Raw genomic sequence first — 44,957 nt, forward strand, 5'->3', positions numbered from 1 at the left:
AGTTGCTCTACCAGTTGAGCCATGCCAGCATATCCAATGTTTGTTTTAATTAATGTATGTAAAAATGGCGACCCAGAAGGGACTCGAACCCTCGACCTCCGGCGTGACAGGCCGGCACTCTAACCAACTGAGCCACTGGGCCACATTTAACTTAGGTATTTCATGGTGGGCACAACAGGGCTCGAACCTGTGACCCCCTGCTTGTAAGGCAGGTGCTCTCCCAGCTGAGCTATGCGCCCATGAAATAATGGTGACTCCTAGGGGAATCGAACCCCTGTTACCGCCGTGAAAGGGCGATGTCTTGACCGCTTGACCAAGGAGCCATACATATATTGTGCTCAAACTTTCGCTTGACCCAACGAAATATATGATACCGCAAATACTTCCTTCTGTCAACATATTTTGATTAAATTTTTTTATCTTTTTTATATATATATCATAAATATATTTTTAGTACTGCATATAGTGTTTTTTAATTATTTAGCCACTATATATAGGGTAAACATATTGTATTAATTACCCGAGTATTATAGCTCATAACATTATTACTAAAATAAATTTTATAAAAAATAATTATTTTTTTATTCTTTCCATAATTATCAAAGCTGTATCTTCAATAGCTCTTTTTGTTACATCAATAACTTTACATCCTATTTTTTTCATTAATCTATCTGCAAAATCTAATTCATCTAAAACTCTTTTTGCATTTGCATATTGTATGTCCTTATTTGTAGCAGAATAATTTCTTATACTTCCTAATCTATGTTTTCTTATTTCTATTAACTGCATTGGGTCTATTGTTAATCCAATTATTTTCTTTCTATCAATTTCAAATAATTCTTGTGGAATTGGTGCTTCAGGCATTATAGGTATATTTAATGCTTTTATACCTTTATTAGCTAGATACATACATAGTGGTGTTTTTGATGTTCTTGATAGTCCAACCAAAACCACATCAGCATGTTTTAATCCACTATGATCCTTGCTATCGTCGTATTGAATAGCAAATTCCATTGCTTCAATTTTCTTATGATACTCATCATCCATTTTCCAAACAGCCCCTGGTCTATAAGTAGGTATTGCTTTTAAAACCCTAGCCGCCGTACTTATACTTGGCCCTAAAACATTAACTATATGAATGTTTTTTTCAATACATCTTTCCACTAAAAATTCTCTAACATCAACTAAAATAATGGTGGATATAACCATGATTCTATCAGTATTTTCTAAGGAATTTACAAAATTGCTTACATCCTCCGCAGTCTTTATATAAGGAACTCTTTTAACATTTATCTCCTCCATGAATTGTGAGGCTGTCGCTTTAGCAACAAGTTCCGCTGTTTCACCTATTGAATCTGATACTGCATAAATAATCATTATTTATCCATCCTCCTTCATTTTAGTACCTACTTTATAGCTTTAATCCCATATATACAGCATTTTCAAACGGATTATATATATATGGTTCTATTTCCATGAAACCCATGGATTTATATAATGAAACTGCACCCTTCATGGAAGATAAAGTATCCAATTTCATATAATCATAACCTTTTTCTTTGGCTTTTTTAATAGAATGTTCTACCAATTTTTTTCCTATGCCTTTGCCTCTATACTTAGATTTTACATACAATCTTTTCATTTCACAAGTATTATTTTCAATTTTTCTAATAGCTATACATCCAACTGCTTCTTTGTCTATAAAGGCTACAAGTATGCACCCAAATGGCTCTTCATATTTTCCTGGTAAGGTTTCTAGTTCTTGATCAAAATCTTGAAAATCTAATTTAAAAGGTAATGAGTGAGCATACTCTAAAAACAAAGTTCTCACGTAATTCATATCATTTTTACTATCTACCGAAATTATATTCATACTATCACTTTTAATTCCTTTCCCATTGAGTTTCTGCCAAAGTTAGTACTTCTTGTGCTTCATTTATTATTTTATGTAAACAAATAATTCTATCATCCTTTATTTCTTCATTTATTAAAACCTGAATATTTTCTCCATACTTTGTTTCTTTTTTATAGCTTATCTTTAGCTTTTTCAAATTATATTGCATAATCACTTCCTTAGACATGCTTTCTATAATCCAAGCTATATACTTTTCATTATTAACATGACCATTTGTATCAATATCCCCATATCTAATTCTAATGCTAATAGATTTAGAGGTATCTTCAAAATTACTAGAATCTTTAATTTTATTTCCTATATCATTACTCTCTTTTAAGTTGTATTTATTTGAAACCTGCTCTGGTATTTTTACAGGTACTAACCCTTTTATGTTCACCAAAGACCAAATAGATTTAGCTTCTACCATTAAATTCCCATGTATATCTGTAATTTCAAATTTTCTATATGCAAATATTTTTCTCTTACCTACCGGTTGAGTTTTAACTATAATCTCATCTAAATACTTAGGCATTTTGATTATATTTATATCCCATTTTAAAATTATCCATCCAAAACCATTGTCATTTAAATATTCTAGCCCTATTCCCAATTTTTCACTTTGATATACAGCCATATCATTAAAAAAATCAACTATTGTTGTTATTTTTGCTCTTTTAAAATAATCAATTTGAGAATAATGCACTTGAAATTTATTTTCCGTAATTACTCCACTCATAATAATCTCCCTTTCGCCATAATCTCATAGATATATTTTCAAATTATGGTTTGTCATTCCATGATTTTATTATAAATATACCTTAATTTTTTTTCAAGTTAATATTTTCATTTACTTAAATATTATAATACTTTAAAATTAGTTGTATTCGTATTTGTTTTAATAATAAAAGGAGGTTTTACTTTGAACCATGATTTAATAATAATAGGTGGAGGAGCATCTGGAATACTTTCCGCTATAATGGCAAAAGATTTTGGATTAAATGTTGCTATTGTTGAATCCAATAATAGAATAGGTAAAAAATTATTAACTACTGGAAATGGTAGATGTAATATATCTAATAAAAATATTAGTATAAATAGATTTCATAGTGAAAACCCTGATTTTATTAATAAAATTCTTCAAAATTTTTCTTTACAAGATACTGAAATCTTTTTTAATTCTTTAGGAATAAATTTCATTGAATTAGATGAAGGCAAACTTTATCCTTTATCACTTCAAGCTTCCTCTGTTTTAGATATTCTTTTACTTGCTTTAGAAGAACGCGATATTCCTATATATCTTAATTCAAAAGTAACTTCAATAAAAAAATCAAGAGATAATTTCTATATTTCCATCTCTTCTGATATGGAAATAAGGTCAAAATCAGTATTATTAGCTACTGGTGGGGTTTCAGCTCCTAATACAGGTTCTGATGGTTCTGGATACCTTCTAGCTAAAAATTTAGGGCATACTCTTATACCTCCTGCACCTGCTTTAGTTCAGCTTAAACTAGATTATCCTAGATTAAAAGCTATATCTGGAGTTAAATTCGAAGGTAAAGCTACAATTGTTGTAAATAACAAAGAAATTACATCTGAATTTGGCGAACTATTATTTACAGATTACGGAATATCTGGCCCACCCATACTTCAGTTAAGTAGAATTGCTTCAAAAGCCCTACAAAATAAATCTACTGTAGAAATAAAAATTGATATGATAAATAATAAATCTTATGACGAATTAAAAATTATGTTAGAAAACCACTGGGGTACTTTTTCTTATCGAAGCCTTTATAACTCATTTATTGGTATTATCCATAAAAAAATTATACCTGTGTTATTAAAAGAATCAAAGATTATTGATATGCATAAACCTTGCTGGGAAATAAGTTGGGAAGATAAAGAAAATATTCTAAATAATTTAAAGAATTGGAGTTTCACAGTTATTGATACTAATGGATTTAAGAATTCTCAAGTAACTGCTGGTGGAATAAACACTTTAGAAGTAAACCCTAGTACTCTTGAGTCAAATATATTACCTGGGCTATATTTTTCTGGTGAAATATTAGATGTAGATGGTGACTGTGGTGGTTTCAACTTACAATGGGCTTGGTCCTCTGCTGCTGTTGCAATTCAAAACATCACAAAAAAACAAATGAACCAAAATCACATATAATTTACAATAGAAAAGCATTGCCTCTTCAGGCAATGCTTTTCTCTATAAATCTGTTATTCTCATAGTTTGGTCTCTTTTTGGTCCAACTGAAATTATAGAAATCTTAACTCCAGTAAATTCTTCTATTCTTTTCATATATATCTTAGCATTTTCAGGTATTTCATCATAACTTCTAGCTGCAGCTATTGAATCATCCCATCCATCATATTCTTCATATATAGGCTCACAAATAGCAACATCCTCTAAACTTGCTGGGAAGTAATCAATAACTTTTCCATTAAGTTTATATCCAACACAAATTCTTAATTTTTCAATACCCGCTAATGTATCAATTTTTGTTACTGCGAAACTAGTTAATCCTGAAATTCTTGCCGCACTTTTTAGAATAACTAAGTCTAGCCATCCACATCTTCTAGCTCTTCCAGTTGTTACTCCATATTCAAATCCTTTTTCTCTTATTAATTCGCCCATTTCATTATCTAATTCAGTAGGGAATGGTCCTTTACCAACTCTAGTAGTATAAGCTTTTGCTATACCTACAGCACTATCTATCATAGTAGGTCCAACTCCAGCTCCAGGACATACTCCTCCACCTATTGTATTAGATGATGTAACAAATGGATATGAACCGTAATCTATATCTAAAAGAGTTCCTTGAGCTCCTTCAAATAATATATTTTTGTTCTCCAATTTTTTATCATATATAATAACAGAAGTATCTGCAATATAATCTTTTAATTGCTCTATATATCCTAAAAATTCTTCATATACTTCATTAAAATCTAATGCTTCTCCACCATACATTTGGATAAGTTTGTTTTTATCCTCAATATTTAAAGCTAATCTTTCTTTAAAAATATCAAGATGTAATAAATCGCAAGTTCTTATTCCACATCTTTCAGCTTTATCTGTATAGCATGGTCCTATACCTTTTTTTGTAGTTCCAATATCATTAAGACCTCTTGCACTTTCTTTTAATCCATCTAATATTCTATGATATGGCATTATTAAATGAGCTCTATCACTAATTTTTAATTTATCTGGAGTTATTTTAACCCCTAAATCTTCAAGATATTTCATCTCTTCCAATAAAGCTTTTGGATCTACAACTACACCATTTCCTATTATGTTTAATTTCTCATCATGTAAAATTCCAGATGGTATTAAATGTAGTTTGTATTGTTTTTCTCCAACTTCAACTGTATGACCAGCGTTATTTCCACCTTGAAATCTAACAACAACATCTGCATCTTCTGCAAGATAGTCAGTCATTTTTCCTTTTCCTTCATCGCCCCATTGAGCACCTAATACTATAAAAGCTGACATGCTTATTCCTCACTTTCATTTTTGGAATTAATATCTATTATTATTAATATTTCGACTTAGTTAATTTTAGGAAGTATTTCAACAAAATCTACTTAATTATAATTGTTGTTGCCTCCAAATAACATAGTAACAGACCCTATTATTAAAATCAATAGAAATACGAATAATTTTATGTAATTTTAATTAAAGATTCGTATTTATTATTTTGACATCTCATCAGCTTTATCTACACATTTAACAAAACTCTCCATAACTACTCCTCTAAAACCATTTTTTTCAAGAGAAAACATAGCTTCAATTGTTGTGCCACCAGGTGAACATACAGCATCTTTTAATTCTCCTGGATGTCTTCCTGTTTCTAAAACCATCTTTGCTGACCCTAAAACCGCTTGAGATGCTAATTTATAAGCTTTATCCCTTGGTAATCCTTTTAGTACTGCTGCGTCTGCTAATGCTTCTATAAAGCTATATACTATGGCAGGAGATGAACCTGTAAGAGCTGTTACAGCATTCATATATTTTTCTTCCATTATTTCAGTTTTACCAAAACTATTAAATATATCTTCAACTTCTTTTAACTCTTCTTTACTTATCATATCATTAGGACATAGTGCACTCATACCTTCTCCAACAAGTGCTGGTGTATTTGGCATAACTCTAACTAACTTAACTTTTTTGCCAAAATTACTTTCCGCTTTTTCTCTTGTTATTCCTGCTGCTATAGTGATAACTATTGTTTTTTCTTTTATATCTTCTTTTATTTCTTGTATTATTTTCTCATACATATTAGGTTTAATTGAAAGAACTATGTAATCAGCATTTTTAGATACCACTTTATTATCTAACGTTATTTCAATACCCATTTCTAATTTTGTTTTTTCTAGCATTTCTAAATTGATATCACTAACAATAATATCTTCACCTAAAAATATATTTGAATTTAGGACTCCTTTTATTATAGCTTTTGCCATATTTCCACAACCTATGAATCCAATTTTTTTACTCATATTTACACCCCTTTTAATTGAATTTTTATACACTTATATGATATAATTTGCTAAATCAAATAAATCTTTTTAAAAAATATATTTATTTATATGTTAGCCTTTATTATACTACTTTATTAATAAAAAATAAATTATACGTATAACTATTCACATTTAAATTGGGAAGGTGAAATATTTTGAGTACTATTAATAGAAACGATTATCTACAAGGAGTTAAAAGAGTCGTTATAAAAGTTGGAACTTCATCATTAACTCACTCAACAGGATTGTTGAATTTTGGAAGAATAGAAAAATTAGTTCGTCAAATTTCAGATATTAATAATAAAGGAATTGAAGTTATTCTTGTCTCATCAGGTGCAATTGCAGCTGGAATGGGTAAATTAGGGCTTAAAATTAGACCAAAAACCATTCCTGAAAAACAAGCTGCCGCAGCTGTTGGTCAAGGTATTTTAATTCATATGTATGAAAAATTTCTGTCTGAGTATGGTAAAATTGGAGCTCAAATTTTATTAACTAGAGAAGATATGTCTGATAGAAAAAGATTTCTCAATATAAGAAACACTTTTTTTTCTTTACTAGAAGCTAATGTTATACCAATTATCAATGAAAATGATGCAGTTGTAGTTGATGAAATTAAATTTGGTGATAACGATACTTTATCAGCTATGGTAACTAGTTTAGTAGAAAGTGATTTACTTATAATTCTTTCTGATATAGAGGGTTTATATGACAGCAATCCTAAAACTAACCCTGATGCTACTCTTATTAGCAATGTTTTTGATTTAACTGATGAGATAGTCTCTTGTGCTGGCGGTGCTGGTTCAAATTTAGGAACCGGTGGAATGATTACAAAATTAAATGCTGCTAAAATAGCTATTGCAGCTGGTTCTGCTATGATTATTGTTAATGGTTCTCAAGATAACATATTAAATAGAGTTCTTGAAGGTGAAGAAGTAGGCACATTTTTTCATCCTAATACACACAAACTGAATGCTCGTAAACATTGGATTGCCTACGGTACAAAATCTGCCGGCATTGTTATTATCGATTCTGGTGCTGAAAAAGCAATTATCAATAAACATAAAAGTTTATTACCAAAAGGTATCCTATCTGTAGAAGGTTCTTTTGTAGAAGGGGATGTTATTTCTCTTCAAAACAAAGAAGGTACCATACTAGCTCAAGGAATAACTAACTTTAGTTCTGATGATGTTAATTCAATAAAAGGATTAGATTCTAATAAAATCGAATCTGTTCTAGGCTATAAAAGTTATCATGTTGTTATTCATACAAATAACATGGTTTTGCTCTTATAAAAAAATTTCAAGGAGGAATTATTTTGAATATTGAGTCTCATGTAATTGAAAAAGGCATGCTAGCAAAATCTGCTAGTAGAATTATGTCAACTATACCTACTAACATAAAAAATAATGCTTTACTATCAATGGCTGATGCATTAATATCTAGAAAACAAGAAATCTATGACGCTAATTCATTAGATATGAAGGAAGGAAAATCAAATGGCTTATCTGCTTCTCTTCTTGATAGATTGCTTTTAACTGAAGATAGAATTAAGTCTATGTCTCAAGGATTAAAAGAAGTTGCTTTACTTGATGATCCTATTGGTGAGGTTGTTCGAATGTTTACTCGTCCAAATGGACTTCAAATAGGGCAAGTAAGAGTTCCTCTTGGTGTTATTGGTATAATATATGAAGCAAGGCCAAATGTAACTGTTGATGCTGCGGCAATTTGTATTAAAGCTGGTAGTTCTGTTATTTTAAAAGGTGGAAAAGAGGCTTTTAATTCAAATATGAAAATAGGTGAAATTATATCTGCAGCTGCTGAAAAAGCTGGATTACCTAAAGGATGTATCAATCTAATTGAAACTACTGAAAGAGAAGCTGTAAATAAAATAATGACTTTAAATCAATACATTGATGTTTTAATTCCAAGAGGAGGAGCTGGTTTAATAAACGCTGTAGTAAACAACTCTACTGTTCCTGTTATTGAAACTGGTGTAGGTAACTGTCATGTTTTCGTTGATGAAAGTGCTGATTTTAAAAATGCTATAGATATTATTATTAATGGGAAGACTCAACGACCTGCTGTTTGTAATGCACTTGAGACAGTATTAGTTCACACTGCAATTGCAAAAGATTTTTTACCACTACTTTATAAATCTCTTTGTAATAATAGCGTAGAGTTACGTGGTTGTGAGAAAACACTTAAAATACTTCCTCAAACAATTAAAGCTGAAGAAAGTGATTGGGAAAATGAGTTTCTAGATTTGATTTTAGCTGTTAAAATAGTTGATTCCCTAGACGAAGCTATGGAGCATATTTATAAATATGGCACAAAACATTCTGAGGCTATATTGACTAAGGATTATAATAATTCTCAAAGATTTTTAAAAGAAGTTGATGCTGCTGCCGTTTATATAAATGCTTCAACTAGATTTACTGATGGAAGTGAATTTGGATTCGGTGCCGAAATAGGCATAAGCACTCAAAAACTTCATGCAAGAGGTCCAATGGGAATCAAAGAACTTACTTCTAGCAAATATATTATTTATGGAAATGGTCAGATTAGATAAATTTTTTATAAATAAAAGCTTTTGCAAATCGCAAAAGCTTTTATTCTTTATTTTAAATATTTAAAATAAATACTTAAAATAAATACTTATTTAATTCATATTATTGCATCTTGATTATATCTATAGTTACTCTTGAATTTTTTCCTCAGTAAATATTATTTCTTCATCTTGTATTGATGATTCAATTAACTTAACGTCCATTTCGTCTGGTTCATTTATCATTGTACAACTACCTTTAAATAATGCTCCTTCGCTTATGGCAATATTAACAACTTCAATATCTCCAAAAACTCTACCTGTAGTCATAATTTCTAACAAACCTAAACATTTAACATTGCCTTCAATTTTACCAGAAATACTTGCATTATTCGCAACTATATTTCCTTTTATATACCCTTGCTCTCCTAATATTAAATCTGTTTTTGTATCCACATTTCCTATAAATTTACCATCAATTCTTATAGCTCCATTAGAATTGATATTACCCTCTATACAAGATGATGCACCAATAATTGTATCCATATCTCCTGAAATATTTGAACCTGATTTCCCTTTTTTCGTTGTTGAAAACATTTGAATACCTCCCATAACACAGTAAACATTTTTACTTGTGTTTTATTTTTTAATATTAAAATTCAAGTTACACCTAGTTGGTATTTCTTTTATTGTTATTGAATCAAAATTCCCTACATTCTTTATGTATATCATTATTATACATTGTTTTACTAGTATTTTTCAAGTTATCAATGTTGTGTTACTATATTATTTATTGGTTTATATACTAAAATTTCAAAATAAATGTATCCATTCATTATGATTAATAATATTATTCATTAACCCATTAAATATATTTATGTTTTATACTATAATAAAATATGTACATGGTTAAACTATTAAATACTTTATACACTAAATATATCTTATGAAAGGCGTGATTTTATGGAAGCAAAAGAATTATTTAAATTTAAAAATTGGGTTGTTATAGGAAGTACCACAAAAATGGATAAATATGCCTATAAAATATTAAATGCATTGAAAATTAATAACTTTAACGTAGTTGGCGTATCCCCCACTGATAAAACTGGTGAAGCTTTTAAATCTTTAGACTTAGTCCCTTACAAAATTGATTGTGTTGATTTATGTATAAATCCAACATTTGGTATAGAACATATAAAAAAAGCACACGAACTTGGAATTAATAAAATTCTTATTCAACCAGGTGCAGAAAGCCTAGAGATTTTAACTTATTGTAAAGAAAATAGTATTACCGCAATTCAAGATTGTGCTTTAGTACAACTAAGATTCTTAAAATAATAATTTATACACAAAAGGCCCCTTTTTTATAGGACATAAAAATCAGATAAAAAAGGAGCCTTATACAATATTAATAATAAAACAAATTTTATTTATGCACACCCGTAACATTGTATATAATCCATCCACATATGTTTGTAGCATGATCCGCCATTCTTTCTAAATACTTAATTATAAATAACAAACAAGTTCCTTGATAAATATACTCTTTATCTTCTTTCATAAATTCGTTTATTTCTTCAACTAAATCATGAAAGTAAGCATCAACTACATCGTCTTCCCTTTTTATTTGTTTTGCTTTTTCTACATCTAAATCTATATAACTTTCAATTGTCTCTCCAACCATCTTCTTTACTTGTTTAGCCATTTTAGGAATATCAACTAAGGGTTTTCTATAATTCTCTTTACATAATTTTAATGTATATTTTGATATATCAGAACAATGATCTGCTATTCTTTCTAAATCAGTTATTATTTTAAGACCAGACGCAATACTTCTTAAATCAGTAGCTATTGGCTGCTGAAGTGCTATTATTTTTATACACTCCGCTTCTAAATCTAATTCCATTTTATCTATAATATCATCTTTTTCTATAACCCTTTTTGCAAGCTCTTCATTTTGATTAACCAACGCTTCTATTGTTTCATCAATAGATTCTTCAATTATTTTCCCCATTTTCAATAATCCATTATGAATTTCTTTTAATTCTTTTTCAAATGCTATTCTTGTATTCATACTATACGTACCCTCCTCTACACTATTAACCAAATCTTCCTGTTATATAATCTTCTGTTCTTGTATCTCTTGGATTGCTAAATATCACATTAGTATCATCATACTCTACAATTTCTCCATTTAAAAAGAAAGCTGTTTTATCTGATATACGTCCTGCTTGCTGCATATTGTGTGTAACTATTACTATTGTATAATTCTTTTTTAATTCTGCAGCTAGATCTTCTATTTTTAAAGTAGAAATAGGATCTAGTGCTGATGTTGGCTCATCCATAAGCAATATTTCTGGCTGAGTAGCTAAAGCTCTTGCTATACAAATTCTTTGTTGTTGTCCACCTGATAAACCCAATGCATTCTTTTTCAATCTATCTTTAACTTCATCCCATATAGCAGCATTTTTTAAACTTGTTTCAACTATTTCATCTAACTCATTTTTTTTGTTAATACCATGTGTTCTAGGCCCATAAGCTATATTATCATAGATACTCATTGGAAATGGATTGGGTTTTTGAAATACCATACCAACCCTTTTTCTTAATTTAATTACATCTATATCTCCATAGATATCTTGACCATCTAATCTTAAATCTCCTTGTATTTTTACACCTTCTATTAAATCATTCATTCTATTTAAAGTTTTTAAAAATGTAGATTTTCCACATCCTGATGGTCCTATTAAAGCTGTAATTTTATTTTCTTCAACCTGTAAATTTATCTTTTTTAGTGCTTGAAACTCCCCATAATATAAGTCTAAATCTTTTACTGATAATTTTAAATTACTCATATTTCATCCTCCAAATATTATAAAATTCAACTATTACTATCACGCTCTTTTCAATGCTTTTGCAATTCTATTGGCTAAAAAGTTTATTATAGCAACTAAAAATATTAATATAGTTGCTGTAGCAAAAGCTTGCTGAAATGAAATTCCCTCTTTTGCTAGAACATATAAGTGTACTGCTAATGTTCTACCTGAATTCATTATGCTACTAGGTATTCTTGGAACCATTCCAGCTGTAAAGTATACTGCTGCTGTTTCCCCCACTATACGGCCAATACTAAGAATTACAGCTGCTAATATACCTGGTATTGCTGAAGGTAAAATAATATTAGTTATTGTTCTAAGCTTTGATGCACCTAAACCATAACTTCCTTCCCTATAAATATCAGGAACCGACTTTAAAGCCTCCTCAGTAGTTCTTACCAATGTTGGAAGTACCATTATGCTTAATGTTAATGCTCCTGATAAAAGTGAAAATTTAAGTTTTAATGCCGTTACAAAAAACAACATACCGAATAATCCAAATATAATAGATGGAATACCTGATAAACTTTCTGTTGCAAACCTAATTAATCTAACTAATTTACCTGGTTTAGCATATTCAACTAAATAAATTGCTGCACCTATCCCTATAGGCGTTGCAATAATTATTGAAAGAATTACTATATATAATGTACTAACTATCATAGGAAAAATACCTGGATTATCCCCCTTAGCCTCTGCGGTTAGATAATTCCAATTTATTTCCTTTATACCATTCATTATTACATAAGTTAAAATCCAAATTAAGACCCCTATAGTAATAAAAGCGGAAAAATATATTAAAAATAAAAATATTTTATCTAAAAGTTTTCCTTTGTTTTTCAACTTACTCACCTACCTTATTCGTTACACTATTTAGTATTAAATTTAAACCCATTATAAATATAAATAATATTACGCCGGTAGCAAACAAAGCTTTCTCTTGAAGTCCTGATGCATACGACATTTCTAATGCTATATTTGATGTCATTGTTCTAACTCTATCTGTTACTGCATTAGGAATCATAGCCGTATTTCCTGCTACTAATATTACGGCCATAGTCTCTCCCATAGCTCTACCTATTCCTAATACTGTAGCAGCTAATATACCTGATTTAGCCGCTGGTAGAATAACTTTAAAAATTGTGTGTACATGTGATGCCCCTAATGCTAAAGATCCCTCTTTATATTCCTTTGGCACTGCATTAATTGCACTTTCTGAAATACTAACTATTGTAGGTAATATCATTATTGATAATATTAATATAGCCGCCAACAAGCTATTTCCACCATTTTTAAAAATCTTATCTATTAATGGAACAAAAACTAATAAGCCAAAAAAACCATAAACAACTGATGGTATTCCAGCCAAAAGCTCAACTGCAGGCCTTATGATTTTTTTCGCCCAACTAGGTGCTATTTCTGCTAAAAAAACAGCGGTAAATATTCCAATTGGAACTCCTAATAGAATTGCTCCAAGCGTAGCATATATAGACGCTATAATCATTGATAATATTCCAAATTGATTTGCAGAAGGCGACCAAACCTTCCCAAAAATAAAATTAAGCACTCCAATCTCAAAAATTGCAGGACTTCCTTTAATAAATATGAACACTGTAATTATTATTACACTTAAAATAGCAACACTTGCGCAAAATAAAAATACATATTTCATAAAAATTTCAATAAAGTTTCTGAATTTAGCTCCTCCTATATTTTTTTGGGAGAAATCTTTTAAATTTTCTTTTTTTTCATTTTTCTTTGTCGCTTTAGACAAAAAAGTTTCCCCATTAAACATTTATTTTCCTCCTAAATAGTATTAATTTTATAACTCTAATTTATACTTTATATATTTTTAAATAGATTTCATTTACTTTATAATAATGACCTTATATAGGGATCCCATTGTGAAACTTAATTTATACGTGTCCAAAATCTCCAAGCTTCTAGGAGTTTTGGACACGTATAAATTAATAGTTGAACTGGGATACCTATATTTAATTGCTACACAAAATTAAAGACATAAAATTGAAGAAATACATTATCCTATGCATTTCCTCAATTCTATTTTTTATGATTTAGCTTCTTTTACTATTTTACTGTTATTAATTTTTCTCCAACTATTTCTTGTCCTGCGTCACTCATGATGAAATCTAAGTAAGCTTGAGTTGCTTCATTAAGTTCACCATTAGTTAACATTAAGAATGGTCTTGAAATTTTATACGTTCCAGCTTTGATATTTTCTACAGAAACTTCAACATCATCAACTTTTACGGCTTTAAGTGTATCATCTAAGTATTCTAAAGAAACATACCCTATAGCATTTTCTTTTGAAGCAACATTAGCCTTTACAGCGCCATTACCATCAGCTATTAAAGCATCCGCTCTAACTAAACTTGCATCATTCTCATCTAACAATTTAACTAATTCTTCAAAAGCTCCTCTTGTTCCTGACCCATCTTCTCTACTTACAACTAAAATATCTGCATCTGCTCCACCAACTTCACTCCAATTAGTTATTTCACCTTTGAAAATTTGAGCTATTTGTTCAGTAGTTAAATCTTCTACTGTATTGTTTGGGCTTACTACTATAGCAATACCATCATATGCAATTATATGTTCTGTTAATCCATAACCCTTTTCTTCTTCTTTTAGTTCTCTTGAAGATGTTCCAATATCAGCAGTTCCTTCATTTGCTGCTTTAACACCAGCAGATGAACCTACTCCTTGAATATCTACTTGAATTCCTGGTTCGATTTCTGAAAAAGCATCAGCTAACTCTTGAGCTAATGGTTGTACAGATGTGGACCCTACTACTGCAACTGTTCCTTCTAATTTTGATTCTACTGCTGATTCTTCTCCAGCATTGCTTGTTGAATTGTTTGTTGCATTATTTGATCCACAACCTACTAAAGCAACAACTAAAGATATCCCTAAAATCACACTTAAAATTCTTTTTTTCATAATTTTTAACTCCTCCTAAAATTTCATATAAATTAATCAACATTATTTTTATAAACTCATTATTGAGTACAATACTAATTTATCATGTCAATGTTAAGCCAATATTATATCCATGTTAAATCCATGTTAAGTGTATTTTTAGCTTTCCCTTATTTTATAAAATTATTTACCAGGAAACTATAAACTGAAATTTATAAATTTCTATACAATAAAAAAAACCTATGATATTATCATAGGTTAGATTAACTTTATAGCTATAGTTATTTTTTCGTTTACTACACAATATGCTGTTTCTTCCTCAATTTTATAATAAATTTTAAGTGAATTTATATCTTCTTTGTTATCACTTTCATTCCAGATATGATTAAATTTATCTACTATTTCTTTTTCAGTAATCTTTCTATCATTATACTCAACTATAAACTCACTTTTTACTGCTTTTTTAGGAATGATTTTTTCAGCTTTTTTATAAATATTTTCTCCTGTCTTTTGCGTATTTTCTTTTATACTTTGAGCTGTATTCTTAACATTCTCAATTCCTTTTTCTATATTATCCTTGTTTATGATTTCTCCGGATTTCTTTAATGCGGCATCTTTTGTTTCTACAGTAGCATCCGCAATTATCTTAGCCACTTCTTTTACTGTTTTCTTAGCCTTTATTCCCTTTTTATCTTTTTTATTCTTTTCTTTTTTCATTTTAAATCCTCCTAGTTTTATTAGTTAGTTTTTTTACTTTATTGTCTAAATGCTATTAATTATTATTTTTTTAATGGTACTTTATAATTATTTTCTCATATTATACCACTAATAATAATTATCTACTACATAATAGTTATATTTTGATTGCACAAAAAAAGAACTGAATTTTTCAGTTCTTTACTCTTGGTGAATCATATCTAATCTTCCAAATTTACTGAATTGGCCTAACCATGCTAATTTTACTGTTCCTGTAGGACCATTTCTTTGCTTTGCTATTATACATTCTGCTACATTTTTATCTTCTGTTTCTTTATCATAGTACTCATCTCTATAAAGAAACATTACTAAATCCGCATCTTGCTCAATAGATCCTGACTCTCTAAGGTCAGAAAGCATAGGCCTATGATCTGCCCTTTGCTCTGGCGCCCTAGAAAGCTGTGATAAAGCAATTACAGGACAAGACATTTCTTTTGCTAATGCTTTTATTGATCTTGAAATTTCAGATACTTCTTGTTGTCTACTTTCAGACCTTGAACTACCCGACATTAATTGTAAGTAGTCAATTAATATCATATCAATTCCATGTTCCATTTTAATTCTTCTACACTTAGACCTCATTTCCATTACAGAAACCCCAGCCGTATCATCAATAAATATTTTAGACATTGCTATAGGACCTGCTACCTTTCCTATTCTTGACCAATGTTCTTCAGACAATTCTCCTGTTCTAAGTTTAAGCATATCTACATTAGCTTGAGAACTTAGTATTTTGTATACCAGTTGTTCTTTTGACATTTCTAATGAGAATACAACTACACTTTTTCCTTCTTTTAAAGCTACATGTTCAGCTATATTAATGGAAAATGTAGTTTTACCCATAGAAGGTCTAGCTGCAACTAATATCATATCCCCTGGTTGAAACCCAGAAGTCATACTATCTAACTCTGGAAAACCAGAAGGAACGCCTGTTGTATCTCCCTTACTGTTAAAAACATTTTCAATATTAGTTATACCTCTCTCAAGTACTGTTCCTATAGCTTCATATTCATTAGTAGCACGATTTTGTGCAATATCAAATATTCTTTTTTCAGCTAAGTCTAATACATCTGGAACATCATTTTGTTTTGTATAACTATCTTCCATAATTTCTGTAGAAGCTTTAATCAGCTTTCTAAGTATTGCTTTATCTTTTACGATTTTTATATATGAACTCAAATTTGAAGTTATAATCACTGAATCTGAAATTTCAGTAATATATGTTATTCCTCCAACGCCATCTAACATGTGTATTGATTTTAAATGCTCAATCAAAGTTATCATATCAACTGGAGTATCCTTCATAAATAAATCTAGAATTGATTTAAACAACATTTTATGTGATTCTCTATAAAAATCATCTTCACTCAAAGTTTCTGCCGCATTTACAATAGACGACTTATCTTTAAGCATACACCCAAGTACAGTTTGCTCTGCTTGAATATTATGGGGTAAACTCTTCATTGGTTCATCCATTTAAATCACGCCTACTTTCTTAACTAAAATACATGTTTCATTAATTCTTCAATGTTTTCTATAGCATAAACCTGAATATCTTCAAGGCCAACTGGTATTTCTTTTTCATTATCTTTAGGAACCATTACTTTTTTAATTCCTTTTCTTCTAGCCCCATATATCTTTTCAAAAATTCCACCAACTGGTTTAATTTTACCTGTCAAAGATATTTCTCCTGTAATAGCAATATCCTGTCTTAATGCTTTGTTTGTTAAAGCACTAATTATACATACAGTTATAGCCGCTCCCGCTGAAGGTCCATCTATCTTTCCTCCGCCAATTACGTTAACATGTATGTCGTAGTCTCTTATATCTTTATCGGTAATTTTTCTAATCACAGAAGCTGCATTAAAAACTGAATCTTTTGCCATACTGCCTGCTGTGTCATTAAATCTCACTGTTCCTTTGCCCTTTTCTCTTGCTTCAAAAGATGAAGCTTCTATTTCTATAGTTGAACCTATATATCCACTAACTCCTAGACCATAAATATGCCCAATCTCCATTTCTTCATTTTTAGCATCTTGCTCATATGAAATCAATCTACCTATAGAAATGGTTTCCTCAACATCACTTATAGATATATAAATTTTATCTTTTTCAATATTCTTTTCTTTATACAATATATAGCCATATACATCTGCTAAAATATTAATTGCTTTTCTACCTTCTATAGTATATCTACTAATTAACTCAGCCACGCCTTCTTCTAAAACTATATCTAATTTGCTTGCAGCATTTCTAACAATGCTTGCAATTTCTTTTGATGATAAAGGCTCAAAATAAACTTCAGTACATCTTGATCTCAATGCTGGATTTATATCTTTAGGTTCTCTTGTAGTTGCCCCAATCAACACAAAATCAGCTGGAGCACCATTTTCAAAAAGATATTTAATATATTCTGGTGTATTTTCATCATCTGGATCATAGTAAGATGATGAAAATTCTACTCTTTTATCCTCAAGAACTTTTAATAATTTATTTTGAAGTATATTATCAAGTTCTCCTATTTCATCAATAAATAAAACTCCACAATGAGCTTCCGTTACTAAGCCTGGCTTTGGTTCTGGAACACCAATTTCAGCTAAATCTCTTTTACTACCTTGATATATTGGGTCATGAACAGATCCTAGTAATGGATTAGTTATTTCTCTTGGATCCCATCTTAAAGTAGTTCCATTAACTTCTATAAACTTTGACTCTTCGTAAAATGGAGTAAAAGATAATTTTTTAGCTTCTTCTAATGCTAATCTTGCCGCTGTTGTTTTTCCAACTCCTGGTGGTCCGTACAAAATAATATGTTGTGGATATGGAGAAGATATTTTAGATAGAAGGGATTTAATTGCTCTATCTTGACCTACAATTTCTTCAAAAGCTTGTGGTCTTAACAAAGTTTGAATATTTTTAGAAAGTTTTCTATCATCTAAATCCTCTAACTCAGACATCTTTTTTAAAGTTTTTGTATTTTCAACGCCTTTTTTCTTCTTTAATATTCCAAGTCTTACCTCATCAATATACTTTTCTTGTTTATCCATAACAACTTTTTCAACTTCTTTTTCTATTGTGTTCTCTACATATTTTCTAGCAACAATTTCTGATATCCATTTTTGAGTGTCATCATAAGCACTTTCTAGGTTATCTTTATCTGGTGGCAACACTAATCCATTTCCATCTGAACAAATTTTATTAAGTGCATATATTTTTTTACAAGGATCCATTGAGTTAATATATTTTGAAAGTTTAAACTTTACTATTCTAGTACTAATTAATTTAGGATCCAATATAGTTCTAATTATTTCCTCTAACTTTTCTATTTTAGCCTCAATTGTTAAAGAGTTGTCTATAACTTCTCCAAATGCTTTTTGTATTAATTCTTTAGATAATTTCAATATATTTCTAGCCCCAATAAATCTAGAGCGTTCCCCCATTCTATTTTTATAATTCGCTTACTATTACATTTATTTTTGTAGATATCTCTGGATAAATTTTAACATCAATTTGGTACTCTCCTAATTGCTTAATACTTCCTGAAGAAATTTTCTTTTTGTCTATGTCTACTTTATACTGTTTCTTTAATTCATCTGCAATATCCTTACTTGTTATGGCTCCAAATAATCTCCCACTGTCTCCAGCTTTAGTTTTAATTATTATTTGTTTGTCTCTTAGTGATTCTGCCAATTTTTGAGCAGCTTCAATTTCTTCTAACTTAACTTTTCTTTCATTTTCTTTTTGTTTATTTAGTATATGAACGTTATTATCAGATGCTTCCTCTGCTAATTTCCTAGGAAATAAAAAATTTCTCGCATATCCATCTGATACATTTACAACTTCATTCTTCTTTCCTTTTCCTTTTACGTCTTTCAATAATATAACTTTCATTAGTATACACCTTCCTTTAAATATTTATTAATCTCTAATTTCAACATTTCTTCTGCTTTTTCTAAAGAAACATTGTTTATTTTTGTACCTGCAATAGTAAAATGTCCTCCACCACCTAGTGACTCTAGTATTATTTGTACACTAATATCACCAAATGATCTTCCACTTATTAATACATCTTCATTAATTTTAATTAATACAAAAGATGCTCTTACCCCTGAAATATTCAATAATTCATCTGCTACTTGTGCTGCTAAAATATTATCATTCATTTCAACTGGACACTTTGCCAAAGCAATTCCATCGACTATTTTTACTGATTCAATTACTTTTGCTTTGTTTTTATATCCTTCTAGATTAGTCCATAGTAATTTTTTAACTCTAGAAGAATCTGCTCCCATTCTCTTAAGATATGCAGCTGTTTGAAATGTTCTTACTCCTGTTTTAAAATAGAAATTTTTCGTGTCTACACTCATTCCTGCTAATAACAAATTCACTTCTATAGGTTTTATTTTAAGATGCAAATCCTCAACAATATACTGCAAAATTTCAGTTATTAATTCACAAGTAGATGAGGCATATGGTTCAATATAGCATATCATATTATCTTCTATTGAATTAGGAGCCTTTCTATGATGATCTATAACTATTTTTTTTGAAAAGCTATTTACCAAATCAAGGTTTTGCACATATCCTTTTGCATTCACATCTAAAATTATAAGTATACTTTCTTTATCTTTTATCTTGAAACATTTTTCACTGGTAATAATTAATCCATTGTACTCTTCCTCTTTATTTAATTCATTTAAAGCATTTTTTAAACTATTGCTATTTTCATCAATAATTATAAAACATTTTTTTCCTAACATTTTAACCGCTCTGCTTAAACCAACAGCCGCTCCAAAAAAATCTAAATCTGGATTCATGTGTCCCATTATAAAAACATTATTACTTTCTTTTATTATTGATTTTACAGCATTTGAAATTACCCTAACCTTAACCCTACTTCTTTTTTCTATTTCTTTAGATTTACCTCCAAAAAACTCCAAATGGTCTTTTGTTTTAACAACGCTTTGATCGCCACCTCTACTAAGAGCTAGTTCCATAGCCGAAATTGCAAATTGCTGATTTTCATAGGGAGTTATTCCCCCTCTTCCTATTCCTATACTTAGTGTTACACTAATACTGTTTCCAAATTTAAGTTCCTTAATATTCTCTAAAATTTCAAATTTATTTTGAATTTCATTTTCAATATCTTTTTCTTGTACTATAAGCATATATTTACTGTGAGAATATTTCAAGTACACTGCATTATTTTTTTGCGAATATGCTTTTATTTTTCTTTCAATTTCTGCTATTAACAACGGTATGCTATCTTCTTCTGTTACTTTTAAAACATCTTCTAAATTATCTACATCTATTAAGACAACCCCATTTTTTGCAGCTTCTTTATCCTTATATAAATTAACTTCATAAGTTTTATCGTTAAGATATATCAAAAATAAACTATCTTTTTCACTTTTGATTTTAGTCTCCAATAATTTAGCTGTGACTTCAAAATACCTTTTTTCAATATTTACATATTTATATTTTTTTTCTTTTTCTATAAATACTTCCTTAGCTGAAAACTCATGAATGATATCTCCTACATTGTTTCCCATTAATTGATTCGGTTCAAAATTAGATTTGAACTCATCATTATACCATAATATATTTCCCTGTAAATTACAAATAATTAGTGGATACGGTATATTCATCAAAGTATTTTTTGTTGCTATATCCATTTTTGAAGAAAAATCATCTATAAATTTCTGGAACTCACTTTTTTTTCTTTTGTCTATATAGATATTAAAGATTATTAGTACTACAAGAATTATGCTTGAGATAGATGCTATAATATAGTTCTCTAGTATAAATAAAATTCCTACTAATACCCCTAAAAAGACCAAATATAGTCTATTAAATTCTAATTGGAACTTATTTTTCATAATTACTCCTTAATCTTTTTTTTCCTAAAAGAATATGGATCTAGATTTCTAAAATCCAAAATGCTTTCAACTAAACCTATAAAGAATACCATGTTAGCAAAAAAACTACTCATAAACATAAATATTATTAATAACGCTATTACCGGTTTAGATATTGTTCTGTTACTTTTAACTCTTAAGTAGTATATCAAGGTAGCAAATCCATTCACCATTAGGGTTATTTGTATAACCACTATCATTGTAGTTTCTAAATATGAACCCATATCAAATCCAAAATATTTTAATATCACGCCTGATGACCATAATATAATTAGCCCTGCTGTTATTAAATTTGTAACATAAAAATGTTGAATTTGTTTAAACTTTTCTAATTTATAATATTTAAGTTTATTTAAAACTGTTCGCGTTAAAGTGTAGTTTAATAAAGCCGCTCCTACTCCCCAAAGAATAATAGTAGCTGGTATCATTTTCATGATAAAATCAGTGGAGAACATTTCTTTTATTAAATCCATAGATTTTAATTGTTCTGAAGTAATTCCCATTTTTTGATACATATTAATTGTTTCCTCAAACGCTTCATTAAAAGTAGTACTCATAAAATTGATTTGTTCAAATAATGATTGCTTTGTTACAAAAAATAGCAATATGAATATTTGGAATATATAAGCTATAATATTTGCTATAGACAAAATAAGTACAGTTACTTTCTTAGAATATTTATTTTTTATACAATATCCAAAGGTCATGCCAATAATACCAAAAGTCATAGCCCCTCCTAATGCCGAAGGAATATCTACCATTATTATTGCTAAAATAAAACTTGTAATAGTTGCTAACAAAGCAATTCTAAAATCATTTCTTAAATAAAGTATAGTTACTGGAATTGGTAATATAAATGTTCCTACAGATGAAAGCGTAGCTGTATAAGCACTCATTAAAAAAACAACAACTATAAGTGCAGAAATAATTCCTGCTTCCACTATAGATTTTGTATTGTAAGTATTTTTCTGCATAATATCCCCCATTAGTTTCTTTTTGAAATATGAGAATTCAAACGACTAAGACTTTTATCTTCTTTTTCTAATTCATCATTTTCAGATATGCCTACTATTAAATTTTTTCTTATATTCTCATCTATTGTACTATAAGAATAACCTAATTTTTCTCCTATAAAGTAAAAAATAATTATCCCACTTGAAATACATTGTAATATAGTCTCTTGAGCTACACTACTACCTTTTGTTAAGATACCAAAAAAATCTGCAACTATATATAATAATTGTGATTTTAGTTTCTCTAAAGTTTTTATATTTGCCATAACATTAAAATCTTCTTTTTTCATTATCATCATTCCTTTTCAAAGAAATACGTATAATAATATTTTATGTTTTTTTATTCCAATTTTCAACTAATATATTTTTTATATTAAAAATCCTTATAGTGAAAACAGCAGTGCCATATAAGACACTGCTGTTTATTAATCTGTTGTATATGGTAGCAAAGCCATAATTCTTGCTTTTTTGATCGCTACTGTTAATTCTCTTTGATGTTTAGCACAGTTTCCTGAAATTCTTCTTGGTAAAATTTTACCTCTCTCAGTTATGTACTTTTTCAATTTATTAACATCTTTATAATCTATAGCTTTAGATTTGTCTGCACAAAATGAACAAACCTTTTTTCTTTTTTTTCTGTTATTCTTTTTGTTATTGTTATTGAAAGCCATTATCTTCCCTCCTTACCAAAATCTCTAAAATGGAATATCTCCATCATCCATAGGAGTTATATCCTCATCATAGCTATTAATATTGAAATTACCATAGTTGCTGTTAGTTCTTTCATTTGATTGAGTTGGTTCAGTGTTTCCACTGTCATAACCATTATTTTGCCTTTGGTTATTATTTCCGCCCCATTCCAAGAACTGAACTTCTTCAGCTGTAACCTCGGTAACGTATCTTCTTGATCCGTCTTTTGCTTCATAGCTTCTTGTTTGAATTCTGCCTGCAACTGATATAAGTTTTCCTTTACTCATGTAATTAGCAGTAGCTTCAGCTTGTTTTCCCCATACAACGACAGGTATAAAATCAGCTTCAGGCTGCCCAGGAGTTTTTAATCTTCTATCAACCGCAATAGTAAAAGTTGCAACTGCAGTACCTTTACCTGCTGTGAATTTCAAATCTGGATCTTTAGTTAGTCTACCAATTAAAACTACTTTATTCATGTTTGCACCACCTATTTATCAGGATTAACAACTATGAATCTAATAACAGCATCACTAATTCTGTAATTTCTCTCTAATTCTTTAGGTAAATCTGGGTTAGATTTAAAGTTGATTAAAGTGTAGTAACCATCATTTTGTTTATTAATAGGATAAGCTAATTTTCTTCTACCCCATTCGTCAACATTATCAATTACACCACCATTTTTTTCAATAACACCTTTAAATTTCTCGATGTTAGCTTTTATAGTCTCTTCATCTAAACTTGCATTTAGTATAAAAAGAGTTTCGTAATTATTCATGTTTTCACCTCCTCCCTATGGACTAACGGCTAAATGGTATAAATACCACATACAGCAGGGACCACATTAAATTATTGTATCATTTAATACTAATTAAATCAAGTTTTTTTTAATTTTCTACTTTATTTTCTTTTATTACTTTTTTTATTCCTTTTTCAAACTTACTTCTTGGTAGCATAACTAATCTACCACAACCCATACATTTTATTTTAATATCTGCTCCAAGCCTTGTTACTTCCCATTCTTTTGTCCCACAGGGATGAGTTTTCTTCATCTCTACTATATCTCCTACATTAAATTCTTTCATAATTTTTTACCCCACTTTTTATAATTGTTATGAAAATTATAACAAAAATAGTTTTTTAAATACATACCTTTTAGAAAATTAAATTATTATAATATTTAATCTTTAAGAATGAATACAATTAATAACTCTTATATATTTTTTTCTTATTTATTCACTTTGTACTTTTACACCAAATAATGAGAATAAAAAACCTTTTTTTAGTAAACAATATTATTAGGAGGTTTTTTCTATGAGCAAAACATATACAATTTCTTATAATGAGAAAAATGCACTATTTAAAATTAGAGACGCTTTATCTCAAAGCATTAAAAAATGTTCTTTATCTAATAAACAGATTGTTCTTATTTGTATCGGCACTGACAGGTCTACTGGAGATAGTTTAGGCCCTTTAGTTGGCGAAAAACTAAAGTTTTTAAAAAGACAAGGATTTGCTTTATTTGGAACACTAGAAAATCCAGTACACGCTAAAAATTTAAGACAAACTTTGGATAACATAAATATTTTATATCAAAACCCATTTGTTATAGCAGTAGATGCATCTTTAGGAACTGCTGATGAAGTCGGTAATATCGTAATTAAAAATACTCCTTTATTTCCAGGCTCAGCTTTGGATAAGAATCTTCCTCCTGTGGGTGATATAAGTATTAAAGGCATAGTAAATGTATCTGGAACCTTAGATTTTATGGTTCTTCAAAATACAAGGCTTTATATAGTTATGTTATTGTCTGATATAATTTCTGGCGGTGTTTATCATGCAATCATTCAAACTTTAGGAAGTAAACGTTTTGTTTCTAATGATAACAATTCTCAGATAGACTCTCTTTTAGGCAATTAAAAAAGACCTTTATAGGTCTTTTTTAATTGCCTCATACAATGCTTTTTTTTCTTCTTCAGATAACTCATACTTAGATTTACCCTTTTCAATAGATTTACCATACATTGTACTTTCATTTCTACTATATAAACTTGTCATTATAATACCATCATCATTTTCATCTAATAATGCTAATGAGAAACTCATATCACTTCCCACATTTTCAAAAGCTTTATATCTTATAAACCCAGCTTTTTGCACGCAAAACTTAACCTTTTCATTTAATTTATTTATTTGTTGCTTCAATAAATCATTTTCCTGTAGTTGATAATCAATTTTTTCATAATAACTATCAATTATCCCTTCCAAATTTGTATTATTCACTCCTCTTATTAACTTATTATGTCTTTTTTTTATTTTTGAAATTTTTGCTGCCATTATAATTATACTGATAAACATTATGATTAAAAGTGATGCAGTTGCAAAAACAATCCAAATGTAATAATCTTTTATGAATTCTTCTATCATTTTCATATTCATTTTTATCTCCTAACTGTTTCACGTGAAACATTAAATTTTTAGAATTTCTATTATTCTTTGTAAATCACTCTCTGAATAATATTCTATTTGTATTTTACCCTTTTCTTTATGTTTTGAATTTATTACAACTTTAGTGTTAAATAAATTTTCTAATTTATCTTCTAAATCATTGTAGAATAAATTATTCCTATCATTGTCACTATTTTCTTTATTTAAATTTGATTCTTCTTCATAATTATTTTTTTTAGCAACCTTAATTAATTTTTCTATCTGTCTTACACTTAAATTTTCATCAATTATCTTTTGAGCCATTAAATATTGATCTTCCTCAGACTCTAAAGCTAATAAAGCTCTTCCATGTCCTTCTGATATAATATCTTCTATTAAATAATTTTTAACTCTATCATCTAAGTTCAGTAATCTTATAGTATTTGAAATTGCAGTTCTTGACTTTCCTATTCTTTTACTTAATTCTTCTTGAGTAAGACTAAATTCCTTTAAAAGTTTTTGATAAGCTTCACCTTCTTCAATTGGATTTAAATCTTCTCTTTGTATATTTTCAATAAGCGAAATTTCAAGTATTTCTCTCTCAGTAGAATCAATTATTAAAATAGGTACTTCTTTTAAACCTGCTAATTTGGCTGCTCTCCATCTTCGTTCTCCTGCAACTATACTATATGTTTCTTTTTCCTTCTTTACAATTAAAGGCTGAATAATGCCGTGTTGCTTTATTGATTCTGAAAGTATTAAAATTTTCTCATCATCAAAATATTTTCGTGGCTGTTCTTTATTAGCTTTTATTAAGTTCAAAGATATTTTATTAACTCCTTGATCTAATGAGCTATCTTCTGGAATTAAAGCTCCTAATCCCTTTCCTAGTCCATATTTCTTACTCAATTAACTCCCCACCTTTTGTTTTGCTAAAAACTCTTCTGCTAAATTATCATATGCATCGGCACCCTTACACTTTTCATCGTATAACATTATTGGCAGTCCAAAACTTGGTGCTTCTGCTAATCTAATATTTCTTGGTATAGTTGTATCATACACTTTATTGCTAAAATAATTTTTAACTTCTTTCACAACTTCATTAGAAAGGTTTGCTCTTTTATCATACATACTCATAATTACCCCTTCAATGTACAGTTCTTTATTAAGTGATTTTTTAACTAATTGAATCGTATTAACTAATTGACTAACACCCTCCAAAGCATAAAATTCACATTGAATAGGTATCATTACACTATCAGATGCCGTTAATGAATTAACTGTTAAAAACCCTAATGATGGTGGACAATCAATAAAAACGTAATCAAATTTTGTTTTCATATCTTCTAGTTTTTTTCTTAAAATTAATTCTCTATTTTTGATGTTTATTAGCTCTATTTCTGCACCAACTAACTCCATATCAGAAGGAGCAAGAAAAAAATTATTTACTAACTCACTTTCAATAATTACTTCATCCATTGATTTATCTGATGTTAAAACTTCATAAATTGAACCTGATAATTTATTCTTATCAATACCCATTCCACTAGTTGTATTTCCTTGAGGGTCAATATCTATTGCTAATATTTTTTTGCCTTTCATTGCTAAATATGAGCATAAATTTATACACGTAGTTGTCTTACCTACTCCCCCTTTTTGATTGAAAACCGAAATAACTTTCATTTTTTCACCATCCCGCTTTTTTTTATGATTGTATATTATAAAAATGAGAAATTATACATAGAACTATTATAAATGTTTTATGTATTTAAATAAACGATAAATCGAAAAAAAAACTTAAAATATTAAAATATTTTAAGTTTGTTTCACGTGAAACATTTAATTTTTAGGAATCCTTATAATAACCTCTACAAATTCATCATTCTCTTTAGATTTATATGAAGCATTAATTCCATATTTATCAAAGACTTGTTTTATTGTATTAATATAAATTCTAGAGCTAAAAATACCTTTGATCTTTTTCTTTCCATCCTTAGCAATAACATTACCATTTATTTTATTTATCTCTTTATCAATTAATTCTTCAGATTTTTTTACATTGAAAGATTCTTTAATTATTTTATCTAATACTTTCATTTGAATTTCTTTGTTGGGTAATTTTAATAGAGCTCTTGAATGTCTTTCTGATAATTTATTCTCTAATATTTTACTTCTAATTTCTTGATCTAACTTTAACAATCTTATTTTATTTGCAATTGTTGATTGTCTCTTCCCAATTTTATCGGCTAATTCTTTTTGTGTAAAATTATGTTCTTGAAGTAAATCACTATAAGCTTCTGCTTCTTCTAAAAAACACAAATCTTCTCTTTGAATATTTTCAAGTAAAGCTATGGCGGCTGATTGCTTGTCCGTAATGTCAATTATAATAGCCGGTACATCTATCAAACCAAGCTTTTTTGCTGCTCTAAATCTTCGTTCTCCAGCAACTAATTCAAACATATTATCTTTAACTTTCCTAACAGACAAAGGCTGAATTATACCATATGTTCTGATTGATTGTGCCAATTCTTCAATTGTATCCTCATTAAAAATTTTTCTCGGTTGATAAGCATTAGGCACAATACATTCTAATGATATGTATTCAATGTCTTTTTTCATGTTACCCCATCCTTCTCGTAAAAAATTAAAAACATTAAAAATTTATATTATATTCAAAAATATACCTACTGATACAGTTTATATTATACTATAAACTCCTAAAGTTTATTTAATAACGTAAAAATAAATCAAAATAAATTGAACTAGATTTTATATAACCTAGCTCAATTTTTTTATTTAATAGGTTTCCCTGTTATTTGTTTCCATTTTCTAGGATATTTTTTTTCTGATTCCTTTACCTTTTTAATAATTACCAAATTGTGGTGTAACTCTGAATCTTCAATTTTTATAGGAATAATTTTTACAAACTTTCCACCAAGTGTTCCTATTGCATTTCTTGATTGATCTAATTCTTCTTCTGCATTAGGGCCTTTTAAGGATACAAAATAACCTCCAACTTTTACATAAGGAATACACAATTCACATAAAGTTGTTAAATTTGCAACTGCTCTAGAAGTTACTATATCAAAAGAATCTCTTAATTTTTTTTCATTTAAATATTCTTCTGCTCTTCCATGTACAAGTTCTACATCTTTTAATTTTAATTTTGAGACAACATCATTTAATACAGTTATTCTTTTATTCAACGAATCTAATAAAGTAACTTTTATATCGCTTTTAATGATTTTTATAGGTATTCCTGGAAATCCCCCTCCAGTACCAATATCTATTAATGTTTTAGCTTCCATTAAAGGTTTAAAATTAAAGATTTTGATAGAGTCTACAAAATGTTTTTTAAATATTTCCTCATCATCTAAAATTGCAGTCAAATTTACTTTTTCATTCCATTCTTTCAATAAATCTTTATATAAATCAAACTTCTCAAATATTTCATCTGTAAACTCAACACCTATATCATTACAAGCTTCTTTTAAAACATTATAGTTTATTATATTATACTCCACTTGTTTAAACCTCCTTACTAGTATCTTTTCTATTCATTTGTTCCATTGCAACTAAAAGAACTGTAATATCTGCTGGAGATACTCCTGAAATCCTAGAAGCTTGCCCTATACTTATTGGTCTAATATTATCTAATTTTTCTTTTGCTTCTATTCTCAAACTTTTGATTGAATAATAATCAATATCTTTTATAATTAATTTTTTTTCCATTTTTTTGAATTGCTCCACTTGTTCCATTTGCTTTTTTATATATCCTTCATATTTAGAAATAATACTAACCTGTTCCTTAACATCATAAGGTAATTCTGGTCTCTCTGAATCAATTTCTTCAACTAAAAAATAATCCAACTCTGGTCTTTTAATTAATTCATATAAACTTACAGGTTTCTTTAATGGAGTAGAATCTAGTTTTTCTAGAATTTCATTTATTTCTTTTCTATTTGTAACTTGAAATTTCTGAACTCTTTTAATTTCATTTTCAATTCTTTCTTTTCTAATTTTAAATCTATTATATCTATCTTCAGATACTAATCCAACTTTATACCCTAATTCTGTCAAACGTAAATCTGCATTGTCTTGACGTAATAAAAGTCTATATTCTGATCTTGAAGTCATCATCCTATATGGTTCATTTGTTCCTTTTGTAACTAAATCATCAATTAAAACTCCTATATAAGCATCAGATCTATTTAAGATTAACGGTTCTTTTTCTTTAACCATTAAAGCTGCATTAATACCAGCAATTAATCCCTGTGCTGCTGCTTCCTCGTAACCTGAACTTCCATTAATTTGACCTGCTGAGAATAATCCTTGTAATTTTTTAAACTCCAAAGATAATTTTAGTTGAGTAGGATCAATACAATCATATTCTATGGCATACGCTGGACGCATTAATTCCGCATTCTCAAGACCTGGAACAGATTTCATCATTTCTATTTGTACATCCTCTGGCATAGAACTAGACATTCCATCTAAATACATTTCTGCTGTATCTTCTCCCTCTGGTTCAACAAATAGTTGATGTCTTTCTTTATCTGGAAAACGCATAACCTTTGTCTCAAAAGATGGACAGTATCTTGGTCCTGCACTAGTTATAGATCCATTATAAAGAGGTGCTCTATCAATATTTCCTTTAACAATAGTATGTGTTTCATCATTTGTATATGTTAAAAAACAAGATAACTGTTCTCTTGATAATTCATCATTCATAAATGAAAATGGAACTATTTTTTCATCACCTGGTTGTTCAATCATCTTAGAAAAATCTACTGATCTTTTATTTATACGAGCTGGGGTTCCTGTTTTAAATCTTCTCATTTGAACTCCATTTGAAATTAAATTTTCTGTGAGTCCTCCTTTAGCAGAAGATAATCCACTTGGACCTTCATCAATAATTAACTCACCTATTATAATTTGTGAATTTAAATAGGTTCCTGATGCTATAATTACTGCTTTTGTTTCAAAATAAGCTCCCGTTCTAGTTAAAACTCCTACTACCTTGTTATCTACAAAATCCACTTTAACTACTTCTGTTTGTCTTAAAGTAAGCTTATCCGTTAATTCAACAATTCCTTTCATTCTTGAAGAGTATTTAAATTTATCCGCTTGAGCTCTCAAAGAATGAACAGCAGGTCCTTTAGAAGTATTTAACATTCTAGACTGAATAAATGTTTCATCAATGTTTATTGCCATTTCTCCACCTAAAGCATCAATTTCTTTTACCAAATGCCCTTTTGCAGTGCCCCCTATATTAGGATTACAAGCCATCATAGCTACACTTTTCAAATCAGTAGCACATAGTAAAGTTGTGCATCCAATTCTAGCAGATGCTAGAGCTGCTTCACATCCTGCATGCCCTGCACCAACTACTACAACATCGTATTTTCCACCAAAATAACTCATTATTCTCCCTACTTTCCTAAACAAAATTTTGAAAATATCTTATCTATGATATTTTCTCCTAAAGAATCACCTGTAATTTCGCCAAGAAATGTCCAAGCATTACGAATATCAATAGATGCCAAATCAATTGCACTTGTATCATTTAAAGCTTCTTGAGCAAAGGATAAACTTTCTGCAGCTTTAATCAATGCTTGTTTGTGTCTTGTATTACTAACCATTATGTCTCCTATATTTATATCTCCTTTAAAAAATAAATCTTTAACTTTCTTTTTTAATTCATCTAATCCTTCTCCTGTTTTTACAGATGAAATTATAAAGTTATCTTTATCTAATAAATTTAACTTATCTTCTTCAAATTTCTTATCTAAATCACTTTTATTCAATAAAACTATATATTTCTTGTTTTCTAAATAATTGATTATCTTTATATCTTCATCATCTAATTCTCTGGATGTATCCAACATAAATATTATTAAATCGGCTTCGTTTAATTTTTCCCTAGATTTTTCAACACCTATTTTTTCAACAACATCTTCTGTTTCTCTAATTCCAGCAGTATCAATTATCTTTATTGGTATACCTTCAATATTTATAAACTCTTCAAGTACATCTCTAGTTGTACCCGGTACATCAGTTACAATTGCTCTTTTTTCACTTAATAATGCATTCATTAAAGATGACTTTCCAACATTAGGTTTACCTACTATTACCACATTTAATCCTTCTCTTAAAATTTTACCTTCATCTGCTGTATTAATTAAGTTTTGTATTATTTCCTGTATTTTTTTAATACTCCTTGATGCATTTTCAGCAGTAATTTCCTCTAGGTCCTCTTCTGGATAATCCACTGTAGCTTCTATGTGTGCAATATCTTCAATTAGGACCTCTCGTAAACTATTAATTTCCTTAGATAATCTGCCTTCACTTTGCTTAACAGCTGATTTCACACTTAATTCAGTTTTAGCATTAATTATATCTATAACAGCTTCCGCACTACTAAGATCAATTCTTCCATTCAAAAAAGCTCTTTTGGTAAATTCGCCTGGTTCTGCTAATCTTGCTCCTGCTTTAATTACCTCTTCTAAAATTCTACTAGTTACAACTACTCCACCATGACAATTTATTTCTACTGTATCTTCTGCCGTAAAACTCTTAGGACCTTTCATATAACTTATAATAACTTCATCCAACTTATCTTCCGATACCATGTCAATTATATGACCATATCTCATAGTATATGATATTATATCTTCTAATCCTTTATTATTTTTTCCTATAAATATTTTACTAACTATATTTAATGCTTTTTCTCCTGAAATTCTTATTATTGAAATCCCACTCTGACCTACACTGGTAGCAATAGCTGCTATTGTATCAAATTCTTTCATTAATTTCATCCTTTCAAATGTTATAAATAAAGTAAAATCTATTTATATTTACCTATATATTTTACCCATCAAAAGCTTAATGCTATTATATCAAAAAAGAAAGCCTATTAGGCTTTCTTTTTTAAATCAATTACAACTCTTCTATATGGTTCTTCACCTTCACTAAAAGTAACAATAGTTTTATCACTTTGGAGTGCATAGTGAATAATTCTTCTCTCATATGGATTCATAGGCTCTAATTTAACACTTCTTCTTGTTTTTTTAACTTTTCTAGCTAATCTATTAGCTAATAATTTTAATGTTTCTTCTCTTTTAGCTCTATAATCTTCTGTATCAACTATAACTCTCATATGACTTCCTTCATTACCTTTGTTAACTGCTAAATTAACTAGATATTGAAGAGCATCTAAAGTTTCACCTCTATGTCCAATAATAACACCCATATTAGGACCTACTAAGTTAATCCTCAAAGTGTTTTTTTCTTCTTTTATTTCTATCTCTGCTAAAATACCCATTGATTCTAAAACGTCACCTAGGAAATTCTTTGCATCATCTACAGGATTTTTCTTAACAGTTACTCTAATTTTTGCTTCTTTGTTTTTGAAAAACTTGAACAAACCTTTAGATTCTTCTTCTATAACCTCAATTATTACTTTATCTTCTGTAACTTTCAAACTGTCCAATGCCGATTTTACAGCTTCTTCTACGGTTTTACCTATCATTTCTATACTTTTCATTTTGGCACCTGCCTTTCCACTTTTCTTCATAAGGCACTAAATATCTATTTTATATTAAGCTTCTTGTACTTTTTTATTAGATCCTTTTTTTATTAATAAAGATTGAACTAATTGGAATAAGTTATTAGTTACCCAATATAAAACTAAAGCCGTTGTAAATCTAAAACTCATATAAGTAATCATTATGCTCATACCAATACTCAATGTTCCTGTTTGTTTTGAAGCCTCTGATCCTTTAGGCGACATTATAATCGATGAGAAATATGTAGTTGCACCAGACAATAAAGGTAATATCCACGTTCCTACTAATAATATATTAGATGAAACTTCACTAAAAGATGCTGGCGTACCTAATAATTTTAAACCTAAAAAAGTAACGTCTCCTATGTTAGGATTTATTATAGTTAAGTTCATAAACAAATAATACATTGCAATAAGGATAGGCCATTGTAATAATAAAGGTAGACACCCTCCTAATGGGTTAACTCCTTCTTCCTTATAAAGTTTCATAGTTTCTTGATTTAATTTTTCTGGATTGTTTTTGTATTTTGCTTGAAGTTCCTTTATTTTTGGTTGAACCTCACTCATCTTTGAAGATGATTTTAATTGTTTGTAATTCAATGGAAATAATAAACCTCTAATTATTAACGTAACCAAAATTATTGTCAATCCATATGACCAGTTATCGCTTGAAAAAACAACTTTCACTCCACTATGAATTATTCCGAAAAATTGAACCAGCGCGTTATTTAACCAATCAATTTCTAAAAACTTAGCTGCTACAGTTACATTCAATCTAATTACCTCCTAATTTTATTTAACAGGATCATACCCACCCTTACTATAAGGATTACATCTAAAAATTCTTTTTATGGCTAATAAACCGCCTTTAACTAAACCATATTTCTCAATTGCTTCAATAGAATATTGAGAACAAGTGGGATAGAATCTGCAGGATGGTGCCTTAAGAGGTGAAATATATTTTCTGTACTTTTTTATAAAATAAATAACAATTTTTTTCAACATTAATTGTAAAGACCTGCCCTTTTCATTAGCTTAATAACAGACTTTTCTATTTCTTTGAAATCTTTTCCTTTTGCATTATTCCTAGCAATAAAAACAAAATCATAACCTTTTTTTAGGTCATCTCTATTCAATCTATATCCTTCTGAAATGAGTCTTTTAACTCGACTCCTAACTACACTATTTCCTACTTTTTTACTTACAGATATACCGACTTTATTTATATCATTATTTTGATTGTTTTTATAGACATATAAAACAAGTAAACTATCAGCAATTGATTTACCTCTTCTATATACTATAGTAAATTGTTTGTTTTTTCTTATTTTTTCTTCCTTCTTCATATCTGATAGGAACTCCTCATTTTCTGCAATTACAGAAAAGGCCACTTTTCTGCGGCCCTTATGCTGTTAATCTTTTTCTTCCTTTTTGTCTTCTTCTTTGAATTACATTTCTACCAGAATGACTTTTCATTCTTTTTCTGAAACCATGCTCTTTCTTTCTTTGTCTCTTTTTTGGTTGGTATGTCATCTTCATTTAAAAACACCTCCTTTGTTGCTCAATTATTTCTATAGTTAAGCATAAGCAAATTGTCTATAGAGTAAAAGTAAATTTACCTTTTAATTATATATATACCTTATAGCAATGTCAAGAAAATACACAATTGTTGATAATTTTTTATTTAAATAGTTTTTTTGTGGATAAGTTCTTGTATCCCTTCACTACTTTTGTTATTATAAAACTAAACTGTTGAAAAAATGTGGAGATTTTTTTTTATCCACAAGCTGTGGATATTTATGTGTATAACTTGTTCGATTTTTGTTTTTTTTTCTCTATTTTATATAAAACACTAATATTTATCACAATTTCACCCCTGTTAATACTGTTAATATATATTTATCAACAGTTGTTAATAAATATATTTTTATTTTTATATTAACAAAGTTATCAACATGTTATTAATTTTATTAATAATGTCAACACTTTATATAGATGATTTTTTATTTGTTAATAATCTGTGTATAATTTGTACTTTTTAAATTTTTAATTATTATTTTTACAAATTTGTTATTAAAAAAGAAACTGGAGGATAAATTATGGCTGCCCAATTGGATAAACTATGGGATGATACTCTTGATATTATTAAGAAGGAATTAAGCCAAGTAAGCTTCAACACTTGGATAAAAAGTATCTCACCCTTAAGAATAGATGAGAATACTATAGTATTGGAAGTTCCTAATGATTTTACTAGAGGAATTTTAGAAAATAGATATAAAAACTTATTAATAAACGCAATAAATGTTCTTACGGCAAAAAACTATAACATTGAGTTTTTAATCTTATCCGAAGAAACAGCTATAACTGAAACTACAAAAGAAAAAGAAAATGACTCAAATCAAAAGGTATCTGCTTCTGAAGAAATGAATAGTACATTGAATCCTAAATATACATTTAATTCATTTGTCATAGGTAACAGTAATCGCTTCGCTCACGCTGCATCTTTAGCTGTAGCTGAAGCACCTGCTCAAGCATATAATCCTTTATTCATTTATGGTGGCGTTGGTTTAGGTAAAACCCATTTAATGCATGCTATAGGACATTACATTTTAAAAAATAACCCTAAAGCTAAAGTAGTATATGTTTCCTCTGAAAAATTTACCAATGAATTGATTAATTCAATTAAAGATGATAAAAATGTGGAATTTAGAAATAAATATAGAAATGTAGATGTTTTGCTAATAGATGATATTCAATTTATAGCTGGTAAAGAAAGAACTCAAGAAGAATTCTTTCATACTTTTAACTCACTACATGAAGCTGATAAACAAATCATATTATCTAGTGATAGACCACCAAAAGAAATCCCTACTTTAGAAGATCGTTTAAGATCTAGATTTCAATGGGGTTTAATAGCTGATATTCAAGCTCCAGATTTTGAAACAAGAATAGCTATTCTTAAGAAAAAAGCTGATGTTGAAAACTTAAATATTCCTAATGAAGTTATGGTTTATATTGCTAATAAAATAAAAGCTAATATTAGGGAATTAGAAGGGGCCTTGATAAGAGTTATGGCTTACGCATCTCTTACTAATAGAGAGATAAGCGAAGATTTAGCTGCAGAAGCATTAAAAGATATTATTTCGCACGATGCTAAAAAGCAAATCACAATTAAATTTATTCAAGAAGTTGTTGCTATGTATTTTAATATTAAGGTTGAAGAATTAAAATCTTCTCGTAGAACTAGGAATATTACTTATCCTAGACAAATAGCTATGTATCTTTCTAGAAAACTTACTGAGATGTCTTTACCTAAAATAGGAGAAGAATTCGGGGGTCGGGATCATACAACTGTTATTCATTCCTACGAAAAAATCTCAATGAATTTGAAGAAAGATGAATCCCTAAAAAACATAATATCTGAACTAACAAAAAAAATAAATCAAAAATAATTAACACCTGTGTATAATTTAACTAGGATAAATTGTGGATTACATAAAAAAAACCTGTTTTCTAAAATTGTTGTGGAAAAGTCCAAAAATCTGTACTTACTTATCCACACTTATTTTTATGTAATTTTTGAGTGTATTACTAGCTTTGAAGTACTTATCCACATATCCACCGTCCCTACTACTATTACTACTATAAAAGATTACTTACTATTCTATTAATATATAAATATTGCTTGTGAATAAAAGGAGGTTATTATTATGAAATTTAGATGTGAAAAAAACAAATTAGCAGAAGCTATTTCTGTAGTACAAAAAGCTGTATCTACTAAATCCCCTATGGAAATACTACATAGTATTTTAATAACAGCTAAGGAAAATCAATTAACTTTAGTTGGAACAGATATAGATTTAAGTATAGAAACAAAAATAGATGCAATAGTAGAAGAAGATGGTATAATAGCAGTTGATTCAAAATTTTTTGGAGAAATAGTTAGAAAATTACCTAATAGCTCAATTAAAATAGAAAAGAAAGATAAAAATATTAATATCAAATGTGAAAAAACAGAATTTACTTTATTAGCTAATCTTAATGTGGATGAATTTCCTACGTTACCAGATATAAACGAAAATTTAGTATTTACTGTTAATCAAAAATTATTAAAAAACATGATTAAAGGATCTATTTTTGCTATAGCACAAGATGAAACAAGACCTATTTTAACAGGTATACTTTTTGAAATTGAAGGAAATACCTTGAATTTGGTTGCTTTAGACGGTTATAGATTAGCATTTAGAAGTGAATTTATTGAAAATGAAAATAGCTTGACTGCTGTAATTCCAGGTAAAACATTAAGTGAAATGTCCAAGATTTTAAGTGATGAAGAAGATAATGTAAATATTACTTTTACACAAAATCATATTTTGTTTAATTTAGGAGATACAAAAATAATTTCTAGGTTACTAGAAGGTGAATTCATAAAATATAATTCAATTATTCCAAAAGAGTATAACTCTAAAATAACAGTAAAAAGGACAGAACTACTAGAATGTATTGAGAGAGCCTCATTAATGGCTAAAGACGGAAATACAAATCTTATAAAATTTGATATTAATGATGAAAATATTGTTATAACATCTAATTCTCAATTGGGAATGGTTCGAGAAGAATTGAATATAATTTTGCAAGGTGAAGGACTACAAATTGCATTTAATTCAAAATACTTAATAGATGTATTAAAAATTATAGATGAGAATGAGATATCTCTTGAATTCTCAAGTAGTGTTAGTCCTTGTTTAATAAAAAATAATGAGAATACAAAATTTACTTATTTGGTTTTACCGGTTAGATTATTAAATTCAAATTAAAACAAATATAAAAGGTGGTGGAATCTATAGGCATAAAATTGTCTATAGAATAAAAAATGAATGAAATAGTAATTAGTGGAGAATTTATAAAACTCGATGCTTTTATGAAATGGTCTAATATGGTATCATCAGGAGCAGATGCTAAATTTTTTATTAGAAACGGTGAAGTTTTTCTTAATGGAGAAGTAGAAGTTAGACGTGGAAAAAAAATAGTGGCAGGAGATATTGTTAAATTTAATGGAGAAGAATTTAAAGTAGCTAATGAGTAAATAAATTTTTAATAAAACTTTATTTATGTTATAATAAAGAATAGGTGTTTTTTATGTATGTAAAATATATTGAACTTAAAAATTATAGAAATTATAAAAATCTATCATTGGAATTAAGCAGTGGAACAAATATTTTTGTTGGAGATAATGCTCAAGGTAAAACAAATATTCTTGAGAGTATTTATTTTTGTAGTTTAGGAAAATCACATAGAACTAACAAAGACAAAGAAGTTATTATTTGGGGTGAAAAAGAAGCCTATATTAGCGCTTATATTTCCAAAGAAAGATTAGATAAAAAGATTAATATTAAGATTTTTAAAGAAGGCAAAAAAGGAGCTACTATCAATTCAATTAAAGTGAATAAACTTTCTGAATTGATAGGTACTTTCAATTCAGTTATGTTTTCACCGGAAGATTTAAAAATAGTAAAAGAATCTCCTACATACAGAAGAAAGTTCCTTGATATTGAATTAAGTAAATTAGATAAAAAATATTATAATGCTTTAGTACAATATAATAAAATTCTAAATGAAAAAAATATTATACTTAAAAAATGGAAGGACAAAGAATCTTTATTAGATGTCTATGATGTTCAACTAAGTAAGTATGGGGCTTATATAATTAATAAAAGATTTGAGTATTTAGATATACTAAGTGAAAAAGCTAGTATAATTCATAAAGAAATTACTACAGGTAAGGAAGATATAGGGTTTAAATATCTAACTTTTGTCAAGAATTTAGATAAACCAGTAAATTTAAATAAAATTGAGTTTGATTTAAAAGAGCAACTTAATGCATCAAGGCAAAAAGATATTGAAAAAAGAATTTCTTCTGTAGGACCACACAGAGATGATTTTTTAATTAGTATAAATGACATAGATACTAGAATTTTTGGATCTCAAGGTCAACAAAGAACAGCTGTTTTATCCATTAAGTTTGCCTCTCTAGAAATCATAAAAGAAATTTATGGAGAATACCCAGTGCTACTTTTAGATGATGTTTTGTCTGAACTAGATATAAATAGGCAGAAATATATTTTAAACTCTATAAGCAAATTTCAAACGATAATTACATGTACTGGAATAATGGATATAAAAAAATATTTAAAAGATAATATAAATATTTATCATGTAAAAGAAGGTAGTATAGAGATAGAAACACTTGATTAAGTGTTAGGAGGAAAATCATGTTTTTACATTTAGGAGAGAATATTGTTGTACCCATTAAAGATATTATTGGCATATTTGATATAGAAACAGCTATGGATAACTCTGATACAAGACAATTTTTGAGATTGGCAGAGGAAGATGGTTTTATTCAAAAAATAACTAATGAAGTACCTAAATCTTTCGTTGTGGCTGAAGTTGATAAAAAAAGCAAGATTTTTCTTTCTCCAATATCATCATCAACACTTACAAAACGAAGTGATATAAACATTTTTGAAACATAGAAGCTAGTTAGGAGGATATACATGGAAAATCAACAAAAATATGATGAATCCCAAATCCAGGTATTAGAAGGTTTAGAGGCCGTAAGAAAAAGACCGGGAATGTATATAGGCAGTACAGGGTTAAGAGGTTTACATCATCTTGTATACGAAATTGTAGATAACAGTATTGACGAAGCATTAGCAGGATATTGTAGCGATATAAAAGTAAGAATTAATAAAGATAATAGTATATTGGTTGAAGATAACGGTAGAGGAATGCCAGTAGGAAATCATCCTAAAATGCAAAGACCTACTGTAGAAGTTATTATGACAGTTCTTCATGCTGGTGGTAAATTTGGTGGAAGTGGATATAAGGTATCAGGAGGATTACATGGTGTTGGTGCTTCTGTTGTTAATGCCTTATCAGAATATTGTAAAGTTACGGTAAAAAGAGAAGGTCAAATATGGGAGCAAGACTATTCAAAAGGTATAGTTTTAAATGATGTAGTTGCAGTAGGTGAAACAGAAGAACATGGAACAATAACATATTTTAAACCAGATGAAACTATTTTTGAGTCTATAGAATTTGAATATGAAACATTAGAGCAGAGATTAAGAGAATTAGCTTTTTTAAATAAAGGTATTAGAATTAGCTTAGAAGATGAAAGAACATCAAAGTTAAAAGAATTTTTATATGAAGGTGGAATTAAGTCATTTGTTTCCTATTTAAATAGAAATAAACAAAAAATCCATCCAGAACCAATATATGTTGAAGGATCAAAAGATGACTATGTTGTTGAAGTTGCTATTCAATATAATGATACTTATTCAGAAAATATATTTTCTTTTGCAAATAACATAGATACAATAGAGGGGGGAACCCATTTATCAGGATTTAAGACAGCTTTAACTAGGGTTTTAAATGATTATGCTAAAAGATATGGATATATAAAAGAAAATGATAAAAATTTATCTGGTGATGATACAAGAGAAGGAATAACTGCAGTTGTATCAATTAAACTTACTGACCCTCAATTTGAAGGTCAAACAAAAACAAAACTTGGAAATACAGAAGTTAGAGGGATTGTTGATAGTATAGTTAGTGAAGCAGTTAATATATTTTTTGAGGAAAACCCTAAAATAGCTAAAATAGTTATAGAAAAGGGATTGATGGCATCAAGAGCAAGAGAAGCAGCTAGAAAAGCAAGAGAATTAACAAGAAGAAAAACCGCATTAGATTCTACGTCATTACCTGGTAAATTAGCAGATTGTCAATCAAAAGATCCATCAGAATGTGAAATATATTTGGTTGAGGGAGACTCCGCAGGAGGCTCAGCAAAGCAAGGTAGAGATAGAAAAAACCAAGCAATTTTACCTTTAAAGGGTAAAATAATGAATGTTGAAAAACAAAGATTGGATAAAATCTTGGGTTATGAAGCAATAAGATCTATGATAACCGCTTTTGGTGGGGGAATAGGGAAAGATTTTGAAATCGACAAGATGAGATATCATAGAATAATAATAATGACAGACGCAGATGTGGATGGAGCTCATATTAGAACACTGTTACTAACATTCTTTTATAGATACATGAAAGATTTAGTAGATAAAGGATATATATATATTGCACAGCCACCATTATATAAATTACAAAAGGGTAAAAAAGTTCAATATGCATATTCAGATAAGGAATTACAACAATTGTTAACTGAATTTGGTGGAAAAGATAAAAACACTAATATACAAAGATACAAAGGCTTAGGTGAAATGGATGCTACTCAATTATGGGATACTACAATGAATCCAGAAGATAGAACATTATTGAAAGTTACGGTAGATGATGCAATACAAGCAGATGAAATATTTACAATCCTAATGGGTGATAAAGTTGAACCAAGAAGAGAATTTATAGAAGAAAATGCTAATAAAGTCGTTAATTTAGATATCTAGCTAGTAAAGAGGTGTAGTAAATGAGCAACCAAGGAAATTTAATAGAAGTTGATATAAGTAGAGAAATGAAAAAAAGTTATATTGATTACGCTATGAGTGTAATTGTAGGGCGTGCTCTTCCAGATGTAAGAGATGGTTTAAAACCAGTACATAGAAGAATTTTATTTTCCATGTATGAACTAGGACTTACGCCAGATAAAGGGTATAGAAAATGTGCCAGAATAGTAGGAGACGTATTAGGTAAGTATCATCCACATGGAGATACTGCTGTTTATGATGCTTTAGTCAGAATGGCTCAAGATTTTTCAATTAGATATACATTAGTTAATGGGCACGGAAATTTTGGATCAGTAGATGGAGATAGTGCTGCAGCTATGAGATATACTGAAGCAAAAATGGATAAAATAGCTGTTCAAATGCTGAGAGACATTAACAAAGATACAGTTGAGTTTGTTCCAAACTTTGACGGGGAAGAAAATGAACCGGATGTTCTACCAGCTAGATTTCCTAATTTATTAGTTAATGGATCATCTGGGATAGCAGTAGGTATGGCAACAAACATTCCACCTCATAACTTAATAGAAATAATAAATGGAATCAATCTTTTAATAGAAAATCCAGAAACAACTATTCAAGAATTAATGGGAGAAATAAAAGGACCAGATTTTCCTACTTATGGAAATATAGTAGGACGTTCAGGAATAAGGTCGGCTTATGAAACAGGTAGAGGTAGAATAGTTGTTAGAGCTACAAGTGAAATTGAAGAATCAAAAGGAAGAAATAGAATTATTGTATCTGAGATACCATATCAAGTTAATAAAGCTAAACTTATTGAAAATATTGCAGAGCTTGTAAAAGATAAAAAGATAATGGGTATATCTGACTTAAGAGATGAATCAGATAGGGATGGTATGCGTATTGTTATTGAATTGAAAAAAGATGCAAATGCAAATGTAATATTAAATCAATTATATAAACATACAAAATTACAAGATACTTTTGGTGTTATAATGTTAGCACTTGTAAATAAAGAGCCTAGAGTATTAAACTTAAAAGAATGTTTAGTTTATTATTTAGATTTCCAAAAGGAAATTATAAGAAAAAGAACTATTTTTGATTTGAATAAAGCATTAGCAAGAGCTCACATACTTGAAGGTTTAAGAATAGCGTTAGATCGTATCGATGAAGTAATTAAATTAATAAGATCTTCTAAAACTACTATTGAGGCTAAAGAAGGTTTAATGTCTGAGTTTGGGTTGAGTGATAAGCAAGCACAAGCAATATTAGATATGAGACTTCAAAGATTAACAGGATTAGAAAGAGAAAAAATTGAAGAAGAATATTCTGCTTTAGTAGCATTAATAAAAGAATTGAGAGAAATTCTTGAAGATGAAAATTTAGTTTTAGACATTATAAAAACTGAATTAAATGAAATAAAAGAAAAGTATGGAGATGTTAGAAGAACACAAATCATCCAAGGCGAAGATAGTGATATTGATATGGAAGATTTAATTCAAGAAAGAGATGTAATTCTTACATTAACTCATGCTGGATACATAAAAAGAATACCAGTAGATGCATATAGTTCTCAAAAAAGAGGCGGAAGAGGAATACAAGCAATGTCAACAAAAGAAAATGATTTTGTTGAAAATATGTTTGCTACAACTACACATAATAATGTAATCTTCTTTACTAATAGAGGAAGAGCTTATGTATTAAAAGCATATCAGATACCTGAAGCAGGAAGAACAGCAAAAGGAACTAATATAATAAATCTAATTCCTGTAGAAAGTGATGAGCGAATTCAAGCAGTTATATGCTTAAAGGAATTCGACGAAACTAATTTCTTAATAATGGGAACTAAACAAGGATTAATTAAGAAAACATCATTAGATAAGTATTCATCAATAAGAAAAAATGGATTAATAGCAATAAACTTAAAAGATGATGATGAATTAATTGGAGTAAGAGTGACAACTGGAGAAAGTGAAGTTATTTATGTAACTAAAAATGGATATGCTATCAGATTTGATGAAACAGATGCAAGACCATTAGGAAGAACTGCTTCAGGAGTTAAGGCTATTACATTAAGAAATGATGATGAAGTTGTTTCTATGGAAGTACTAAATAGTGAACAAGAGCTTTTAGTTGTGAGTGAACTTGGTTTTGGTAAAAGAACACCTACAAGCCAATATCATTTACAAAAAAGAGGCGGAAAAGGGGTTATTACTTATAAAATAAGTGATAAAACAGGTAAACTTGTTGGGGCTAGAATAGTAGAAGATTCTGATGAAATAATGCTTATTAACAATAATGATATAGCAATAAGAATTAATGTTTCTGGAATATCAACTACAAGTAGAAATACTATGGGTGTAACATTAATGAGAACAACTGAAGAAGACAAAATAATGGCAATGACTAAAGTAATAAGTACTAAAAGTGAAGATGATGAAATTATAATTGATGAAAATGAAGTAGCAACAGAACAAATTGATACTAAAGTAAATGAAGATATAAATGAAAGCATAGATGAAGAAATAGACGAAAACGTAGATAATGAAGATATAAATGAATAATATATATTATAAATTTATATCTAGAAAAAAGAGTTAATAAATAATAATTTGTATGGATTAAAGAGTTTCCTTTGATATAAATAAAGGGAACTCTTTTTAATTTTGGGTAAAAGAGAACTTATTTAGTAATTTCGAGTATGAAAAACATTTAGTAAAGAGCAGTAATTAATACATAATTATATAAGTAATTTATAAAGAATAATAAAACTCATCCTAGTGTGTCTTTATATGAAAAACAACGAAAAAAATAGAATTTAAAAGAAAACCAATGATAATTTAAAATTAAAGGGAAATTAAAGAAACGGACTCTTTATAATTTTGATAAGATATTCCTTGTCGCCAAGAGAAATTAAAAATTTATTTAAATAAAAAACTTTATAACTCTTGACAACAAGATGTAAAAGATATATAATTATCTAGCTGTACAAAATATAATTGATCTTTGAAAATTAAACAGAGAATGATATAAAATGCCAGTCAATAATTTAAGTAAATGAGTAAACAGATTAAACTTTTTAAATTGAGAGTTTGATCCTGGCTCAGGACGAACGCTGGCGGCGTGCTTAACACATGCAAGTCGAGCGATGAAGTTCCTTCGGGAACGGATTAGCGGCAGACGGGTGAGTAACACGTGGGCAACCTACCTCGAAGTGGGGGATAGCCTTCCGAAAGGAAGATTAATACCGCATAACATATTTTTTACGCATGTAAGAAATATTAAAGATTTATTGCTTCGAGATGGGCCCGCGGCGCATTA

46 protein-coding genes, 3 tRNA genes and 1 rRNA gene are annotated in these 44,957 nt (G+C 28.8%); 13 read left to right on the forward strand and 37 right to left on the reverse strand.

Annotated features, from left to right (window positions below; all coding sequences use genetic code 11):
* Window positions 1-65: 65 nt before the first annotated feature.
* The 6 genes from BUB83_RS17720 to BUB83_RS17745 form a co-directional block, all read right to left on the reverse strand.
* A tRNA-Asp gene (locus BUB83_RS17720) sits at window positions 66-142 on the reverse strand.
* A 21-nt stretch (window positions 143-163) separates the two neighbouring features.
* Window positions 164-239 (reverse strand) — tRNA-Val (locus BUB83_RS17725).
* A gap of 9 nt (window positions 240-248) precedes the next feature.
* Window positions 249-323 (reverse strand) — tRNA-Glu (locus BUB83_RS17730).
* Between the two features lie 250 nt (window positions 324-573).
* Complete coding sequence (locus tag BUB83_RS17735; protein ID WP_073340301.1) at window positions 574-1,380, reverse strand: pyruvate, water dikinase regulatory protein; 807 nt, start codon at window positions 1,378-1,380, stop codon at window positions 574-576.
* Window positions 1,381-1,411: 31 nt separating this feature from the next.
* On the reverse strand, window positions 1,412-1,873 hold the full coding sequence (locus tag BUB83_RS17740) for a GNAT family N-acetyltransferase (RefSeq protein WP_073340303.1): 462 nt from the start codon (window positions 1,871-1,873) through the stop codon (window positions 1,412-1,414).
* A gap of 10 nt (window positions 1,874-1,883) precedes the next feature.
* Window positions 1,884-2,633: an acyl-[acyl-carrier-protein] thioesterase gene (locus tag BUB83_RS17745; RefSeq protein WP_073340306.1), complete on the reverse strand. Its 750-nt coding sequence runs from the start codon at window positions 2,631-2,633 to the stop codon at window positions 1,884-1,886.
* A gap of 183 nt (window positions 2,634-2,816) precedes the next feature.
* Between BUB83_RS17745 and BUB83_RS17750 the strand changes: the two genes are divergently transcribed.
* Window positions 2,817-4,070: a BaiN/RdsA family NAD(P)/FAD-dependent oxidoreductase gene (locus BUB83_RS17750; RefSeq protein ID WP_073340308.1), complete on the forward strand. Its 1,254-nt coding sequence runs from the start codon at window positions 2,817-2,819 to the stop codon at window positions 4,068-4,070.
* 42 nt (window positions 4,071-4,112) lie between these two features.
* Here the strand turns inward: BUB83_RS17750 and BUB83_RS17755 are convergent, their stop codons facing one another.
* A complete protein-coding gene (locus BUB83_RS17755) occupies window positions 4,113-5,396 on the reverse strand; it encodes an adenylosuccinate synthase (RefSeq protein ID WP_073340311.1) in 1,284 nt (427 codons plus the stop codon).
* 200 nt (window positions 5,397-5,596) lie between these two features.
* A complete protein-coding gene (proC, locus tag BUB83_RS17760; protein ID WP_073340314.1) occupies window positions 5,597-6,403 on the reverse strand; it encodes a pyrroline-5-carboxylate reductase in 807 nt (268 codons plus the stop codon).
* A gap of 176 nt (window positions 6,404-6,579) precedes the next feature.
* Here proC and proB point away from each other — a divergent pair, with 176 nt between their 5' ends.
* Together proB and BUB83_RS17770 are read left to right on the forward strand one after the other, a co-directional pair.
* Window positions 6,580-7,716: a glutamate 5-kinase gene (gene proB, locus BUB83_RS17765; RefSeq protein ID WP_423231150.1), complete on the forward strand. Its 1,137-nt coding sequence runs from the start codon at window positions 6,580-6,582 to the stop codon at window positions 7,714-7,716.
* 23 nt (window positions 7,717-7,739) lie between these two features.
* Window positions 7,740-8,993: a glutamate-5-semialdehyde dehydrogenase gene (locus tag BUB83_RS17770; RefSeq protein ID WP_073340316.1), complete on the forward strand. Its 1,254-nt coding sequence runs from the start codon at window positions 7,740-7,742 to the stop codon at window positions 8,991-8,993.
* A 126-nt stretch (window positions 8,994-9,119) separates the two neighbouring features.
* Here the strand turns inward: BUB83_RS17770 and BUB83_RS17775 are convergent, their stop codons facing one another.
* Window positions 9,120-9,566 (reverse strand): bactofilin family protein, encoded by a 447-nt coding sequence (locus BUB83_RS17775; protein ID WP_159434114.1) that lies wholly within the window; start codon window positions 9,564-9,566, stop codon window positions 9,120-9,122.
* 366 nt (window positions 9,567-9,932) lie between these two features.
* On the opposite strand from BUB83_RS17775, the gene BUB83_RS17780 reads away from it, so the two are divergent.
* A complete protein-coding gene (locus BUB83_RS17780; RefSeq protein WP_073340319.1) occupies window positions 9,933-10,307 on the forward strand; it encodes a CoA-binding protein in 375 nt (124 codons plus the stop codon).
* 88 nt (window positions 10,308-10,395) lie between these two features.
* Here BUB83_RS17780 and phoU read toward each other — a convergent pair whose 3' ends face one another.
* The 16 genes from phoU to BUB83_RS17860 all read right to left on the reverse strand — a co-directional run bounded on the left by phoU (window position 10,396) and on the right by BUB83_RS17860 (window position 24,244).
* Window positions 10,396-11,043 (reverse strand): phosphate signaling complex protein PhoU, encoded by a 648-nt coding sequence (phoU, locus tag BUB83_RS17785; RefSeq protein ID WP_073340321.1) that lies wholly within the window; start codon window positions 11,041-11,043, stop codon window positions 10,396-10,398.
* 25 nt (window positions 11,044-11,068) lie between these two features.
* On the reverse strand, window positions 11,069-11,824 hold the full coding sequence (pstB, locus tag BUB83_RS17790) for a phosphate ABC transporter ATP-binding protein PstB (protein ID WP_073340324.1): 756 nt from the start codon (window positions 11,822-11,824) through the stop codon (window positions 11,069-11,071).
* 39 nt (window positions 11,825-11,863) lie between these two features.
* Window positions 11,864-12,688 carry a phosphate ABC transporter permease PstA gene (gene pstA / locus BUB83_RS17795; RefSeq protein WP_242950707.1) on the reverse strand — a complete coding sequence of 275 codons (825 nt, stop codon included), beginning with the start codon at window positions 12,686-12,688 and terminating at the stop codon, window positions 11,864-11,866.
* Between the two features lies 1 nt (window position 12,689).
* Complete coding sequence (gene pstC, locus BUB83_RS17800) at window positions 12,690-13,517, reverse strand: phosphate ABC transporter permease subunit PstC (protein WP_073340400.1); 828 nt, start codon at window positions 13,515-13,517, stop codon at window positions 12,690-12,692.
* Window positions 13,518-13,933: 416 nt separating this feature from the next.
* The gene (locus BUB83_RS17805; RefSeq protein ID WP_073340329.1) at window positions 13,934-14,806 is read right to left on the reverse strand and encodes a phosphate ABC transporter substrate-binding protein; all 873 of its coding nucleotides are present in this window, start codon (window positions 14,804-14,806) and stop codon (window positions 13,934-13,936) included.
* A gap of 237 nt (window positions 14,807-15,043) precedes the next feature.
* A complete protein-coding gene (locus tag BUB83_RS17810; protein ID WP_073340332.1) occupies window positions 15,044-15,502 on the reverse strand; it encodes a DUF6465 family protein in 459 nt (152 codons plus the stop codon).
* A 180-nt stretch (window positions 15,503-15,682) separates the two neighbouring features.
* Entirely contained in the window at window positions 15,683-17,017 is a 1,335-nt protein-coding gene (locus BUB83_RS17815; RefSeq protein WP_073340334.1) for a replicative DNA helicase, read from the reverse strand.
* Window positions 17,018-17,040: 23 nt separating this feature from the next.
* Complete coding sequence (lonC, locus tag BUB83_RS17820; protein WP_084133663.1) at window positions 17,041-18,981, reverse strand: Lon family ATP-dependent protease; 1,941 nt, start codon at window positions 18,979-18,981, stop codon at window positions 17,041-17,043.
* Window positions 18,982-18,988: 7 nt separating this feature from the next.
* Complete coding sequence (rplI, locus tag BUB83_RS17825) at window positions 18,989-19,432, reverse strand: 50S ribosomal protein L9 (RefSeq protein ID WP_073340337.1); 444 nt, start codon at window positions 19,430-19,432, stop codon at window positions 18,989-18,991.
* Window positions 19,432-21,420 (reverse strand): GGDEF domain-containing protein, encoded by a 1,989-nt coding sequence (locus tag BUB83_RS17830; protein ID WP_073340339.1) that lies wholly within the window; start codon window positions 21,418-21,420, stop codon window positions 19,432-19,434. Before BUB83_RS17830 ends, rplI begins: the two co-directional genes overlap by 1 nt.
* Window positions 21,421-21,422: 2 nt before the next feature.
* Window positions 21,423-22,433 carry a YybS family protein gene (locus BUB83_RS17835; protein WP_073340342.1) on the reverse strand — a complete coding sequence of 337 codons (1,011 nt, stop codon included), beginning with the start codon at window positions 22,431-22,433 and terminating at the stop codon, window positions 21,423-21,425.
* Window positions 22,434-22,444: 11 nt separating this feature from the next.
* Entirely contained in the window at window positions 22,445-22,762 is a 318-nt protein-coding gene (locus BUB83_RS17840; protein WP_073340344.1) for a MazG-like family protein, read from the reverse strand.
* Window positions 22,763-22,897: 135 nt separating this feature from the next.
* Window positions 22,898-23,143: a 30S ribosomal protein S18 gene (gene rpsR, locus BUB83_RS17845; protein ID WP_073340347.1), complete on the reverse strand. Its 246-nt coding sequence runs from the start codon at window positions 23,141-23,143 to the stop codon at window positions 22,898-22,900.
* Between the two features lie 24 nt (window positions 23,144-23,167).
* The gene (locus BUB83_RS17850; protein ID WP_073340349.1) at window positions 23,168-23,638 is read right to left on the reverse strand and encodes a single-stranded DNA-binding protein; all 471 of its coding nucleotides are present in this window, start codon (window positions 23,636-23,638) and stop codon (window positions 23,168-23,170) included.
* Between the two features lie 11 nt (window positions 23,639-23,649).
* Entirely contained in the window at window positions 23,650-23,937 is a 288-nt protein-coding gene (gene rpsF / locus BUB83_RS17855; RefSeq protein WP_073340351.1) for a 30S ribosomal protein S6, read from the reverse strand.
* A gap of 109 nt (window positions 23,938-24,046) precedes the next feature.
* Window positions 24,047-24,244 carry a DUF951 domain-containing protein gene (locus BUB83_RS17860; RefSeq protein WP_423231151.1) on the reverse strand — a complete coding sequence of 66 codons (198 nt, stop codon included), beginning with the start codon at window positions 24,242-24,244 and terminating at the stop codon, window positions 24,047-24,049.
* A 229-nt stretch (window positions 24,245-24,473) separates the two neighbouring features.
* On the opposite strand from BUB83_RS17860, the gene yyaC reads away from it, so the two are divergent.
* Window positions 24,474-25,079, forward strand: coding sequence for a spore protease YyaC (gene yyaC / locus BUB83_RS17865; protein ID WP_073340356.1), 606 nt, complete (start codon window positions 24,474-24,476; stop codon window positions 25,077-25,079).
* Between the two features lie 9 nt (window positions 25,080-25,088).
* Here yyaC and BUB83_RS17870 read toward each other — a convergent pair whose 3' ends face one another.
* From BUB83_RS17870 to rpmH, 12 genes are all read right to left on the reverse strand, one after another.
* A complete protein-coding gene (locus tag BUB83_RS17870) occupies window positions 25,089-25,598 on the reverse strand; it encodes a DUF4446 family protein (RefSeq protein ID WP_084133665.1) in 510 nt (169 codons plus the stop codon).
* 30 nt (window positions 25,599-25,628) lie between these two features.
* Window positions 25,629-26,495 (reverse strand): ParB/RepB/Spo0J family partition protein, encoded by an 867-nt coding sequence (locus tag BUB83_RS17875; protein WP_073340359.1) that lies wholly within the window; start codon window positions 26,493-26,495, stop codon window positions 25,629-25,631.
* On the reverse strand, window positions 26,496-27,269 hold the full coding sequence (locus tag BUB83_RS17880) for a ParA family protein (protein ID WP_073340361.1): 774 nt from the start codon (window positions 27,267-27,269) through the stop codon (window positions 26,496-26,498).
* 156 nt (window positions 27,270-27,425) lie between these two features.
* The gene (gene noc, locus BUB83_RS17885) at window positions 27,426-28,205 is read right to left on the reverse strand and encodes a nucleoid occlusion protein (protein ID WP_073340364.1); all 780 of its coding nucleotides are present in this window, start codon (window positions 28,203-28,205) and stop codon (window positions 27,426-27,428) included.
* Window positions 28,206-28,378: 173 nt separating this feature from the next.
* On the reverse strand, window positions 28,379-29,110 hold the full coding sequence (rsmG, locus tag BUB83_RS17890; RefSeq protein WP_073340367.1) for a 16S rRNA (guanine(527)-N(7))-methyltransferase RsmG: 732 nt from the start codon (window positions 29,108-29,110) through the stop codon (window positions 28,379-28,381).
* Window positions 29,111-29,114: 4 nt separating this feature from the next.
* On the reverse strand, window positions 29,115-31,010 hold the full coding sequence (gene mnmG, locus BUB83_RS17895; RefSeq protein WP_073340370.1) for a tRNA uridine-5-carboxymethylaminomethyl(34) synthesis enzyme MnmG: 1,896 nt from the start codon (window positions 31,008-31,010) through the stop codon (window positions 29,115-29,117).
* 8 nt (window positions 31,011-31,018) lie between these two features.
* Window positions 31,019-32,398, reverse strand: a complete 1,380-nt coding sequence (mnmE, locus tag BUB83_RS17900; protein WP_073340372.1) for a tRNA uridine-5-carboxymethylaminomethyl(34) synthesis GTPase MnmE — start codon at window positions 32,396-32,398, stop codon at window positions 31,019-31,021.
* A 107-nt stretch (window positions 32,399-32,505) separates the two neighbouring features.
* A complete protein-coding gene (gene jag / locus BUB83_RS17905; protein WP_073340408.1) occupies window positions 32,506-33,135 on the reverse strand; it encodes an RNA-binding cell elongation regulator Jag/EloR in 630 nt (209 codons plus the stop codon).
* A gap of 54 nt (window positions 33,136-33,189) precedes the next feature.
* The gene (gene yidC / locus BUB83_RS17910; RefSeq protein WP_423231152.1) at window positions 33,190-33,930 is read right to left on the reverse strand and encodes a membrane protein insertase YidC; all 741 of its coding nucleotides are present in this window, start codon (window positions 33,928-33,930) and stop codon (window positions 33,190-33,192) included.
* An 18-nt stretch (window positions 33,931-33,948) separates the two neighbouring features.
* Complete coding sequence (gene yidD, locus BUB83_RS17915) at window positions 33,949-34,158, reverse strand: membrane protein insertion efficiency factor YidD (RefSeq protein ID WP_073340413.1); 210 nt, start codon at window positions 34,156-34,158, stop codon at window positions 33,949-33,951.
* A gap of 2 nt (window positions 34,159-34,160) precedes the next feature.
* Window positions 34,161-34,502, reverse strand: coding sequence for a ribonuclease P protein component (gene rnpA, locus BUB83_RS17920; protein ID WP_073340415.1), 342 nt, complete (start codon window positions 34,500-34,502; stop codon window positions 34,161-34,163).
* Window positions 34,503-34,560: 58 nt separating this feature from the next.
* The gene (rpmH, locus tag BUB83_RS17925; protein ID WP_073340374.1) at window positions 34,561-34,695 is read right to left on the reverse strand and encodes a 50S ribosomal protein L34; all 135 of its coding nucleotides are present in this window, start codon (window positions 34,693-34,695) and stop codon (window positions 34,561-34,563) included.
* Window positions 34,696-35,255: 560 nt separating this feature from the next.
* Here rpmH and dnaA point away from each other — a divergent pair.
* The 8 genes from dnaA to BUB83_RS17965 form a co-directional block, all read left to right on the forward strand.
* Window positions 35,256-36,608: a chromosomal replication initiator protein DnaA gene (gene dnaA / locus BUB83_RS17930; protein WP_073340377.1), complete on the forward strand. Its 1,353-nt coding sequence runs from the start codon at window positions 35,256-35,258 to the stop codon at window positions 36,606-36,608.
* 258 nt (window positions 36,609-36,866) lie between these two features.
* Window positions 36,867-37,973, forward strand: coding sequence for a DNA polymerase III subunit beta (dnaN, locus tag BUB83_RS17935; protein ID WP_073340380.1), 1,107 nt, complete (start codon window positions 36,867-36,869; stop codon window positions 37,971-37,973).
* A gap of 56 nt (window positions 37,974-38,029) precedes the next feature.
* Window positions 38,030-38,242: an RNA-binding S4 domain-containing protein gene (locus tag BUB83_RS17940; protein ID WP_073340382.1), complete on the forward strand. Its 213-nt coding sequence runs from the start codon at window positions 38,030-38,032 to the stop codon at window positions 38,240-38,242.
* Window positions 38,243-38,295: 53 nt separating this feature from the next.
* A complete protein-coding gene (gene recF, locus BUB83_RS17945; RefSeq protein WP_073340385.1) occupies window positions 38,296-39,411 on the forward strand; it encodes a DNA replication/repair protein RecF in 1,116 nt (371 codons plus the stop codon).
* Between the two features lie 17 nt (window positions 39,412-39,428).
* Window positions 39,429-39,692, forward strand: coding sequence for an extracellular matrix regulator RemB (remB, locus tag BUB83_RS17950; protein WP_073340387.1), 264 nt, complete (start codon window positions 39,429-39,431; stop codon window positions 39,690-39,692).
* A gap of 21 nt (window positions 39,693-39,713) precedes the next feature.
* The gene (gene gyrB / locus BUB83_RS17955; protein ID WP_073340390.1) at window positions 39,714-41,621 is read left to right on the forward strand and encodes a DNA topoisomerase (ATP-hydrolyzing) subunit B; all 1,908 of its coding nucleotides are present in this window, start codon (window positions 39,714-39,716) and stop codon (window positions 41,619-41,621) included.
* 20 nt (window positions 41,622-41,641) lie between these two features.
* Window positions 41,642-44,200, forward strand: coding sequence for a DNA gyrase subunit A (gene gyrA, locus BUB83_RS17960; RefSeq protein ID WP_073340392.1), 2,559 nt, complete (start codon window positions 41,642-41,644; stop codon window positions 44,198-44,200).
* 516 nt (window positions 44,201-44,716) lie between these two features.
* A 16S ribosomal RNA gene (locus BUB83_RS17965) occupies window positions 44,717-44,957 on the forward strand; the annotation flags it as partial.

The organism is Clostridium grantii DSM 8605, from assembly GCF_900129965.1.
Lineage (GTDB): Bacteria > Bacillota > Clostridia > Clostridiales > Clostridiaceae > Clostridium_AF > Clostridium_AF grantii.

What these genes read in the sequence shown, in the direction of transcription:
- BUB83_RS17835 (WP_073340342.1), bottom strand. Translation starts at nt 22,433, where the DNA reads ATGCAGAAAAATACTTACAATACAAAATCTATAGTGGAAGCAGGAATT.
- pstC (WP_073340400.1), bottom strand. Translation starts at nt 13,517, where the DNA reads ATGAAATATGTATTTTTATTTTGCGCAAGTGTTGCTATTTTAAGTGTA.
- rnpA (WP_073340415.1), bottom strand. Translation starts at nt 34,502, where the DNA reads ATGAAGAAGGAAGAAAAAATAAGAAAAAACAAACAATTTACTATAGTA.
- phoU (WP_073340321.1), bottom strand. Translation starts at nt 11,043, where the DNA reads ATGAATACAAGAATAGCATTTGAAAAAGAATTAAAAGAAATTCATAAT.
- remB (WP_073340387.1), top strand. Translation starts at nt 39,429, where the DNA reads ATGTTTTTACATTTAGGAGAGAATATTGTTGTACCCATTAAAGATATT.
- BUB83_RS17860 (WP_423231151.1), bottom strand. Translation starts at nt 24,244, where the DNA reads ATGAAAGAATTTAATGTAGGAGATATAGTAGAGATGAAGAAAACTCAT.
- pstB (WP_073340324.1), bottom strand. Translation starts at nt 11,824, where the DNA reads ATGAGTAATTTAAAATTATCAGTAAAAGATTTAGACTTATATTATGGG.
- BUB83_RS17780 (WP_073340319.1), top strand. Translation starts at nt 9,933, where the DNA reads ATGGAAGCAAAAGAATTATTTAAATTTAAAAATTGGGTTGTTATAGGA.
- BUB83_RS17815 (WP_073340334.1), bottom strand. Translation starts at nt 17,017, where the DNA reads ATGGATGAACCAATGAAGAGTTTACCCCATAATATTCAAGCAGAGCAA.
- rpmH (WP_073340374.1), bottom strand. Translation starts at nt 34,695, where the DNA reads ATGAAGATGACATACCAACCAAAAAAGAGACAAAGAAAGAAAGAGCAT.
- proC (WP_073340314.1), bottom strand. Translation starts at nt 6,403, where the DNA reads ATGAGTAAAAAAATTGGATTCATAGGTTGTGGAAATATGGCAAAAGCT.
- noc (WP_073340364.1), bottom strand. Translation starts at nt 28,205, where the DNA reads ATGAAAAAAGACATTGAATACATATCATTAGAATGTATTGTGCCTAAT.
- BUB83_RS17810 (WP_073340332.1), bottom strand. Translation starts at nt 15,502, where the DNA reads ATGAAAAAAGAAAAGAATAAAAAAGATAAAAAGGGAATAAAGGCTAAG.
- lonC (WP_084133663.1), bottom strand. Translation starts at nt 18,981, where the DNA reads ATGGGGGAACGCTCTAGATTTATTGGGGCTAGAAATATATTGAAATTA.
- BUB83_RS17940 (WP_073340382.1), top strand. Translation starts at nt 38,030, where the DNA reads ATGAATGAAATAGTAATTAGTGGAGAATTTATAAAACTCGATGCTTTT.
- rpsR (WP_073340347.1), bottom strand. Translation starts at nt 23,143, where the DNA reads ATGGCTTTCAATAACAATAACAAAAAGAATAACAGAAAAAAAAGAAAA.
- rpsF (WP_073340351.1), bottom strand. Translation starts at nt 23,937, where the DNA reads ATGAATAATTACGAAACTCTTTTTATACTAAATGCAAGTTTAGATGAA.
- gyrA (WP_073340392.1), top strand. Translation starts at nt 41,642, where the DNA reads ATGAGCAACCAAGGAAATTTAATAGAAGTTGATATAAGTAGAGAAATG.
- rplI (WP_073340337.1), bottom strand. Translation starts at nt 19,432, where the DNA reads ATGAAAGTTATATTATTGAAAGACGTAAAAGGAAAAGGAAAGAAGAAT.
- jag (WP_073340408.1), bottom strand. Translation starts at nt 33,135, where the DNA reads ATGAAAAGTATAGAAATGATAGGTAAAACCGTAGAAGAAGCTGTAAAA.
- dnaN (WP_073340380.1), top strand. Translation starts at nt 36,867, where the DNA reads ATGAAATTTAGATGTGAAAAAAACAAATTAGCAGAAGCTATTTCTGTA.
- dnaA (WP_073340377.1), top strand. Translation starts at nt 35,256, where the DNA reads ATGGCTGCCCAATTGGATAAACTATGGGATGATACTCTTGATATTATT.
- BUB83_RS17805 (WP_073340329.1), bottom strand. Translation starts at nt 14,806, where the DNA reads ATGAAAAAAAGAATTTTAAGTGTGATTTTAGGGATATCTTTAGTTGTT.
- recF (WP_073340385.1), top strand. Translation starts at nt 38,296, where the DNA reads ATGTATGTAAAATATATTGAACTTAAAAATTATAGAAATTATAAAAAT.
- BUB83_RS17840 (WP_073340344.1), bottom strand. Translation starts at nt 22,762, where the DNA reads ATGAAAAAAGAAGATTTTAATGTTATGGCAAATATAAAAACTTTAGAG.
- BUB83_RS17870 (WP_084133665.1), bottom strand. Translation starts at nt 25,598, where the DNA reads ATGAATATGAAAATGATAGAAGAATTCATAAAAGATTATTACATTTGG.
- gyrB (WP_073340390.1), top strand. Translation starts at nt 39,714, where the DNA reads ATGGAAAATCAACAAAAATATGATGAATCCCAAATCCAGGTATTAGAA.
- mnmE (WP_073340372.1), bottom strand. Translation starts at nt 32,398, where the DNA reads ATGAAAGAATTTGATACAATAGCAGCTATTGCTACCAGTGTAGGTCAG.
- BUB83_RS17775 (WP_159434114.1), bottom strand. Translation starts at nt 9,566, where the DNA reads ATGTTTTCAACAACGAAAAAAGGGAAATCAGGTTCAAATATTTCAGGA.
- BUB83_RS17880 (WP_073340361.1), bottom strand. Translation starts at nt 27,269, where the DNA reads ATGAAAGTTATTTCGGTTTTCAATCAAAAAGGGGGAGTAGGTAAGACA.
- BUB83_RS17740 (WP_073340303.1), bottom strand. Translation starts at nt 1,873, where the DNA reads ATGAATATAATTTCGGTAGATAGTAAAAATGATATGAATTACGTGAGA.
- mnmG (WP_073340370.1), bottom strand. Translation starts at nt 31,010, where the DNA reads ATGAGTTATTTTGGTGGAAAATACGATGTTGTAGTAGTTGGTGCAGGG.
- yyaC (WP_073340356.1), top strand. Translation starts at nt 24,474, where the DNA reads ATGAGCAAAACATATACAATTTCTTATAATGAGAAAAATGCACTATTT.
- BUB83_RS17850 (WP_073340349.1), bottom strand. Translation starts at nt 23,638, where the DNA reads ATGAATAAAGTAGTTTTAATTGGTAGACTAACTAAAGATCCAGATTTG.
- BUB83_RS17745 (WP_073340306.1), bottom strand. Translation starts at nt 2,633, where the DNA reads ATGAGTGGAGTAATTACGGAAAATAAATTTCAAGTGCATTATTCTCAA.
- BUB83_RS17830 (WP_073340339.1), bottom strand. Translation starts at nt 21,420, where the DNA reads ATGAAAAATAAGTTCCAATTAGAATTTAATAGACTATATTTGGTCTTT.
- BUB83_RS17755 (WP_073340311.1), bottom strand. Translation starts at nt 5,396, where the DNA reads ATGTCAGCTTTTATAGTATTAGGTGCTCAATGGGGCGATGAAGGAAAA.